A 57671-nucleotide genomic window follows, 5' to 3' on the forward strand; every position below is an offset into this window, starting at 1 on the left:
AACCGGACGTACCAGGTCATCGCCTCGGGCGGGTCATGCCCATCCACGGCCGGGACGGTGGTCGGGTCGGTCAGGTCGAGGACCGGCCGCACGACGATCCTGGTGTCGACTCCGAGCCAGTCGGCGACCCAGGTCTTGACCAGGTTGGTGGTCGCAGTCCCGTATCGGCCCGCATCGACCGGGCCGATGACCCCACGGGTGGCCAGGTCGGCCAGGGTGGCCAGGTCCAGGGTCAGCACCAGATCCGCCCTGCCGGCACGGCCGGTCGACTCACCTGTCGTGCCCCTGTCGCGGTTCAACAGGGCCAGGGCGGCTGCGGGGTCGGCCAGGATCCCGACCGCCCGAGCCCGGCGCACCTCGAACCCCTCACCATCACCCGGCTCCCCCAGCACCGCGGCGACCCGGGACAGGGCCTGGTCGAACGCGACCCCATCGGCCACATCCAGGTCACCGACCAGTTCGAGGGTGGCCGGGGTGCGTCCGGGACGGACCTCCACCCGACGCGAGGCCAACGCGTTCTGTTCGTCGGCGGCGGCGCGGTCGGGGTCCTCATAGAGGCGGACCTCGTCGACCACCCGCCGGATGAACGGCCGGGTCAGCTTCCCGCCACCGCGCAGCATCTTGTCCACCCGACGCGCCCCGTCCATGGACACGTCACGGGTCTGCTCAGCCAGATACCGCCCCAACGACACCGACAGCCGCAGCTCTTGGATGTCGCGGTAGATGTGCGGCAACCGGGCGGCCAGCTCCAGGGCATCGCCCATCAGCTCCGCGACCGTCTCGGTCTTCCACCCCAGCACCGCGGCCAGCTCGGCCGGTGCGAACTCCGCCACCCACGGGGCACCCTCACCAGCGAGCGGGATCAGGTCCTCCCCGAAGCACCAGCCCGCCGCGTCCTCGGCCTCGCTCACCGGATGCAGCAGCGCCCAGTCCGCAGCGGTCGCGAGCAGGTCCGCATCGGCGCGCATCCGCCGGGCCACCGCGTCCTTCGCCGCCTCCAACACCCGCACCCGCGGGGAAAGCGGCGTCATCGTCATACCGATAACCCAACCAGGGACCACCGACAGCCCAGGCCCTCAGAACCCCTTATTCCACTGGGGTTTCTCCACGTTTCGGTAACAGCTGCTTGTTGCCTCACCGGGTTTCGAGACGGGCGCTAGCGCGCCCTCCTCAACCAACGACGGGGACCGGCCAGCGCGCCCTCCTCAACCAACGACGGGGCCTCCTCAACCAGCAGCGAGACTCGCGATGGCGTCGTTGAAGGTCTGGGAGGGCCGCATCACGGCTGTCGTCTTCTCGGGGTCGGGGCGGTAGTAGCCGCCGATGTCGACCGGTGAGCCCTGCACGCCGATGAGCTCGGCGGTGATGGCCTGCTCGTTCTCGGCCAGCGTCTTGGCCAGCGGCTCGAAGGCCGCGGCCAGCTCGGCGTCGTCGGACTGGCGGGCCAGCTCCTGGGCCCAGTAGAGGGCGAGGTAGAAGTGCGAGCCGCGGTTGTCGATCGAACCGACCTTGCGCGCAGGCGACCTGTTCTCGTTGAGGAAGGTGCCGGTGGCGCGGTCGAGGGTGTCGGCCAGCACCTTGGCCCGGGCGTTGCCGGTCGCCTCGGAGTAGTGCTTGAAGGACTCCGCGAGCGCGAGGAACTCGCCGAGGCTGTCCCAGCGCAGGTAGTTCTCCTTGACCAGCTGCTGCACGTGCTTGGGGGCCGAGCCACCGGCACCCGTCTCGAACATCCCGCCCCCGTTGATCAGGGGTACGACGGAGAGCATCTTGGCGGACGTACCGAGCTCGAGGATCGGGAAGAGGTCGGTGTTGTAGTCGCGCAGCACGTTGCCGGTCACCGAGATGGTGTTGAGGCCCTGCCGGATCCGCTCGACCGACAGTTTGGTGGCCTCGACCGGCGACATGATCCGGATGTCGAGGCCGGCGGTGTCGTGCTCAGGTAGGTAGGCGTTGACCTTGGCGATCAGGTTGGCGTCGTGCGCTCGCGTCTCGTCGAGCCAGAACACCGTGGGGTCGCCGGTGGCGCGAGCCCGCGACACGGCCAGCCGCACCCAGTCGCGGATCGGCACGTCCTTGGTCTGGCAGGCGCGCCAGATGTCACCGGCGTCGACATCGTGCTCGAGCAGGGTCTCCCCCGCGCCGTTGACCACGCGGACGGATCCGGGGGCCGTGATCTCGAAGGTCTTGTCGTGCGAGCCGTACTCCTCGGCCGCCTGGGCCATCAGCCCCACGTTGGAGACCGAGCCCATGGTGGCCGGGTCGTAGGCACCGTGCTCGCGGCAGTCGTCGATGACGGCCTGGTAGATGCCCGCGTAGGACGAGTCGGGGATCACCGCCAGGGTGTCGCCCTCCTGCCCGTCGGGTCCCCACATGTGCCCCGACGTGCGGATCATCGCGGGCATCGAGGCGTCGACGATCACGTCGCTCGGCACGTGGAGATTGGTGATGCCGCGGTCGGAGTCGACCATCGCCAGACGCGGGCCGGCGGCCAGCCCGGCGATCACTGCCTGCTCGACATCGGCGCCGCGCGGCAGGGTGACTGCCGCGGCCAGCAGGCCCGCGAGACCGTTGTTGGGTGAGATGCCGGCGTCGGCCAGCACCTCGCCGTACTCCTCGAAGAGCGCCGGGAAGAACGCGCGCACCACGTGGCCGAAGATGATCGGGTCGGAGACCTTCATCATCGTGGCCTTCAGGTGCACCGAGAACAGCACGTCGTCTGCCTTGGCCCGGGCGATCTGTTCGGTGAGGAACGCCCGCAGCTTGGCGACGTCCATGCGCGTGGAGTCGACGACCTCGCCGGCCAGCACGGGCACCGACTCCTTGAGCACGGTGACAGTGCCGTCCTCGTCGACGTGCTCGATGCGCAAGGTGTCGTCGGCCGCGATCACCACGGACTTCTCGCTGTGGCGGAAGTCGCCGTCGGTCATGGTGGCCACCTGGGTGCGCGAGTCCGGCGACCAGGCGCCCATCGAGTGAGGGTGGTTGCGGGCGTACCGCTTGACCGACTCGGGCGCGCGGCGGTCGGAGTTGCCCTCGCGCAGCACCGGGTTGACCGCGCTGCCCTTGATCTTGTCGTAGCGGGCCCGGGTGTCGCGGTCCTCGTCACTGCTCACCTCGTCGGGATATGCCGGCAGTGCGTAGCCCAGCGCCTGCAGCTCGGCGACCGCTGCCTTCAGCTGGGGGATCGAGGCGCTGACGTTGGGCAGCTTGATGATGTTGGCCTGAGGCGTCTTGGCCAGGGCTCCCAGCTCGGCCAGTGCGTCCGGTGTGCGCTGCTCCTCGGGTAGCCGGTCGGCGAACGCGGCGATGATGCGGCCGGCCAGGGAGATGTCGCGCGTCTCGACGGGCACGCCGGCTTGCGCGGCGTAGGCCTGGATGATCGGCAACAACGAGTACGTCGCCAGCAGCGGCGCCTCGTCGGTGTGGGTGTAGATGATGGCCGTGGTGGACGCGGACTCGCTGGACACGTTCGGACGCTAACAGGCGCGAGGACAGGTCCGCTCAACGGGCGCTCGACGGGCGTAGGCTGCTGGGCCTCGACATCGTCGGAAGGGGCCGCGGCCATGACCGAAGCGACAGCGACACCCCCAGCTCCTCCCACATCAGCCGATCCCACACCCGCCCAGAAGTTCGGGGCCGAGGTCGCCGGCACGTTCGTGCTCGTGTTCTTCGGCGTCGGCACAGCCCTGTCCACCGGGGCCGACGTGGTCACGACGGGACTGGCCTTCGGGCTCACGGTGCTGGTGATGGCCTACGCGTTCGGCAGAGTCTCGGGGGGTCACTTCAACCCGGCCGTCACGGTCGGCGCGGTGGTCAGCGGCCGGATGTCTTGGTCCCAGGTGCCCGCCTACGTCGGCGCCCAGCTCTCGGGTGCGATCGGGGCCAGCATCGTGCTGTGGGTGATCTGGCAGGGCATCCCCGGCTTCAGCTCCGACGGCGGCTTCGGTCAGAACTCCTTCGGCGACCAGGGCGGGTTCGGCTTCGCCTGGTGGGCGGCCTTCCTGCTCGAGGTGGTGACGGCCCTGGTCTTCCTGGTCGTCATCTTGGCGGTGACCGACGAGCGCAACGAGCACCCGGCACTCGCACCGCTGGCGATCGGGCTCTCCCTGGCGATGATCCACTTCGCGACGATCCCGCTGACCGGCACTTCGGTGAACCCGGCCCGCTCGATCGGCCCCGCGCTCTTCGCCGGTGGTGACGCGATCCTCCAGCTGTGGCTGTTCATCGTGGCCCCGCTGGTCGGCGGCGCCCTGGCGGGCCTGCTCTACCCCGCCGTGTTCGGTCGCCACAGCGAGCCGGTCGCGGGCTCGGGGCTGCGGTTCGGGCGTCGCGCACCTGCCGGCGCGGTCCCCGGCTACGGCGCGCCCGACGCCTACCAGCAGCAGTGGAACCAGCAGCCCGGCGACCAGCCCTATCCTCCCCAGGCACCTGCGCCCGGGCAGCCCTGGCCGCAGCCGGGCCAGCAGTGGCAGCCACCCCGAGACCCGCAGTACCCGAAGCCACCGCCCCAGCAGTCGTGGCCCCAACCGGGCGACCTGCCCGACGACGGGCAGACGCGGCCCCGACCGCCGGGCTAGCCCCGTCCGCCTGGCCCGTCCGCCTGGCCCGTCCGCCTGGCCCGTCCGCCTGGCCCGTCCGCCTGGCCCGTCCGCCTGGCCCGTCCGCCTATGCGGGAGGCGCTGACACACTCGCGAGGTCGAGGCTCCCGATGCCGCCGCTCCTCGCCTCCTGCACGAGACCGATGCCCTCGGCGTAGGCGCGCCGGAACACCGACTCACCTCCAGGCGCGTCTCCGGGCGTCTCGATCACCAGGAGGAGGCCGCCGAACGTGCCCGCCGGGACCGTTCGCTCCTCGTCCAGCGACAGCACGGTCGACCGTTCGGCGCCACTCGGCAGGAGCGCACGCACGTATCCGTCGCCGACCCGCGGCGAGGCAGGCATCGCCAGACCGGCCTCGGCGCCGTGTACGTCGGCACTCCAGGACTGCGAGAGCCCTCGCGTTGCAGGGGCCAGGCTGCGCGTGTCCTCGCCGAAGACCCAGACGTTGCCGCGCGAGTCCTGCGCGTAGTAGGCCTCGCCCTCGATGACCACGTCGCCACGCGCGTCGGTTCCGACGCTGTGCACGACCACGCAGGAGATGCGGGCGACGACCTGGGGCTCGTCCTCAACGCTGACCTCCAGCCCGCGCACGACGCTGCCCGAGACGTCGTAGCTCCACACCGTGCCGGGAGCCAGCGGGAGCCACGGGTTGTCGACGCGATCGACGAAGTCGTCAGGGTCGGGGTCAGGGGTCGGGATCACCAGCTCGTCGACACCACGCGGACCGATCTTCTCCGGGTTCGCCTGCCCCGCCGCACCGCAACCGGTGAGCAGGGCCAGCACCGCCGCCACGGGCACCACTCGCCGCAGTCCCAGGACAGACACGGCCCCAGGATGCCGCACGGACGGTGGCTGCTAGCGTCGCTGCCGATCGTCGACACCCAGGAGATGTCATGTCGCCCGCAACTGACCCCGCACGTGATCAAGCCCCGCTGAGGATCGCCGTCACCGGTGCCGCCGGCCAGATCGGCTACAGCCTGCTGTTCCGTCTCGCCAGCGGCTCGCTGCTCGGGCCGGACCGCCCCGTCGAGCTGCGACTGCTCGAGATCGAGCCCGCGCTCAAGGCGCTCGAGGGTGTCGTCATGGAGCTCGACGACTGCGCGTTCCCGTTGCTCGCCGGCGTCGAGACGGGCTCCGATCCCCGCAAGATCTTCGACGGCGTCAACCTGGCGCTGCTGGTCGGTGCGCGCCCTCGCGGTCCGGGCATGGAGCGCGGCGACCTCCTGTCGGCCAACGGAGCGATCTTCACCGAGCAGGGCAAGGCGCTCAATGACGTCGCCGCAGACGACGTACGCATCGGTGTCACCGGCAACCCGGCCAACACCAATGCGTTGATCGCGCTCAGCAACGCCCCCGACATCCCGAAGGAGCGGTTCTCGGCGCTGACCCGCCTCGACCACAACCGTGCCATCTCGCAGCTGGCCGCCAAGACCGGCGCGCCCGTCACCGACATCACCCACATGACGATCTGGGGCAACCACTCGGCCACCCAGTACCCCGACCTGTTCCACGCCGAGGTCGGCGGCCGCAACGCCGTCGAGGCAGTCGGCGACCAGGCCTGGATCGAGAACACCTTCATCCCGACCGTCGCCAAGCGCGGCGCCGCGATCATCGAGGCCCGCGGGTCGTCGTCCGCGGCCTCTGCCGCGAACGCGACCGTCGACGCGGCCCGCGACTGGCTGCTCGGCTCCGCCGAGGACGACTGGGTGTCGATGGCGGTCGTCTCCGACGGCTCCTACGGCGTGCCCGAGGGGCTGGTCTCCTCGTTCCCGGTCACCACCAAGCACGGTGAGTGGACCATCGTCGGCGGACTCGAGATCGACGACTTCTCGCGCGCGCGCATCGACGCGTCGGTCGCCGAGCTCGTCGAGGAGCGCGACGCCGTCGTGGAGCTGGGCCTGATCTGAAGGGGCCTGATCTGAAGGGGCCTGATCTGACGGGGCCTGATCTGACGGGGCCTGATCTGACGGGGCCTGATCTGAAGGGCCTGATCTGACGGGGCCCGCCGGTCAGGTGACCGGCATGTCCGGGATCGAGGTCGCCAAGAAGATCAGCGCGACACCCGCACCGGTCAGCAGCACGACGTCGATGAAGCGGTTGCGTACGGCGAGCATCCCCGCGTCGCGCTTGGCGAGCACCAGCCGCAGCAGTGCCGCCACGATCAGCGACCCACCCAGGATCTCGATGCCCAGCCGCCAGTCGCCGCGAGCCGCGACCACCAGCGCCGTGCCGGCAGCCGCCAGGATGCTGAGGTAGAACGCACCGCCGATGGTCGAGGGGTAGCGACGCGGCTCCTCGTCCAGTGGTGGCGCGTCCTCGGCGTCGACCGGGGCATCGTCCTCACCGGGCGCTACCGCAGCCGCGGGGTCGACCGGCTCGACCTCGAGGTCGATGGACTCGTCGGCCGCGTCGTCGGGGTCGGGAACCGCGCGGAGGTGCGCCACGAGGACTCACACTAGACGCCCGCTCGGACCTCAGCCCGCCGACGCCTCGGCGATCTCCACGATGTTGCTCAACAGCATGGCCCGCGTCATCGGACCGACGCCACCGGGGTTGGGCGAGATCCAGCCGGCCACCTCGGCCACGTCGTCGGCGACGTCACCGGCGACCTTGCCCTCGACCCGGGACACCCCGACGTCGAGCACGGCGGCGCCGGGCTTGACCATGTCACCCGCGATGATCCCGGGCACTCCGGCCGCCGCGACCACGATGTCGGCCTCGCGTACGTGCGCGGCGAGGTCCCTGGTGCCGGTGTGGCACAGCGTCACCGTGGCGTTCTCCGAGCGCCGGGTGAGCAGCAACCCGAGAGGACGACCCACCGTCAGGCCGCGACCGACCACGACCACCTCGGCACCCGCGATCTGCACGCCGTGACGGCGCAGCAGCTCGATGACGCCGACCGGCGTGCAGGGCAGCGGTCCGGCCTTGCCGAGCACCAGCTTGCCGAGGTTGGTCGGGTGCAGGCCGTCGACGTCCTTGTCGGGGTGCACCCGCGACAGCAGCGCGAACTCGTCGAGCCCCGTCGGCTGCTGGACGATGAAGCCGGTGCACTCGGCATCGGCGTTCAGCTCGTCGATGACCGCCTCGACCTCGGCCTGGGTCGCAGTGGCGGGCAGGTCGCGCCGGATCGAGTTGATGCCGATCTCCGCGCAGTCCTTGTGCTTGGCACCGACGTACCAGTGCGACCCCGGGTCGTCACCGACCAGCACCGTGCCGAGTCCCGGGGTGATCCCGCGCTCCTTGAGCGCCGCGACGCGTTCGGCCAGCTCGGCCTTGATGGTCTTGAGGGTCGCGAGGCCGTCGAGGATCTGGGCGGTCAAGGTGGGTCCTGTCTCTCGTTTCGGTGGGCAAGCTCTCGGTGGTCGACCCGCGCACCTACACGCTTCCCGCTGACGCGTGAAGCTAGTGCGCGAAGTGTCGCGTGCCGGTGAAGTACAGCGGGACTCCGGCCTTCTCGCAAGCCTCGATCGTCAGCTGGTCACGCAGCGAGCCACCGGGTTGCACGATGGCCCGCACACCAGCGTCGAGCAGCACCTGAGGTCCGTCCTCGAACGGGAAGAACGCGTCGGAGGCGGCCACGGAGCCCTTGGCGCGCTCGCCGGCACGAGACACGGCCAGCCCGCAGGAGTCCACCCGGTTGACCTGGCCCATGCCGATGCCGACAGCCGCACCGCCGTTGGCGAGGAGGATCGCGTTGGACTTCACCGCCCGACAGGCCTTCCAGGCGAAGGCGAGATCGGCCAGCGTCTCCTCGTCGGCGGCCGGCCCGGCCGCCAGCGTCCAGGTCGCGACGTCGTCGCCCGGGGCGTCGACGTGGTCGACCTGCTGCTGCAGCACCCCGCCCGACACCATCCGGAACTCGAACCCGGACTCGTCCTCGGGCCCGTCGCAGACCAGGATCCGCAGGTTCTTGCGGGCCTGCAGGATCTCCACCGCGCCGTCGTCGTAGGCAGGCGCGACGATCACCTCGGTGAACACCTCGGCGACCTGCTCGGCCATCGCCACCGACACGGCCCGGTTGGTCGCGATCACGCCGCCGAACGCCGAGACAGGGTCGCACTCGTGGGCCAGGCGGTGGGCCTCGGCGATGTCGGCGCCCACCGCGATCCCGCACGGGTTGGCGTGCTTGATGATCGCGACCGCCGGCTCGGCGAAGTCCCAGGCGGCCCGACGCGCGGCGTCGGTGTCGACGTAGTTGTTGTAGGACATCTCCTTGCCGAACAGCTGGGTGGCTCCGGCCAGGCCACCTCGTCCACCGGCGCCGTCGACGTAGAGGGCGGCGACCTGGTGCGGGTTCTCGCCGTACCTCAGGTCGGCAGCCTTGGTGAAGGTCGCACCTGCGAACTCCGGGAAGCAGGTCTCACCCTCCGGAGGGGACAGCACCCGACCCATCCAGGACGCCACCGCGACGTCGTAGGCCGCGGTGTGCGCGAACGCCTCGGCAGCCAGCCGTTGGCGCTGCTCGAGGGTGAAGCCGCCTGCGGCCACGGCGGCCAGCACCGCGTCGTAGGACGAGGGCGAGGTCACGATGGCCACCGACGGATGGTTCTTGGCGGCGGCCCGGACCATCGACGGCCCGCCGATGTCGATCTGCTCGACGCACTCGTCGGGGGATGCGCCGGAGGCGACCGTCTGGCTGAACGGGTAGAGGTTGGAGACCACCAGGTCGAAGGGCTCGACCCCCAGCTCCTCGAGCTGCCGCACGTGGGACTCGAGGCGACGGTCGGCCAGGATGCCGGCGTGCACCTTGGGGTGCAGGGTCTTGACCCGGCCGTCGAGGCACTCGGGGAAGCCGGTCAGGTCCTCGACCTTGGTCACCGGGATGCCGAGCGACTCGATGCGAGCCGCCGAGCCGCCGGTCGAGACGAGGGCCACGCCGGCCTCGTGGAGACCTCGCACGAGGTCGTCGAGACCGGTCTTGTCGTAGACGGAGACCAAAGCACGCTTGACGGGGATCTGGGTCGAGCTCGGGGACACGGGGACGCTCCTTCACAGCCACTATCGGAGCGGGCACCCAGGCGGGCGATGCCCACGACGTTCACTCCCCGGTGGTCACCCACCCGCGCCAGTCGTGTGAGGACACCTTAAGCAGTACCGGCCCCGATCAACACCCTGCGGCCCTCGACGGTCCAGCCCCGGCGTGCCATCCGTCCCACGGTCTCCACCAGCATCTTGCGCTCCTCGACCTTGATCCGCTCGTGCAGCGTCTCGGCGGTGTCGTCGTCGTGCACCCGCACCGTCCGCTGGTCGACGATGGGGCCGGTGTCGACGCCGCCGTCGACGACGAACAGCGTGCAGCCGGTGACCTTGACGCCGTACTCGAGCGCATCGGCAGGCCCGTGCATCCCCGGGAACGACGGGGAGAGGGCGGGGTGCGTGTTCAGCGTCCGTCCGGCGTGCTCGGCCAGGAACGCCGGCCCGAGCAGCTTCATGAACCCGGCGCAGACCACCAGGTCGGGGGCGTACGACGCCACCGTGGCCGCCAAGGCGACGTCCCACTCGGCTCGGCTCTCGTAGTCGCCGACCCGGTGCACGAAGGTCTCCACGCCCAACCGGTCGGCGCGGCGCAACCCCTCGATGTCGTCCCGGTCGGAACCGACCGCGACCACACGAGCGCCGTACGCCGGGTCTGCCGCAGCGTCGAGCAGCGCCTGCAGGTTGGTGCCCGAGCCGGAGACGAGGACGACGAGCCGACTGACCGGAGGGCGGGAGTCAGGCACGGGCCGGAGTCTAGAGAGCGGACTGCCGCCGCACGTAGCGGCGATAGGACCAGGTCGCCACCAGTGAGCCGACCAGGGCGCCGAGTCCCAGGGCGACGACGGCGTGGAGCACGACCTGGCCGGCGAACGGGCCGACGTCCTGCATGCGTCCGGGGCCGACAACGCCTCCGGCGAGACCCGCGAGCGCGCCGGTCAGCAGTCCCGCGAGGATCCCTCCCCCGCAGCCACGCACGGCCGCCTCCTCCCATCGGGTCGTGGGGTAGAGGCGATGCGTCACGGCCGCCGCGTAGGCCGCGACGACCGGCGGGACCAGCAGGAGCAGGGCCACCCAGCCGGCCGGCTGGCCGTCGTCAGGCAGCGCCGCGAGCATCGGGAACATCGGCACCGGCCCGAGCACCACCGCGGTCGGGCTGGCGATGGTGGCCGTGCCGACGGCGAACCCGGGGCCGAGCAGGTAGCTGGCCGCGAACAGCACCGCGTTGGGCAGTGCCAACAGGCTCACCCCGGCGTAGAGGCTCGCCTCCTCGGCGTTGGCGTGCAGCTCGGACATCACGTTGAGCGCGGCGCCGAAGTCGACGGCCAGCGCCAGGACGAAGGTGGCGAGCGAGGCCCACAGCAGCAGCGAGACGACCTTGAGGCAGACGGTCGCGGCCGCTCTCGCCGAGAGCGGGAGGTACGCCGTCCAGATGGCCGCGCGCCCCGCTCCGATCGCGATCGACGAGCCGCCCACCAGCGCGCACAGGAGCAGGGACCAGACCACGACCCGCAGGCCCGATGGCGGCGTCGTCTCGGCTCCCACGGAGCGCAGCGTCACCAGCGCCACGACCAGGTAGCCGGTGGTGAACATCGCCGTGGCCGCGGGAACGGTCCAGTCACGCACGCCGTCGGCGATCGCATCGGCATCGGGGCCGTGGCCGGACACCGAGTCGCCCACGCGATGCGCGATCCGCCAGACCGCCCAGGCACACACGACGCTGACCCCGAGCGGGATGGCGGAGATCGCGACGCCGGCCACGCTCGCCCCCGAGCCGTGACCCATCAGCCACGCGTAGGCGCCTGCACGCAGGCCGTCTCGCGGTGCCCCGTGGGCACCGGCATCGGTCAGGAACCATCCCGCGACACCTACCGCGAGGCAGACGAGCAGGGGTCCTGCCGCGGCCGCGGCCCCGCCGAGGAGCGCCAGCAGCACCAGCGGCCGCCGGTGCCGGGCATCGAGGATGCGCGGATCCGCGGTCCGGGCAGTCAGCAGGGAGGTCATCGCGAACATCCTCCCCACCAGCCGCCCGGGACCAGGTCAGCCACGCCGGGGACCGCCGGTTGGGAGGACAGCGATGTGCGCGCGGGCCCAAAGGTCCGTACCGTGGACGGGCCATGCCGACTGCCGCCGACGAGTTCGACGCGTTCTACAAGAACGCTCGCACCGTCTTGCTGCAGCAGACCTTCGCGCTGACCGGTGACCTGCCCGCCTCGCGCAGCGCCGTACGCGACGCGTTCGTGGCGGCCTGGCACCACTGGCGCAAGGTGTCGCGGCTCGAGGATCGCGACGCGTGGGTGCGCCCCCTGGCCTGGCGCTACGCGCAGCGGCGCCACTCGGCGCGCATCTTCCATCGCGACCGCAAGCTGGATCCCGACATCAAGGCCACCCTCGACGCCTTGGCCAAGCTGCCGCTGGCGCAGCGCAAGGTGCTCCTGCTGACCCAGCTGACCGACGTGTCGATGAGCGACATGGCCCGCGAGGTGGGGCTGCCACTGCACGAGGCCGAGCAGCGGCTGCAAACGGCGACCTCGCAGTTCTCGATCAGCCGCGACGTGCCGACCACCGCGATCCGGCCGCTGTTCGAGGCCCTTCTCGCACACGTCGACGAGGCCCGCTGGCCGCGCGTCACGATCGTGCGCCGGGCTGGCACCACCCGGCGCCGCACCCACACCGCCGTCGGAGCCGTCGCGGCGATGGGCGCCCTCGTGCTCGGCGGCGCCGTCGTGACCGACGCGCAGGGGGTGATGCCCTCGCTCGACAACGCCCGCAGCAACGGCGTCGCGTCCCTTCGACTCGGGCCGGACGACCAGAAACCGGCGGCCGGCGACGGCTCCGAGGCAGCTGACCCAGACGTACCCGCCGTCACCATCGACGACACCGACCTGGTCTCCCTGAGCCAGCTGGCCGCGCGACTGCCTGGCAGCTGGGAGCCCATCGACATGGCACCCGCCGAGAGCGGGATCCTGATGCCCTGCCAGTCGACCCGGTTCGCCGACCCGAGTGGCGTGGCGTCGGCTGCCCAGCGCTACAAGGCGCCCGCCGAGAAGGGCCGACCCTCACGCAACATGGTGCAGGCCGTCGAGGTGTCGACGACCAGCAGCGCGGCCGAGTCGGCGTACGACGCGATGCTCGGCTGGTTCGCCGGCTGCACCGATGCCCGGACCCAGCTCGTCTCGACCTACGACGTGGGGGCGGTCGGCGACGAGGCCAAGATCCTGGTGCTGCGGTCGTGGAAGCGTCCGGCCAGCACGATGGTCGCCGGCATCGCCCGCACGGGCCAGGCCAGCACCATCACCTTCACCCGCGCCCAAGACGTCCACCGAGCCGACGTCGCTCGGGCGGCCGGCCTGCTGGCCGACGCCGTCAACGGGTTGTGCGGCCTGCCCGGCACGGCCGCGTGCGCCGAGAAGCCCCAGGTCACCACCGCTCGCCCGGTGCCGGTCGGAGCCGTGCCGTCGATGCTGCTCGAGGTCGACCTGCCCCCTGTCAGCCGGGTCGACCGACCCTGGATCGGCACGGAGGCCAAGGTCGCCCGTTCCAACCTGGCTGCCAGCCGCTGCGACGGCACCCGCTTCGACGTCAAGGCGATGAGGCGGAACATGACGCGGTCGTTCGTGATCCCCGAGGCGCGGCTCTCCGACCTCTTCGGCCTCACCGAGTCCGTCGGCCTACTGCCCGAGAGGCAGGCCAGCCAGTTCGTCGACACCGTCCGCAAGAAGCTGCGCTCCTGCGAGGACCGCCAGCTCGGCACCGAGGTGGTGAAGGTCGGTGACCTGTCGACTCGTCACCAGGACCTCACGGTCTGGCACGTCACCACCGAGATCAGCGACAACCAGACGATGACCTACCTGATGGGCATCATGCGCCAAGGCGGCGCGGTGGCCCAGGTCGGCTTCGTCCCCGACGGCAAGGTGCAGATGGCTCCCGGCGCCTTCATCGCCCTCGCGCACCGCGCGCTCGACCGCCTCCCTGAGCTGACGGGCTGAGACACCGCTGAAGGTGGCGCATACTCACTCAGGTGGAGGAGGGCCACGCGACGATCCGGATCAGGCTGTCCTCGGCGCTCGCGGTCGACGTACCCGACGGTCGCAGGCTGGCCGGGCGCGACCTGGGCAGCCGCAAGGCCCGTACCTTGCTGGCGCTGCTGGCTGCCGAGCGCGGCGCACTCGTGCCGCTCGACCGCATCGTCGAGGCGCTGTGGCCCGATGACGCACCCGCCGACCCAGCAGCCAACGTGGCCACGATGGTCAGCCGGACCCGCAAGCTGCTCGGGGCGCACGTGCTCACCACCACCGGCCGTGCCTACGGCCTGACCCGCGAGGGTCACTGGCGGGTCGATCTCGACGAGGCCTCGGTCCTGGTCACCGAGGCCGGCACCCGATCAGCGGAGCCCGTACTTGCGGCGGCGAGCGCCCGGGCCGCCCTCGGTCTTCTCGGCAGCCAGCAGGCCCTGGTCGACGAGGACGACGCCGAGTGGGTCCTCGCGGTCCGTCGCGAGGCCGACGGCCTGCGCCGCCGCGCCCGGCACCTGCTGGCCGAGGCGCTGACGGCGCTCGACCCCGCCGAGGCGGTGGCGATCGCCGAGGTCAGCGTCGATGCCGACCCCTACGACGAGCAGGCGGTCCGCGTCCTGATGCGGGCTCTGGTGGCCGATGGCCGGGCCAGTGGCGCGCTGGCGGTGTACGACGACCTGGCCGGTCGCCTGCGCGAGGAGCTCGGCAGCGCGCCCGGCCGCGAGACCTCCGGGCTGCACCTGGCCGTCCTGCGCGAGGCCTCGCTGCCGACCGAGCAACCCAGCAGGCACCCGGCCGAGCGCGCGCTGCTCCTCGGCCGCGACCCGGAGATCGCGGTCGTCGAACGGGCCTGGGCCGGCCTCGCCTCTGCGAACGGCGAGCGGCTGCTGCTCGTGGCAGGCGAGGCGGGCATCGGCAAGAGCCGGCTGCTCGACGCCCTCTCGCAGATGTGCGCATCCACCGGGGGCCAGGTGCTGCGCGGCCGGTGCCACCCCGCCGAGCGCTCGCTGTTCCTGCAGCCGTTCGTCGACGCCTTGCGCCCCGCGCTCCTGGAGTCCTCACCCGCCACCGTGGCCACTCTCGTCCGCGGTCACAGCGCCGCCTGGCTCTCGCTGCTGCCGGAGCTCGCGGCTGTCGTCGCAGCGGACGTCCCCCTCCCCGCCGATGTCGACCTGCAACGACGCCAGGCCTACGACGCCGTGGCGGCCGTGTTGCGCCGACTCGCCCTCGACGGCCCGGTGCTGCTGACCATCGACGACCTGCACGACGCCGGTGCGGCGACCGTCGACCTGCTGGGTTACCTGGCCGGCCGCCTGCTCGACGCCGCGGTGCTGGTCGTGGCCGCCGTCCGCGCCGAGGAGGTCCAGGTCGCCGACCGGCTGCTGGACCGCGCGAGGGTTCTCAGACTGGAGGCGCTGCCCCGTTCGGCGGTGGACGCGCTGGCGGCTGCCGCCGGACTCGCCGCACACGGCGAGCAGGTGATGGCGCGCACGGCCGGCCACCCGCTCAGCGTGGTCGAGTACCTCCGCGCCCTCGCACACGGCGACAGCGGCGTCCCGGAGTCACTGGCCGACGCAGTGTCGAGGAGGGTCTCGCGGCTCGACGACGCCACCCGGACCGTGGTCGAGGCGGCGTCCGTCGTACGTCGTCGCATCGACCCGTCGCTGGTCGCCTCGCTCGTGGAGATGTCCGAGCTCGCTGCCACGCGCCACTGCGAGGCGCTGGTGGACAAGAGGCTCCTGGTGCGGAGCGGTCAGCACTACGAGTTCGCCAACGACCTCCTGCAGGAGTGCGTGCACGCAACGCTGCCGCCCGCCCTGGCCAGCGCGTACCACCGCAGGGCCGCGGACCTCACCGCCGACCGTCCCGAGGTGATGGCCGAGCACGCGTACGCCGCGGGCGACGGACCCCGCGCCGCGCAGGGCTGGCTGCTGGCCGGGGAGGCCGCGCTGCAACGGGCCGCGGTCGAGGACGCGCTCGGTCTGCTCGACCGGTCGCTCGCGGTGGAGCCCTCGTTCGCCGGCACCCGTGCTCGCGCCCTGCTGGCCCGAGGCGCCGCCCATGAGGCGCGCACGGCGTTCGGCGAGGCTCTGGCCGACGCGGATGCCGCCCTCGCCCTCGCGCGCGGCACCGACGACCGGCGGCTCGAGATGGCGGCCCTGCGGATGCGTGGCGGCGACGCTCCGGTGGGGCTCGGGCTCCCCGTCGAGACGGTGCTGCTCCCCCTGGAGGAGGGCCTGCACCTGGCCGCAGGCCTCGGCGACCGCGGCGCCGAGGCCGACTTCAGCACCCGGCTCGTCGTTCTCGAGGCCAGCCGGCTCCGGCTGGCCACGGCGCTGGACCGCGCGGAGCGGTCGGTGGCGCGCGCCCGGTCCGCGGGCTCGGAGGAGGCGCTGACCCTCGCCCTCGACGGCCTCAAGACCGTGTGGTCCTACCTCGGCGTGCCGCAGCGGCTCGGCGAGGTGGTCGCCGAGCTGGAGCCGCTGCTGCGCCGACGGGCCGACCCGTGGCTGCTGCAGTGGGCGGTGTTCGAGTCGTCGTTCGTGCTGGCCGGGCGTGGTCGCCTCGACGAGGCGCGGTCGCGCGTCGCCGAGGCGCTGGAGCTGAACCGGATGAGCGGCTACCCGGCCTACGCCGGCTACCTGCTGGCCCACGACGGCTGGTACGCGCGCCTGGCCGGTGACCTCGACGTGGCCCGACGGATCGGCCGCGAGGCACTCGAGGCGACCTCACCGGCCAAGCACCCGTGGTGGTACGCCACGGCCGCCGGCCTGTTGGCCGCCACCCTCGTCGAGACCGGGGACCACGCCGAGGCAGAGGGCGTCGCCCACCGCGGCCTGGACCTCGGCGAGACCGCGATGACCGGCGCCCGGCTGCGCTGCCTGGCCGCTGCCGCCGCGCTGGGCGACAAGGCGGCGGGCAAGGAGGCCGTCGCCCTGCTCGATGCCGTCGAGTGCCCGCCCGGCCACGCCTGGGTCACCGGCGCCGACGTCTACCTGCTCCTGGACCGCCACGACCTGCTCGCCCCCGCCATCGAGCACTCCTGGCCCCACCTCCAGTTCGCTGGTTGAGGTGCGAGCGGAGCGAGCCTCGAAACCACCGAAAGGAGTCAGAGCAGCTCGAGCACCATCCGGGCCGCCTTGGCCGCCCCATCGGTCGGCACCGGCAGGTAGTCGGTCGGAGTCTTGAGCACCGCCGCGAGCTCGTCGGCGATCCGGCCCGGGTCGGCGTCGCGGTAGTCCATCGCGCGACCAGCGCGGTGGCGGTCGAGCCGGTGCCGCACGTGGACCTGCTGCTCGAAGTGGTGCCCGAGCGGGAAGTAGAGGAACGGCCGTCCGGCAGCCGTCAGCTCCATGGTGGTGCTCAGTCCCCCCTGCACGATCGCCACGTCGCACGCCGCGTGGTGCAGGTCGAGGTCGGGCAGGAAGCCGTGCACCTCGACTCCTGGCGGCGCCCCCAGCGACGCCGGGTCGATGCGCGGGCCGGCCACGACCACCATCCGCAGGCCGGGCACGCTGCTGCGCGCCTCGTCGTACGACGCGACCACGCGCCGCAGCAGGGGCTTGCCCACGCCCGACCCACCGACGCTGACCACGCACACGACCTCGTCGTCGGCGTACCCCAGGCGCTGCCGCAGCTCCTCGCTATGGGAAGGGTCGGGCCGCTGCCCCATCACGTAGCCCGCGAAGTCGAAGTGCTGCTCGGTCCACTCGCGGATGCCGGGCAGGCCCGGACCCAGGGGCAGGTCGACGACGTCGCCGGGGTCGCCGACGAACACCGAGCGGTCGCGCAACCGTGGGTACCTCGCGACGTGCTCGACCATCTCGGCGTTGTAGTCGGCCGTCAGGTACGCCTCCCGCTCGCCACCGTCGGCCATCGGCACCCAGCCCACGAAGTCCGTCATCCACACGAACGGCGCCCGCTTGAGATCGGGGTGCTCGTGCAGGAAGTGGTCGAGGTCCCACGCCTCGTCGCCCAGCCACAGGTCGAACGACTCGCGCTCGACGAGGTCGTCGAAGACCATGAAGTTGTTGACCAGCACCTCGTCCATCCGCCGTACGGCCTGGAACGCGTGCAGGTCGTGCTCGCCCGACTCCGCCTCGAAGTGGCCCGACTCGCTGGCCAGCAGCCGCGACGCCGGGTGCACGACCTCGCCGAGCTCCTCCAAGAAGTCGGCCACCGGTGACTGGGTGAGCCACTGGATCTCCAGGTCGGGCCGTTGCTCCCTCATCGCCTCGGCGATCGCCAGGTCGCGGCGGACGTGACCCAGCCCTATCGGCGAGCTGAGGTAGAGGGCCCGCGGCCGTCGGCCACCCGCCGACGCACGGCGAGGAGGTGCGTCCGCACCCGTGACCCGGTCGACGAACCTCTTGACCGCGCGGTTCACCACCACCGGGTAACGGGCCATCGGCAGGTGTCCCGCGCCCTCGAGGACCAGGTGCTCGGCACCCGTCTCGCGGGCCACGGTCTCGAACCGGCCCACCGGCTGGCAGCGGTCATCGGTACCCGAGATGACCAGCACGGGGCACGACACCCCACGCAGCACCTGCAGCCCGTCCTCGGGCGTCGCGGCGTACTCAGACGCAGCCCGCGCGGCCAGCATGATCTCGCCGGTCGTGCCGAGCGCGTACTCGACGGCGTCCTCCCAGACCTTGGTGGAGTGTGGCTCGCACGTGAGCTGGCCGAAGAAGAAGCCGGCGAAGTCGGGCCAGTCGTCGAGCCAGTGGTGACGGTTGTACTTCGACCACCCGTCGTAGGCCGGCAACTCCTCGTCGAAGCGCTCCGCGGCTGCCCAGCGATACGGCAGGGGCGGCGTCTCGTCGCGGGCGTAGGGCGCGACGGCGACCACACCGGCCACGCGATCGGGGTGCATGGACGCGGCGATGAGTGCCAACCAGGCGGAGTTGCAGATGCCCACGAGGATCGCCCGGTCGATCCCGAGGTGGTCCAGCACGGCGATGCCGTCCGCCACCTGGACGTCGTCGTCGTAGGCCGCGGGGTCCATCGGCCGGTCCGACCGCCCGTTTCCCCGCGGGTCGACGGTGACCACGCGGAAGTGCTGGGCCAGGTAGGGCACCTGCCCCTTCCACACCCGCGAGTCGACGATGGTGTCCACCGGCGGGAACAGCACCGTGGTCCCGCCCTGCCCGAAGGACTCGTAGGCGACCTTGACGCCGTCGCGCTCGACGTACCCCTGCTCGTCCGGTTCCCGTGCCCGCATGTCCTCCACCCTCTGCCGCCTCGGTTGCAGTGCCGTTGCAACCGACCTGCAAGCGCCTCCCCGCAGCGTGTGCTCATCAGCATCCACCCGGGATGCCGGCAAAGGGGAGACCCAGACATGACCACCGTCGAAGAGAAGACCGAAGCACCCGCCATCGACATGGACAAGCTGATGGAGTTCGTCGGCAAGTTCGTCGGCGACCTCGGTGCCACCATCGGCGCCGGCAACGTACTGCTCGGCGAGCGGCTCGGCCTCTACCGCGCGCTCGCCGCCTCGCCGGGTGACGCGCGGTCGGTCGCCGCCGCCACCGACACCGACCCGAGGTACGTCGACGAGTGGCTGCGCGGCCAGGCGGCGGGCGGCTACATCCAGTACGACGCCGCGAGCTCGACGTACTCGATGACGCCCGAGCAGGCCTTCGCCCTGACCGACCCGAGCGGGCCGGTGTTCCTGCCCGGCGCCTACGAGCTGGCGCTCGGCGCCCTCAAGGCCCAGCACCACATCGAGGAGTCCTTCCGCACCGGCGCCGGCTACGGCTGGGGCCAGCACGACGAGGATGTCTTCAACGGCTGCGAGCGGTTCTTCCGACCGGGGTACCTGATGCACCTGCTGACCGAGTGGATCCCCGCGCTGGACAGCGTCCAGGCCAAGCTCGAGCAGGGGGCCTCCGTGGCCGACCTCGGCTGCGGCCACGGCGCGTCCACGCTGCTGATGGCCGGGGCGTTCCCGAAGAGCACCTTCGTCGGCTCCGACTACCACACCGGCTCCATTGAGGCCGCCCGCGAGCGGGCCGAGGACGCCGGGGTCGGCGAGCGAGTGCGGTTCGAGGTGGCCAGCGCCCAGGAGCTGTCCGCGTCAGGGCTGGACCTCGTCACGACCTTCGACTGCCTGCACGACATGGGCGACCCGCTCGCCGCGGCCCAGCACGTCCGGCGTTCGCTGGCCGCGGACGGTACGTGGCTGATCGTCGAGCCCGCCGCCGGCGACACCGTCGAGTCCAACCTGAACCCCGTCGGCCGGGTGTTCTACAGCTTCTCGACGTACCTGTGCGTGCCCAACGCGATGTCGCAGCCCGGTGGCTACGCCCTCGGCGCCCAAGCCGGCGAGGCCGCCATCCGCCAGGTCGTCACCGACGCCGGCTTCACCCGCTTCCGTCGGGTTGCCGAGACGCCCTTCAACAACGTCTACGAAGCCCGGCCGTAAGCACTGTCGGTTGAGGAAGGCGCGCCAGCGCCTGTCTCGAAACCCGGTGACGGTTGAGGAAGGCGCGCCAGCGCCTGTCTCGAAACCCGGTGACGGTTGAGGAAGGCGCGCTAGCGCCTGTCTCGAAACCCGGTGACGGTTGAGGAAGGCGCGCTAGCGCCTGTCTCGAAACCCGGTGACGGTCAGGCGGCCCGTCACCGTGGTTTCGAGACGGGACTTCGTCCCTCCTCAACCAGCGGAGGAGAGGATCTCCCGCATCAAAGCGGCGGTCTCGGACGGCGTCTTGCCGACCTTGACGCCGACCGCCTCGAGGGCTTCCTTCTTGGCCTGGGCCGTGCCGGACGAACCCGACACGATCGCGCCGGCATGGCCCATGGTCTTGCCCTCGGGGGCGGTGAAGCCCGCGACGTAGCCGACGACCGGCTTGGTGACGTGGTCCTTGATGTAGGCCGCTGCCCGCTCCTCGGCGTCGCCCCCGATCTCCCCGATCATCACGATGGCCTTGGTCTCGGGGTCGGCCTCGAAGGCCGCGAGAGCGTCGATGTGCGTGGTGCCGATGACCGGGTCGCCGCCGATGCCGATGGCGGTGGTGAAGCCGAAGTCCTTGAGCTCGTACATCATCTGGTAGGTCAGGGTGCCGGACTTCGACACCAGCCCGATCGGGCCCTTGCCGGCGATGGTGTGCGGGGTGATGCCGGCCAGCGACTCACCGGGCGTGATGATGCCCGGGCAGTTGGGACCGATCATCCGGGTGGACTTGCCGTCCAGGTAGGCCCAGACCTCTGCGGTGTCCTGCACGGGCACGCCCTCGGTGATGACCACGAGCAGCCCGATGCCCGCGTCGATGGCCTCGATGCAGGCGTCCTTGGTGAAGGCCGGCGGCACGAAGACGACCGACACGTCGGCGCCTGTCTCGGTCATCGCCTCCTTGACCGAGCCGAACACCGGCAGCTCCTGTCCGCCGAGCTCCACCGTCGTACCGGCCTTGCGGGCGTTGACGCCGCCGACGATGTTGGAGCCGGCGTCGAGCATGAGGGTGGTGTGCTTGGAGCCCATCCCGCCCGTCATGCCCTGGACGATGATCCTGGAGTCCTTGTTGAGGTAGATCGACACTTCTTAGCTCCTCAGCGTCCGACTGTGCTCAGTTGTTGGCAAGCTCGGCGGCCTTGTCGGCCGCGCCGTCCATGGTCGGCACCTGGGTGACCAGGGGATGGTTCAGCTCGTCGAGGATCCGGCGGCCCTCGGCGACGTTGTTGCCGTCGAGGCGGACGACCAGCGGCTTGCTCGCCTCGTCGCCGAGGATCTCGAGCGCACCCCTGATGCCGTTGGCGACCTCGTCACAGGCGGTGATGCCGCCGAAGACGTTGACGAAGACCGACTTCACCTGGTGGTCGTTGAGGATCACGTCGAGGCCGTCGGCCATCACTTGCGCGTTGGCGCCGCCGCCGATGTCGAGGAAGTTCGCCGGCCTCACCCCACCGTGCTTCTCGCCGGCGTAGGCGACGACGTCGAGGGTGGACATGACCAGCCCGGCGCCGTTGCCGATGATGCCGACCTGGCCGTCGAGCTTGACGTAGTTGAGGCCCTTCTCCTTGGCCTTGGCCTCGAGGGGGTCGGTCTCGTCCTTGATCACGAACTGCTCGTGGTCGGGGTGGCGGACCTCGGAGGCGTTGTCGTCGAGGGAGACCTTGCCGTCGAGCGCCTCGAGCTTGTCGCCCTCGAGCCGCGCCAGCGGGTTCACCTCGACGAGGGTCGCGTCCTCCTCGGTGAAGACGCGGTAGAGCGCCTCGATCATGGTGACGGCCTGCTCGAACACGGGCTCTGGGAACTTGGCCTCGGTCGCGATCTCGCGGGCCTTCTCGGCGTCGACGCCGGTGCCGGGGTTGATCGGGATCTGCTTGACGGCATCGGGGTTGGTCTTGGCGACCTCCTCGATCTCGACGCCGCCCTCGACCGAGGCGATGCAGAGGTACCGCCGGTTGGCGCGGTCGAGGAGGAAGGAGAAGTAGTACTCCTCCTGCGGGGGCGTCGCCGGGGTGATCAGCACCCGGTTGACCCGCAGCCCCTTGATCTCCATGCCGAGGATGGCCGACGCATGCTCGAAGGCCTCGTCCGGGGTCTTCGCCAGCTTCACGCCACCGGCCTTGCCCCGACCACCCGCCTTGACCTGCGCCTTGACCACGCAGAAGCCGAGCTCCTCGGCGGCCGCGCGGGCCTCCTCCGCAGTGGTGACCACGATGCCGAGGGTGGTGGTGACGCCGTGCTTGGCGAACAGCTCTTTTGCCTGGTACTCCATCAGGTCCACGTCGGCACCCTAGTCCCGCTGCGCGGAGGCCGACGAGACGGGTCAGATCAGCCGTATGCCGTCGGCTCGCGACCATCGTCGAGCGTGATCCCGGTCATTCCATATTCGCTTGACGCGGGTTCGCGGGTCCGTGACCTATCCGTTACAGTCGGGGCTTCCGACTCCCGTCCCCTGTCAACGGAGCGTCCATGGGTTCCCACCGTGCGGACACGCGCGCCTCGCGCGACCGCCGAGCGGCGACCCCGTCGACCCTTTCCTCCCCCGTTTCGCAGCCCGGCAAACGTGCTGCTCGCAGATCGGACAGCAGGCCACAGGCGCGAGTGCCTCGCGCCACGCGGCCGAGCATCGAGACCACCACCGAGCTGCCCGTGGCGGTCCAGGCGCCTCGACCCGCAGCAGCCGGACGGCGGTCGGCTCCGCGCAAGGCACTGATCCGCGGACTTCCCTCGGCCCCGATCCTGCTCGGCATCGCCGCGTTGGCGGTCTCGGTCGGCGGCGCGGTGACGGTGGCCGACCCGCAGCTGGTCGGTGCCGATGCGACTCCGCCGGCCAAGATCATGCAAGCGGGCGCCCTGAGCGGCAGCGGGGGTGTGGGCAGCAACGTCCAGCCAGGCGCCAGGGGCCCGATCGTGAGCCGCGACTCCAGCCGTGACCAGGACCCCGCTGCGGTCGACCCCGAGCTCGTCGCGGCCGCCGAGGAGCAGGCCCAGCAGTACGCCGAGGCCCTCGCCGACGTCAACAAGCAGGGCGACAAGTACTCCGCCAAGCTCAAGCTCAACCTCTGGCAGCTCCCGGTGCAGGGCTACCACCTCACCGCCCGCTTCGGTCAGTACGGCCTGTGGTCGAGCTACCACACGGGTCTCGACTTCGCCGGTCCGAGCGGATCGCCCATCTACGCGATCGCCAACGGCACCATCAGCTCAGCGTCCTACGACGGCGCCTACGGCAACAAGACCGTCGAGACCCTCGAGGACGGCACCGAGATCTGGTACTGCCACCAGACCTCCTTCGTGGTCAGCAGCGGCGAGACCGTCCACGCCGGAGAGCTGATCGGCTACACCGGCTCGACCGGTCACGTGACCGGCCCCCACCTCCACGTCGAGGTGCGCCCCGGCGGTGGCGACCCGGTCGACCCCTACGCCGCCTTCATCGAGCACGGTGTGACGCCCTGACGCCAGTCCCGTCAGAGCTTCTCCACGGGCGCGTATCTCAGTAGGAGCCGCTTCACGCCCTCGGACCCGAAGTCGATCGAGGCGACGGCCTTGTCCGCGACGCCTTCGAGCGCCACGACCGTGCCGAGGCCGAAGGTGTCGTGGGTGACCCGGTCGCCCGGCTCGAGCGAGGGCACCTCGCGGGCGGGCTTGGCCTTCGAGGCAGCGTCGGCGCGGGCGGCGGCCGAGGAGAAGTTGCGGCGGCCGGCGGCTGTGGGCGAGCCCAGTCCGACGCGACCTCCGGACAGGTCCGGACGTGACCACATCGTCTGGGCGGACTCCGTGCGCTTCCAGTCGACGAGGTCGACGGGCAGCTCGTTGAGGAACCTCGACCCCGGGTTGTGGGCAGGGGCGCCCCAGGCCGAGCGCATCAGGGCACGCGAGACGTAGAGCCGCTGCTGGGCGCGGGTTAGCCCCACGTAGGCCAGCCGCCGCTCCTCCTCGAGCTCCGGCTGGTCACCGAGGGAGCGCGAGTGGGGGAAGACGCCGTCCTCGAGACCGGTGAGGAAGACGACCGGGAACTCGAGCCCCTTGGCGGTGTGCAGCGTCATCAACGTGACCACGCCGCCGTGGTCAGCGCCGTCGTCGGGAGCATCGGGAATGGAGTCGGCATCGGCGACCAGGGCCACCCGCTCGAGGAAGTCACCGAGCCCCGGGGCGACGAGGCCGGCGTCGACGTCGGCGGGGTCGGCCGACGGCCCGGCCTGGGGATCGTCGGAGAACTCGCGGGCGACGGCGACGAGCTCGGCGAGGTTCTCGACGCGGGTGGCGTCTTGCGGGTCGTCGGAGGCCTCGAGCTCCTCGAGATAGCCCGAGCGCGACAGCACCGTCTCGAGGATCACGTCGGCCCGCTCGCCGGCGTCGACCATCGACTGGAGCTCGGTGACCATCGCCACGAAGCCCGTGATGTTGGCCAACGACCTGGTCGCCAGCCCGGGGGCGTGCTCGGCTTGTTGCAGCCCTTGCCAGAAGGTGATCCGCTCGCGCTCGGCGTAGGCGTTGACGCACTCGACGGCGCGGTCGCCGATGCCGCGCTTGGGAGTGTTGAGGATGCGCCGCAGCGAGACCGAGTCGTCGGGGTTGACCAGCATCCGTAGGTAGGCGAGCGCGTCGCGCACTTCGCGGCGCTCGTAGAAGCGAACCCCGCCGACGACCTTGTAGGGCAGGCCGACGCGGATGAAGACCTCCTCGAACACACGCGACTGCGCGTTGGTCCGGTAGAACACGGCCACGTCGGCCGGCCGCGCCTCTCGCTCGTCGGTGAGCCGGTCGATCTCCTCGGAGACGAACCGTGCCTCGTCGTGCTCGTCGTCGGCGACGTAGCCCACGATGCGAGGGCCGTCGCCCGCCTCCGACCACAGCTTCTTGGGTTTGCGCCCCTGGTTGTGCCCGATCACGGCGTTGGCGGCGTTGAGGATCGTCTGCGTCGAGCGGTAGTTCTGCTCGAGCAGGATCGAGGTCGCGTTGGGGAAGTCCTGCTCGAAGTCGAGGATGTTGCGGATGTTGGCGCCGCGGAAGGCGTAGATCGACTGGTCGGCATCGCCGACCACCATCAGCTCGGCCGGCGGGACGCGGTCGGGAGCCTCCTCGGGCGGCAGGCCACCGTCGTAGGTCGTCTCCTCCATCTGGTCGGCACACAGCTGGTGGATCAGGGCGTACTGCGCGTGGTTGGTGTCTTGGTACTCGTCGACCAGCACGTGGCGGAAGCGGCGTCGGTAGGTCTCACGCACGTCGGGGAACTGACCGAAGAGGTGGACGGTGAACATGATCAGGTCGTCGAAGTCGAGGGCGTTGGCCTCGCGCAGCCGCCGTTGGTACATCGTGTAAGCGGCGGCCATCGACTCCTCGAACCGGTTGCGGGTGTCCTTCGCCACGTCCTCGGGGTCTCGCAGCTCGTTCTTGTGGTTGCTGACCCAATGGAGCACCGCACCGGGCTGGTAGCGCTTGGGATCGAGGTCGAGGTCCTTGAGCACCAGGGTCATCAGCCGCTTGGAGTCGGCGGCGTCATAGATCGAGAAGCTCGACTTGAACCCCAGCTTGTCGACCTCCTTGCGCAAGATGCGCACGCAGGCGGAGTGGAACGTGCTGACCCACATGATGCGAGCCCGCTTGCCGACCAGCGCCTCGACCCGCTCCTTCATCTCGGCAGCAGCCTTGTTGGTGAAGGTGATCGCCAGGATCGAACCGGGGTGGGCCTTGCGCTCGGTGATCAGCCAGGCGATGCGACGCGTCAGCACCCGGGTCTTGCCCGAGCCTGCGCCCGCGACGACGAGCAGCGGCGCCCCGGCGTGCATGACCGCCTCGCGCTGAGGCGGGTTGAGCCCCTCGAGAAGCTCCTCGCGCGTCGGCGGACGCCGCCGCTGCGTCGCCTCCTCGGGGACGCCGGCGTTGTCCAGCTCGGGGAGCGAGAGTGCTTCGGTCATGTCTTGCCAACCCTACGACCGCCCACCCCCAGGGGTCTGGGCCACCCACAGGCGCTCAGGCGAGGAGCGCGACCCCGATGTTGGCGATCGTGAGCACGAGCAGCGACCAGTAGAGACCGGCAGGCAGCGGGGGCTTGCGGAGGTTGGCCATCACCAAGACGAGCAGAACCAGGCCGATCGCGAACTTCACGGCGATCTTGGTGTGGTCGACCGGGTCGTCGCCGGCCTCCAGGACCGCAACCAGGAACAGCCCGGCCAAGAACGCCGTGCCCACCCCGTCGCGCATCAGGCCGTTGACCCGCTTCTCGGGCCGGCGCACCTGCACGAGCAGCCCGACCAGCAGTGCCAGGACGCCGCCGATGTGGAGCACCAGCAGCACCGCGTGGGCGACGTCCATGTCGCGATCGTAGGGCCGATCAGCGCCCCAGCAGCTCAGGCGCCGCGGCAGGTTGCTTGCGTGCCACCGAGTCGCCGTAGAGCAGCGTGAGGCACAGGGCACCGAGAGGAGCGAGCGCCACCTGGGGCGACCAGCACGCACAGCGAGATCGACCAGATCGGAAGGCCGGTGAAGGCCACCAGCATGAGGAGCCCCAGGAGGAGCCCGACGGCATTGACGACGGCCCCCACCAGCAGGGCTACTCCGGCGGTGTACCAACCGCGGCGCCGTGCCCGAGCGGGTCGGTGTCGGCGTAGGACGGGGCAGGACTCAGCACGAGAAGGGCCAGCCCGAGCGCCCCCGCGATGCGGGCGAACACGCGCTCAGGCTAGTGCTCCCGCTAGAGCAGTCTGCGGTCCGAGGCCCACTTCGTCAGCTCGTGGCGCGAGGAGAGCTGCAGCTTGCGCAGCACCGAGGACATGTGGGTCTCGACGGTCTTGATGGAGATGAACAGCTCCTTGGCGACTTCCTTGTAGGCATAGCCGCGCGCGATCAGCCGCATCACCTCCCGCTCCCGCTCGGAGAGCCGGTCGAGGTCCTCGTCGACGGACGCGACCTCGATGGAGCCGGCGAACGCGTCGAGCACGAACCCCGCCAGTCGCGGCGAGAACACCGCGTCGCCCGAGTCGACCCGCTTGATCGCGTCCACCAGCTCGGGGCCGGTGATGGTCTTGGTGACGTAGCCGCGAGCGCCGCCACGGATGGTGCCGATGACGTCCTCGGCAGCATCGCTGACCGAGAGCGCGAGGTACTTGGTGTCGGGCGCCTGGGCGCGCCGGATCACCTCGACGCCGCCGCCGCCGGGAAGGTGCACGTCGAGCAGCACGACCGCCGGGTGCTGCGCCTGGATCATCGCGATCGCCGTGTCCACATCGGACCCCTCGCCGACCACGTCCACCGCGTCGCCGAGCTCGGCCTTCACGCCGACCCGGAACATCGCGTGGTCATCGACGATGACGACCCTGACCTTGTCGCCCGGCATCTCAGGCATGGCTCTCCTCTTCGGGCTTGTCGGTGCGCGGCAGCCGAAGGCGTACTTCGGTGCCCTCACCGGGGGTCGAGCGGATCTCCGAGGATCCACCGTGGCGCTCCATCCGGTCGACGATGCTGCCACGCACGCCTTGGCGATCCTCGGGCACCTCGCCAGGGTCGAAGCCGACCCCGCGGTCGCGCACGAAGACCTCGACCGCGGCCGGCGACACCTCGACGTAGACGTCGACCTTCCCGGTGCCCGCGTGCTTGGCGGCATTGACGAGCGCCTCGCGGGTCGCGGCGACGACCGCCCGCAGCGGCTCGGTGAACGGGCAGTCGCCGACGCAGACGAGATCGACGTCGACCCCGTGGTGGTCCTCGACCTCGGCCGCGATCGTGCGCATCGCGCCGGCGAGGGTGTCGGAGTCCTTGCTGTCGCCCTCGAACAGCCAGGCCCGCAGGTCGCGCTCCTGCGAGCGCGCCAACCTGGCCACCATGGCCGAGTCGTGGGCGTTCTTCTGGATCAGCGCCAGGGTCTGCAGCACCGAGTCGTGGAGGTGGGCGGCCATGTCGGCCCGCTCCTGGGTGCGAACCCGCTCGGCGCGCTCGGCCGTCAGGTCCCCCGCGAGCCTGAGCACCCACGGTCCGACCACGATGGCGAGCCCGAGGAAGCCGATCGCGGCGGCCAGCAGCACGCTGCCGAGGTCGCTGACGCGCCCCTCACCCAGCCCGAACAGGACCACGGCGGTGATGATGAGCGCAGCCCCAGCGGCGACGCGCGCGACCGCCTGCCAGGTGCCCTCGCCGAGCACCATCCGGACCGGGTCGAGCCGGCCCGTCGAGTCGACCCACCTCTCGCGTTGGGCCTCGTCGGCCTGCCGCCAGAGCAAGGCGATGCCGACGGCGGCGATCAGCAACGGCCAGAACCACGATCCAGCGCCCAGCAGGCTCTGGAGCAACAGCACGACGCCGAAGCCGAGCGCACCCAAGGCGATCGCCGGCCCTGCGTCGACGAGTCGCCGCACCCGGCGCGGCCGGGACCCTCGTCGGCTGGCGCTCTCGAGGCCGGGCGCACTCTCGGCGAACCGCTCGTCGGTGGGCAGCATCATCCAGAGGCCGGCGTACATCGCGAGCCCGGCGCCACCGAGAGCGGCCGCGACCACGAAGGCGACACGCACCCACAACACGGGCATGCCCAGGTGCTCGGCCAGGCCCGCAGCTACTCCACCGACGACGCGGTCCTGAGTGTTGCGGGTGGCCCGGCGGAAGACGTACGCCGTGTCATCGGGTCGGCTCGACGCCCCCGGGCGGCCGGGGCGGCCGGAGGGCGAGGCATCGAGCGTGGGCGTGCGGCTCATCAGGCTTCCATGGTCTCAGGTGGGCAGGGGCCCGACCATGAGGCAACACCCTGGCGGCTCCCGGACTGCTGTCCGACGACACCCCGGGGCGTGCTCAGGGTGGTCCCCTATGGCCGTGGACGCCGCGACGGCGCAGGCTTGCTGCCATGACCAGCACTCCCCCGCCGACCGGGCCCGCACTCGAGCCCGAGGCACCTCCCGCCTACCCAGGCGACCACCCGGGCGACCACTCGGGCGACTATCGGGCCAGCTACGGCCGACCCGGCGCCCCACGGGTCTCGGCCGACGAGGTCCGCGACCTCGGCCGTCTGCGCCGCATCGTCGCGCACCGCAAGGTCGCCGGCGTGGCGGGTGGCATCGCCAGGCACCTCGACATCGACCCGCTCATCGTGCGAGTCGCGTTCGTGGTGCTCTCGCTGTTCGGCGGCGCGGGTCTGATCGTCTACGCCGCATGCTGGATCCTGCTCCCCGAGGACGGTCAGCAGTCGGCGCCCCTCGGGCTCGACGAGCGCAGTCGCAGCGTGGCGCTGGTCCTGGTGGCCATCCTCGGCCTGGCCCTGCTCGTCGGGCAGTGGGACTGGTTCTGGGTACCCGGTCCGCTGATCCTGGTCGCCCTGGTGGTCTGGCTGGTGATGTCACGCCGCAACGAGGTTGCCGCGGCTCCCCTCGCTCCCGCACCTGGTGTCCCCCACGCCGGCCCCGATGCCGTCACCCCCGAGCAGCGATGGGCCACTCCGGTCACTCCGGTCGCTCCGGTTGCTGCCGAACAGCCCGTCGCCTACGCAGCGCCCTCCTACGCCACGACGTCCTCCGCACCGACGGCTCCGCCTCCTCCGCCGACCTACGCGACGAACTACGTGCGGCCCGAGCCGCGCAACCCCCGCAAGCGCGGGCCCAAGCTGTTCTGGTTCACCATGGCTCTGGCCACGTTGGCCGTCGGGGTTGTCGGCACCGTCGACGTCTCCGGGGCGCCGGTCCCCGGTTCGACGTACCCCGCCGTGGTGACGGGGGTGATCGGCGCGATGCTGCTGGTCGGCGCCTTCTGGGGCAGGGCCGGCGGCTTGATCCTGATCGGCCTCCTGTCCGCCACCGCGACCGGTGCCGCCGTGGCCGCCGAGAAGGTCGACACGGAGAGCACGACCGTGACGCCCACCTCGGCCAGTGGGGTGCTGTCCAGCTACGACTTCTCCGCCGGCCAGTACATCCTCGACCTGAGCGAGCTGGACGACCCCGAGCAGCTCGACGGCCGCACCATCACCGTGACCGGCGACCTCGGCGAGCTCGTCGTCGTCACGCCTGACGACATGGACGTCACCGTGGACGCCAAGATCGACGGCCCCGGCGGCTACACGCTGTTCGGACAGGAGTCCGGCGGCATCGACACGACCTACAGCCGATCCTTCGACGGCGGCGCGGACGTGCCTGAGGTCGCCTTGGACCTCAAGCTCGACCTGGGCCACATCGAGGTCCGTACCGAGCACCACCGGGAGAACTGATGACCACCTTCGACACCGCCACCGACGCCACCGGGTCCGCAGCACGACGCAGCGGGCGCCACCAGATCAACGTCGGGCACTTCGTGATGGGGATCGCCTTCCTCGGCATCGTCGTGGTCTGGATCCTCGTGAGCAGTGATGCCGTCACCGGTGAGGACGTCCGCTGGTTGCTGCCGGTGCCCTGGGTGCTGGCCGGCGTGGCGGGGCTGCTTGCCACCACGACGCGACGTCGCGGGACCGAGGACGAACGCGAGGAGTGGCGCGACGCGGCGTACGCCGCCAGGGGCACCGGCTGGGTCGGTCACGAGCCCGAGCGGGTCGCGCAGACGCATACTCCTCAGCCGGTGTTCGACGACCTCGACGAGAAGCTGGCCCGTGCCGAGCGCGACACGGTCGTCGTCCAGGCAGATCCCGCCGATCCCGCCGATCCCGCCGATCCCGCAGATCCCGCCGATCCCGCAGACCCCGCAGACCCCGCAGACCCCGCAGACCCCGCAGACCCCGCAGACCCCGCAGACCCGGAGGAGAACCGACCATGAGCACCACCCAGCACACCGCCCCGACCAGCACCGCCACGCGCCGGCTCGTGCGCCGTACGGACGACCGGATGATCGCCGGCGTCTGCTCCGGCATCGCCGACTACACCGGGGTCGACGTCACCGTCGTCCGGCTGGCCGCCGTTGTCGGCGCTGTCCTCGGCTTCGGCAGCCTGATCGTCGCCTACGTCGTCGCCTGGCTGCTGATGCCGGAGGCGTGAGCCTCAGCGGCCCAGGTCCTCGGCCATCCGGTCGGCGACCTGGGCCTCGCCACGTGCGCCGGTAGGACCGACCTCGGTGCGCAGGGCGGCGATGACGCCCTGGCGGTCGGCGGCGGAACGGTTCTGGCTGAGCTTGGACTTGGCCTCGACGCGTTCGATCTCGACCTGGATGCCGACGATCGCGCGGAGCTGGCCGGCGATGTACTTCTCGGGAGCATCGCTGACCTCCCAGCCCTCGTGACCGCCCGCCTCCCGACGAGCCTCGTGGAGGTCGGTCAGCCACGAGACCGCCTCGTGCAGCCACTCGGGGTTCTGCTCGACGCTGACCCGGCCGGTGAAGTGGACGGCCGAGTAGTTCCAGGTCGGCACGACCTTCCCGTGCTCGGCCTTGGTCGCGTACCACGCCGGCGAGATGTAGGCCTCGGGGCCGATGACCGTCGCCAGACAGGGTGTGCGGGGCTCGATCGCCTTCCAGTGCGGGTTGGCCTTCGCCATGTGCATCACCAGGCGCTGGCCGTCGGGCTCCCAGATGACGGGGAGCAGCGAGGCGAGCGGGTAGCCGTCGGAGCCGGTCGTGATCAGCTGCGCCGAACCCGCCGTGGAGACGAGCGACTGGATCTCTGCGAAGCCTTCGAGGGCGTTGAAGTGCGGGACGTACACGAGGACATTGTGGCGACATCGTGGCCGCACGACAGGATGGGCCGCATGCCCCCGCCTGGGAACCTGCCCGGTTTCGACGGGCTCACCTCGCTGCCCGCCGTCGACCACCTCGATCTCGTCGCGCCTCCCGTCGCCGCAGCCCTCGACGGGTGGCCGCGGGCAGGCGAGGTCGCGGTGTGCGAGATCGACCCGGACCTGGCCGACACGGCCGCCCTGACCGCGGCCTACGCGCTGCCGCTCGAGGCCAGCGCCAACTGCGTCCTGGTGGCGGGCAGCCGAGGCGGCGAGGAGCGCATCGCGGCGTGCGTGATCGCGGCCGACACGCGCGCCGACGTCAACACCACCGTGCGCAAGCTGCTCGACGTGCGCAAGGCGTCGTTCCTCCCGATGGACCGCGCCGTCGCCGAGTCAGGGATGGAGTACGGCGGCATCACGCCCATCGGCCTGCCGGCCTCGTGGCGGGTGCTCGTCGATGCGGCCGTGCTGGGCGTGCCAGCGGCCATGATCGGATCCGGCCTCCGACGATCCAAGATCATCCTGCCCGGCTCGGCGCTCGCCGACATCCCGGGCGCCGAGGTCGTCGAGGGGCTCGGCCGGCCCGTGGCTTGACGCCGGGCGAGGAGTCGCGAATACTTCACTATATGGTGAAGTATTCGCTGGACGCCTCGGCGCAGGCGATCGCCTCGGCCCCGCGCCGCGAGATCATCGAACGCCTCTCCCGTGGACCTGCGTCCATGAGTGACCTGGCCGCCGAGCTGGGCGTCACGCTGCCTGCCGTCGACAAGCACCTCAAGGTGCTCCTCGATGGCGGCTTGGTCACCAAGGACAAGCACGGCCGCACCACGGTGCTGCGCCTCAACCCAGGCAGCCTGCAGGAGTTGGGGGCCTGGGCGATGAGCACACGTCTGATGTGGAGCAACCTGCTCGACCGCTTCGAGATGCACGTCATCGACAGCACAAAGGAGACCTGATGGCCACTGTCACGCTGACCCGTCACGTCCCGGTCCCGGTACCACGGGCCTGGCGCGCCTGGAGCAACCCCGCCGAACTGGCCCGGTGGTGGTGGCCGATGCTCCCCGACACCACCTACGACTGGTCACCGGAGCCGGGAGCGGCCTACGCGATCCATAGCCGGGCGGCCGGTTTCGGCGTCCGCGGGCACTTCACCGAGGTCGACGAGCCGCGACGCCTGGTGTTCGACTGGGCCTGGGTGTCCGGTGACGAGGTCGAGCCGGTTCCCGGCACCGTCGAGGTCACCTTCGAGGCCCGCGGTGCTGGGACCCTGGTCACCGTGCAGCACACCTCGCCGCACGACCGGTCCGAGATGGCGGGCCTGGTCGAGGGCTGGCACGCCGTGCTGGACCGGCTCACAGGGGTCACCGAGCTCGTGTGACGCAGACCTCCGGAAGCTCGAACCAGCGCAATGCGTCGAAGTCCTCGCCGAGCCTGGCGGGACGCTCACCGTCGGGCGGGCTGGCCGCGTCGAAGACCCGCTGCGCCTGGGCCAGGTAGCCCTGGAGCTCCGACACCTCGGCGGTGTCGTCATGGTGCGGGTAGGTCATCGCTCCGCTGGCGTCGTAGGTCACGTCGTACAGGCGCAGGGGCGGGTCGGGGGCTCCGGATCGGTGGTGCCACATGCCGGTGGGGGGATCGAAGGTGTAGTCGCCGAGAAGCCGCCAGCCATCGCGAGCGACCATCCGCACCGCCTCGATGATGTAGTCGACGACCTCGTCCGCGACGAAGTAGTTGAAGTTCACGCGCACCCATCCCGGCTTGATGCCCTCGCACCCGCCGGCGATCTGGCGTTCGAAGCGGTGCGAGTGATCCAGGTCGATGTGGAGCAGGCGGTGTCCGTACGGTCCGGCGCACGAGCACCCACCCCTGGTCTGGATGCCGAAGAGGTCGTTGAGCAGGGCGACGACGTAGTTGTGGTGCAGGTAGCGGCCGCTCGGCGCGCGCACCACGAAGCTGATGATGGACAGCCGCTTGGCTGCGAGGTTGCCGAGGATCTCGATCGAGGGCTCGGCAACCCACGCCGTCACGGCTCGCTCGAGCAGCGCTTCCTCGTGCTGGGCGATGGCCTCGGTGCCGACTGCGGCCTTGAGCTGGAAGACTAGACCCGCGCGGATCGACTCCACGATCGCGGGGGTGCCGCCCTCCTCCCGATGCACCGGGTCGTCGTGATAGCGGTGGTCGACGGGGTTGACGTAGCTCACGGTCCCTCCCCCGGGGGTCACAGGCACCCGGTTGGTGAGCAGCTCACGCCTGATGACGAGCACACCCGGGGTGCCCGGCCCGCCGATGAACTTGTGCGGCGACAAGAAGATGGCGTCCTTGTAGGCGCTCGCGGCAGCACCCTGTCCGGGGTACATCTCGATGTCGACGTAAGGGGCGCAGGCCGCGAAGTCCCAGAAGGACAAGGCGCCGTGGTCGTGCAGCAGTGAGGTGATGCCGTAGGTGTCGGACACGATGCCGGTCACGTTGCTCGCCGCGGAGAACGAGCCGATCAACAGCGGCCGGTCCGCGTACCGCTCCAGCTCGCTGCGCAGCTGGTCCTGGTCGATGTGACCGTCGGCGTCCTCGGGGATGGTGACCACGTCGGCGATCGACTCGCGCCAGGGCAGCTCGTTGGAGTGGTGCTCGAAGGGCCCGATGAAGACGACCGGCCGGTCGTCCGCGGCGATGTGGTCGCTCAGGTGATGGCGGTCCTCGAGAGCCGACGGGATGCGCAGGCCCAGGATGCCGATCAGCTTCTCGATCGCCCCGGTCGTGCCGGAGCCGGCGAAGAGGACGACGGTCTCATCGTCTCCCCCCACGCCATCGCGGATGATCCGGCGGGCGTCCTCACGCAGGCGGGTCGTCTGGAGACCGGTGCCGCTCGCCTCGGTGTGGGTGTTGGCATAGCGCGGGAGCACCTCGCCACGGATGAAGTCCTCGATGAAGCTCAGCGCGCGTCCCGACGCGGTGTAGTCGGCGTAGGTCACCCGGCGAGGTCCGTAGGGCCCTGGCAGCACTTGGTCGTCACCGATCACGCTGGCCCGGATCTGCTCCAGGAGCGGGCGACCGCCCGGGGCGTTCATCACGCCACCATGCTCCCACCTCGGGTGCCGATCGCCGAGAGTCTGAGGTCCTTGCGACCGTGACAGCGGCTCTGTCACAGTCGAGGACGTGAAGCTCGCGACCCAGCTGATGTACTCCGGCAACCCGCGCGAGGCTGCCGACCAGGTGGCCGCCTTGGAGTCGGCCGGCCTCGACACGGTCTGGGTGCCGGAGGCCTACGGCTTCGACTCCCCCACGCTGATGGGCTACCTGGCGGCCAAGACCGAGCGCGTCGAGATCGGATCGGCCATCCTCAACATCTACTCCCGCACACCGGGGGCCCTGCTGCAGACGGCAGCCGGCCTCGACAACGTCTCGCAGGGACGGGCGATCCTGGGGCTCGGCGCGAGCGGCCCGCAGGTCATCGAGGGCTTCCACGGAGTCCCCTACGACAAGCCGTTGGCTCGCACGCGCGAGATCGTCGATCTCGTCCGCCGGGGTCTGCGCCGCGAGACGCTGCGCAACGAGGGTCTCTACCCGCTGCCCCTCCCCGAGGGACTGGGCACCGGGCTCGGCAAGCCGCTGAAGCTGCTGACCAGGCCCGAGCGCTCCGTCGTACCCATCTACATCGCCGCCCTCGGGCAGAAGAACGTCGAGGCGACGGCCGAGTACGCCGACGGCTGGTTGCCGTTCCTGTTCCACCCGGAGAAGGCGCACCAGGTGTGGGGCGACGCCCTGGCGCGTGGCAACGCCAAGCGACAGCAGGGTCTCGGGCCGCTCGAGATCTCTGCCGGTGGCCTCGTCGCGATCGGCGAAGGGGCCGATACCAAGGCGCTGCTCGACTTCGCCCGCCCCTTCTTCGCCCTCTACGTCGGTGGCATGGGTGCCCGGGGCAAGAACTTCTACAACGACCTGGCCTGTCAGTACGGCTACGAGAAGGAGGCCAAGCAGGTCCAGGACCTCTACCTCGGCGGCAACAAGCGCGACGCCGAGGCCAAGGTGCCGCTGGAGTGGCTCGAGGCGACCAACCTGGTCGGCCCCGCAAGCTACGTGCGGGAGCGGATCGCGGCCTATGCCGAGGCGGGCGTCACCAACCTGATGGTGGCTCCGGTGAGCCAGGACCCTGCGGCGACGGTGCGCCAGCTCAAGGAATGGACCTCTTGAGGCTGCGCCCATCGGCCCATCGCCGAGGCCGCTTCGACAACCTGCGCACGATCGAGCGGCTCGACCCCGAGCGCGACGCCGACGAGATCCTGGCCCTGACCAGCCGGCACGAGTTCCCGTGGGACTACCAGCAGGGCACGGGCATCGCGTTCATGCGCGACTACGGCATCCCGGCCATCGCGGCCCTTCTCGACCGCACCGGCGAGTTCGAGCACCGCGGCGTCAAGCGGTACGACGACACCCTGCTGGTGGGCGACGAGGCGACGCTCGACGGCATCGACTCAGCCCGATCCCACGCGGCGCTGCGCCGGCTGAACCGGATCCACGGCCACTACGACATTCCCGAGGACCAGTTCCACTACGTGCTGGCCACCACCATCGTCGGACCGGTGGAGTGGATCCGTGAGTTCGGCTGGCGCGAGCTGCATCCCCACGAGCTGACCGCGATCGCCCGCGTCACCACGAGGTTCGGCGAGCTGATGGGCCTGAAGGGACTGCCGAGGACCTACGACGGCTACCACCGGCTGCTGCGCGACTACGAGGCCGAGCGCTTCGCGCACACACCCGCGGCCAGGCGTCTCGCCGAGGCCACGATCCGGATCGGCCGCGAGACCGCCCGCGTCCCGACCGGCCCGCTCACCCGGGCGGTCGCCATCGCGATGATGGACGAGCCGTTGCGTCAGGTTCTGGGCCTGCCACCACAGCCCCGATGGCTCGTTGCTGCGCTGAAGCGGTCGCTACGGCTGCGGGCCTGGGCGCTACGTCACCTCGCCCCGCCCCGCCGGGAGCCGTTCGTGCACCAGCCGCGGACCTATCCCCACGGATACTCGCTGGCCGACCTCGGCCCGGCCTCGATGCTGGCGCACCTCAACCGGGCCGAGGGCCTGCCTACTTCGTCACCGTGATGGTGAAGTACCTGCTGCCGAGGTCGAAGTCGCTCTGCACGTCTGGAGTCGGCGTGCTGCCGGAGGCCAGCACCCGGAACTCCACCACGTAGCTGTTGGGCTTGGTCCACCCCAGCCTCGACGCCTTCAGGTCGGCCTGGTAGAAGTCCCGGCTCGCGACGTAGCTGATCAGCGAGCTCGGCACTTCGGACCAGGCTGATGCGGGCGCGGTGGTCTTCATCCAGCGGATCTGGATCTGCCCCGCACTGAGCAGGGCCGCGGCATCGGTATCCGACAACGGCTGGCCACTGGCGTCCAGGACCGCCACCTTCACCGGCGTGGTGCCGGACGAGTTGGTGGTGGTCGTGGACGAGACGGGCGAGACGAAGGTTCCGATGCCGTACTGGACCGCCATCGGCACCGACGCCCCCACGGACCCCGGAGAGGTCATCGTCAGCAGGAACGAGCCCTGGGTAGGCCCTGCCGTCATGGTCGGCACGTCGGCGTTGCCGGACTCGTCGGTCGTCAACGTCACCGTCGGCGGCGAGCCGGCAAAGCCTGCGGAGGTCGCCCCGGGCTGCCCGATGACCACCTCAGGCAGCGTCACCTCGACCGCGGCACCGGCGACGGCGCCCCGGGGATCGCTGACGTGGATCGACAGCGACGGGAAGGCGGTGTCCGGCTGCGTCTCGAGGTAGGCGGGGTTCGGCTCGATGACCAGCCCGTCGATCACCACGTCGAGGTCCTCGGTCTGCATGACCTCGCCCGCGGCGTCGAGCAGCTGGGCGCGCACCGTGAGCGGACCGGCCGGGACCTTCCCGTCGGTCGGCGCAGGCGCAGCAGTCGTGCCGTCGGGGCCGGTGGCCGTCTCCTGCGAGTCGTAGAGGGCGACACCGTGGCGCAGCACCGTCCACTTGATCGTGCGTCCGACCATCGGCTGGTCACCGAGGTCGACGACCTCGGCCACTGCGCCGAACGGCGAGGCCGTGCCGACAGCGCTCAGGCTCAGCCGTGCAGGGTCGACATCGAGGCTGTCGGTGTCGCTGATGTTGCTCTGGGCGTCGAAGATGTAGGCCACGACCGTGAACGCGCCGATGGGAAGGGCCTGGCCGTCTGGACGGCCGAGTGCCAGCAGACCGTTTTCGTCGGTCGAGCCCTCGAACCCGAAGAGGTCAGTGGTGCCCTGACGCACGGTGAACACGACCCGGCGGTCGGCGATGGGCTGACCGGCGTTGTCGGTCACCAAGGCCGTGACGCCGAGCGGTGCGTCGGAGTCGGGTGTGACCTGGGCGAGCTTGACGACGGAGGTGTCGATCGTGCCGACACCGCCCACCGAGTAGCCGTCACCCTCGGCCGTGTCGAGGCCGACCGCGCCGACACCGTTGGCTGCCTGCACCAGGAACCGGATGTCTTGACGGTCGACACCAGCCGGCATCGGCATCGCGCCGGTCCAGTGGGTCGAGTCGAGGTCGTCCTGGGCCAGGTTGACCGAGGCCCAGTAGCCGACGTGATCGCCTCCCGGCCCGCTGGTCCAGGTGACCCAGACCTCCTGGACGCCTGCGGACGGGTCACCGGTGGCTCGCACCGAGAAGTGCACCTGGCCGTCGGTACCCATCCCGCCCACTACGTCGGTGATGCTGGGCGCCGTAGCGACTGACGGCTGGTTCTGGCCGGCCTCCACCGGCTGGACGCCGGAGTAGTAGAGACGGAAGCCGAGGTCCTCATAGGCGCGCTCGGTGTTGGTCACGTTCAGCGAATCGGGATCGGTCACACCGGGGTCGTTGCGGTACTGCGCCGGCGTCAGGATCAGCGACGTGCGGCCGCTGTCGCCCAGCGCTCCGAAGTAGTTGGGCGTTGCCAGCTTCTGCGGCCAGAAGGCCGGCGAGAAGAACGTGCTGTTGGGTGTCGAGCCCTCGACTGCCGGTGAGCCGGTCAGCGGGATGACGCCCCCTTGCTCGGTGTACTTCCCGCTCCGGAAGCCGACGCCGCGCAGCACCAGGTCGGGATTGTCGTCGACCGTCACGTCGACGACGTGCTTGGGCAGGGTGGGCGCACCCGGCTGGGTGACGACCTCGCCCTCGGCGCCGGTCAGCCAGGTCAGCTCGCCGGTGCCGTTGATGGGCTTGGCCTCGTCGACCACCTTGGTCTCGCGGACGGTCGGGATGTCGTCGACCTCGAGGTCGTCGGTGTAGAGGCCGAGGATCGCTCCGGGACTGGGCGGGGTAGGCGGATCTGTCACAGGGGTCGTGACCGGGTCCGGGTCGGCCACCGACGTCGCGCCGTCGATCGGCTGGTGGCCCTTGGCGGCGAAGCCGGTCATCGGCAGGCCGTAGAGGGTCGCCTGGAGCACGGCCTTCTGGTCGATGCCCTCGAGAGTCGTCACCGAAGCCAGGTAGTCCTGCTTGGCGAGCGCGAGTGCCTTGCCGATCTCGACCGCCGGCGCGCCACCGGTCTCGGGGCCCTCGCGCAGCCGCTGGGCGATGCCCAGGTAGAGCCGCTCGCTGTACTGCAGCAGGTCGCTGTCGCCGTACTGGTAGCCGGTGCCGCCGATGAGCACCGCGTGCTGGCGGGCCATCTGCTGGGTCCAGTCCGCGGGGTCGATGTTGGCGCTCTGCTGCCCGTCGATGATGGAGTAGGCGGAGTGGCAGCCGGCGCTGAGCACGAGGGTGTCGGTCAGCTTGGTGGTGTTGCCGTCCTCGCCCAGCTCGCTGGCCTTGAAGGTGTTGACCTGGTCGAAGTCGGCAGCGAGCGTGTCGTTGGCGCTGAAGTGACCTGCGAGGTAGACGAGATCGTGGTGGCTGTCGAACAGCTTGCGCCGCAACCGCTCGGCGGTCCACGAGTCGGCCGGCGCAGTGCCGAGCGGGGAGATCAGCTCGTCATTGTTCCCGTTGGGCAGCGCGGTCTGGAACTCCTTCTTGACGGCCGTGGCGGCGTCGGCGAGGAAGTCGTAGCCGGTCACCAGCGATGCACCGTCGCCCTGGATCGGCAGGTTGCGGCTGCCGTCGGCTTCGGGCGTCAGGTCGAGGTAGTGGGCGATGGTCGACTCGATCTCGTCGTAGGTCTTCACCAGCCGCCCCACTGCCAGCTCGGGCACCGGCAGGGTGATGCCGCTGATCGTGACTTCCTTCGAGGCGCCGTAGGCGTCCTGGCTGAGGAACTGGTCCTGGGCCAGGCTGGCGCCTGCCTGCGTGTCACTGATCATCGTCGAGGCGAACTGGCTCTCCGCACCGATGCCGGCCGTGTCGGGGTAGCGGAAGAACGGGATGACCTCGTCACCGCCCGCGATCACGATGTTCTGCAGCGTGTCGCGGTAGGGGTCGACCAGGGCGTTGATCATGTCCCCCACCAGGTTGACCGCGTAGGGGCATTCGGGGTTGGCGGCGGCCATGAGCTGCAGGGCGCCCACCTGGGCGTCCTTGCTGACGTCGATGACCAGACCGTTGGTCGCCGCAGCCAGGTCGTCGAGAGACTTCATGTAGACGTCGTAGGGGTCGTCGACGACGGCTGGGTCCGGATCGTCGACCACGCCCAGCTTGTTGGTGTCGGTGAGGATCAGGGTCGTCGGCGTGGCGTCGGTCGGTGGGAGGCTGGGAGTCGGGTCGTCGATCACCGGAAGGTTGGCGCAGTTCGCCCCTCCGGTGATGGCGAGATCGAGGTGGAACGGCGAGCTCTTGTCGAACGCCTTGTCGTCATGCCCCTGCACCCGGACGTAGAAGTACTTGCCGTTGGTGCCGCCGGTCGCCGCCGAGACGATCTCTGTCTGCGTGCCCGTGTTGACCGAGACCGTGCGCAGGGCGAGGGTCTGGGCGCTGGAGAACGCGTTGCGGAAGCCCTCGTTGGAGGTGAGGTCGGGCGCATAGGAGTCAGGTGCGTAGACCCGCGGCGCATACACCCGCGGCGCATACACCCGCGGCGCATACACCCGCGGCGCATACACCCGCGGCGCGTAGACCCGCGGCGCATAGACCCGCGGCGCGAACTGCGGCCCCGCGGCTTCCGCCGCCGTGGTCGGCACCTGCGACACGGCGTTCGGATAGTCAGGCACCTCGGTCTCGGCGCTCGGCGCGCCCGCAGTTGCGGCCGCGAGCTGGGCGATGTCCTCGCCCGAGTTGAGGCGCTCGAAGAAGGAGTCGATGTCGCCGTAGAGGGCGAGGTCGTAGTCCTTCGGCGGGTCGGGCATGGTCACGGTGACCTTCTGGCCCGGGAAGACGAGGAACCTGTACCAGCGGGCCTCGTTGGACTCGTCGAGCGTGCCGTCGGTGCCACCGGGCGTGATCGTCTGGGCACCGAGCCACTGGCGGTTGTCCCGGCCGAGCGTGGCGTCGATGAACGGCTTGTTGCTGAGTGTGAAGGTGCCGCGCAGGAAGTTGTTGCTGTCGCCGTTGGACCCGGAGAGCCGGAAGCCGTAGGTGTGACCGGCGGGCACGTTGTCGAACACCGCCACGTTGCCGTAGAAGAAGCCGTTGGACGGAGTGGCGCAGCAGTTGTTGGGGCCAGCGGCCACGAGGTTCTTGACCACGACGCCGTCGACGATCATGTCGAGGCTCGCCCTCACGTTGAACCAGGCGTGCAGCCCCTGCCAGCTCCAGGGCACCTTGATCGGGCTTCCGGTGGTCGCGGTCTGGGATGCGGTCGCGGTGAAGTCCCAGCTCCGGGTGGTGTTCTGGCCAGCAGGGTTCATGTTGTAGCTGAACGACGCCGCGGACGTGCTGCCGTCGTTCTGCGCGGTGACGGTGGCAGCTCCTGGCGAGGCAGTCACCGACCACCCGGAGTCGATCGGCACCGCCTGTGCCGGCGTGCCGGCCACGACCAGAGGCCCCGTGACGACGGCCGCGACCGCCACGACTGCGGTCAGCAGCCGGCGTCGTGGCGCGGATGAGGTGGACTTCGTCGAACGAAGCGACGTGGACACAGCGCAGGACCCCCCTGACAGCTCACGACGTCCTCCCTGTCAGAAGGACGGTTCCCCCGAGAGCAGCATGCGTACGATACCTGAGCAATCGGTAACGAAACCGTTCGCAAGCCGACAGTTCCACAGGTCCAGACCGCGTCGTTATAGGCGGGTAACGTCTAGTCGGACAGGAGCAGACCAGCTCGTCGGACCACCAGGTCCAGGTCGTCCGTTCTCCCCGAGACCGCCGCCCGATCCAGTACGTCGGCGGGAGTGCGCGCACGCGCGGGCTGGAGAGCCTCCTCGAGGGCGGCCTCGGTGGGCGGGAACCGTGGAGCACCGATCTCGTCTCGCAGCCGCTCGGCGGCTGCCAGCAGCGAGACCGCATCGGCGTCTCCCTCGGGCCCGCGCGCGAGCAGCCACACGGCGACGTCCTCGAAGACGTGGGCCAGCGACCAGCGATCGTCGTTCTCGGCGTACGCGTCGAGGGCCGGCCGGAAGTGGGCGGCGGCTTCGTCGAGGCGTCCGAGGTCGCGCGTGACGTTGCCGAGGTTGTGCAGCCCGACGGCGGTGAGCCAACGGTCGCCGACCTCGTCGGCCAGGGCGTGGGCCTCGACGAACCGGTCGAAGGCCTGGGGGAGGTCTCCCCGCACGGTGGCGAGCATGCCCATGTTGGTCTGCGACACGCTGACGGCCCGCCGGTCACCGAGTGCTCGGCGGCGTTCGAGGCCCTCCTGTCCCAGGCGCTCGGCCTCGTCGAGGTCGCCCTCGTCCTCGGCGACGAGGGCCAGGTTGGTGAGCAGGGCGGCCACGCCGGCCTCGTCCCCCAGCTGCTGGCGCACGCCCAGGCTGCCCTCGTAGGCCGACCGCGCCTGCTCGGGGTGCCCTTGTTGGGAGGCGAGCGTGCCGCGCAGGTGGAGGATGCGCGCGCGGCCCGCGTCGTCGCCCACGCCGACGAACGCCTCCTCGGCAGCCGCCAGCTCACTCTCGGCCTCGACGTACCTCCCCTGCTTGCGGGCCAGCTCGGCGGTGGCCGTGCGCGCGCGTGCGACCCCTGCGACGTCGTCGACGGCCTCGGCCGCCTCCCGTGCGCGCGACACCGCCTCCTCGGCCGCGGCCCAGTCACCGCGCACCTCGAGCGACTCGGCGAGCTGGAGCAGTACGCCGTTGCGCTCGTCGTCGTCGACCAGCGGGAGCACCTGCTCCAGGTAGGAGATGGCCGCCTCGTTGGCGTACGCCGCCCTCGCCGCGTCAGCCGCCGCCCGCAGGTAGAGCCGCTTCTTGGCGACGTCGCCGCTGCGTGAGTAGTGGTAGGCCAGCAGGTCGAGGTGTCGCGACGCGCCATCGGGTTCGCGCTCGAGAGCGTCCCCGACTTGGCCGTGCAGCAGCGAGCGCATCGCGAACGGCAAGGAGTCGTAGGCGACATCTCGTGTCACCGCGTGCCCGAACGCGAACGTCCGGTCGCGGGGATCCTCCAGGTCGATGAGTCGGGTCGGTGTCAGCGAGACCAGCTCGTCGTGGACGTGTGTCTCCGTGCCGAGGTCGGGATAGGCCCGCGCGACCAGCGGCGAGCGGAACGCGCGACCGATCACGCTCGCGACCTTGACGGCGCGGCGCGGACCCTCGGGCTGGGCGTCGATGCGGCTCAGCACCAGGCTGTGCAGGCTCGGCGGCAGCTCGAGGGCGTCGGGATCGACCTCACCTTCCTCGGTGGTGGTGTGCGCCAGCACGTAGTCGACCAGCTGCTCGAGGTAGAACGCGTTGCCCTCGGCGCGACCGATGACGGTGGCGACCAGCTCGTCGCTGGCCGCACGTCCGGTCAGTGCGGCGTGCCGGGCGCGGACCAGCGCCGCCGCGGCGTCGGCGCCGAGCCCCTCCAGCACGAGGTCGGTGATGTGGTCACCGCGACCGACGGGCAGGCCCGCCAGCGCGGTGCCGTCGGGTCGCGAGGTGAGCACCAGCAGCACGCGGATGCTCGTGGTCGCACGAGCGAGTGCCTCCAGCAGGTCGCGAGACAGGGCATCGATCCAGTGCGCGTCCTCCACGACCACGGCCAGGGTTGCGGCCTCGGCTCGCACGGCCAGCAGCCGTCGCAGCAGGTCCTCGAGCGAGGCCTTGCGCAGCTCGCCGTCGAACGATGCCGTCAGCTCGCTGTCCGGGATCGCCAGCCCGAGCACGGGGCCCAGCAGCGGAGCACGGCCGGCCAGGGTGGGCTCCTGCTTGGACACTGCGGCGATGACGCTCTCGGGAGTGAGGCCCTCGGGGTCCAGGCCGAGCAGGTCGGTCCAGACATCGCGCCAGGCGGCGTACGTCGCCTCGGTGGCGATCGGTGTCGCCTCTCCCCTGGCCACCACGACGCCGGCCGCCGCCATCTCGCCGACGAGCTCGTCGACCAGGCGCGACTTGCCCGTGCCGGCCTCCGCCTGCACGACCACAACCTGCCCGCGGCCGCTGTCGGCCGACTGCCACAGCCCGCGCAGACGCTCGAGCTCCGCCTCGCGGCCGACCATCGGGTTGAGGTCGGTGTGACTTCCGGGCCGCCGCCTGGCCGCGCGGTCGAGCAGCCGGCGTACGGGCACCAGCTGTTGACGGCCCTTGACGGTGACGGACGGCAGCTCCTCCCACACGAACCTCTCGTCGGCGGCGGTCGCCACGTCGCCATGCACCCAGATGCCGTCTGCGGGTGCGCGGGTCATCAGGCGGGCAGCCAGGTTGACCGCGTCGCCCAGGCAGCAGAACGTCCGACGCTCGCGGTGGCCGTAGGTGCCGCTGCGCAGTCGTCCGGTGGCCACGCCGATCTGCACGTCGGTCACGGGAACCTCCGCGGCGATCTCGAGCAACCGCAACGCCGACTCGCAGGCCCGCGCGGCGTCGTCCTCGTGGGCGATCGGCGAGCCGAACACGGCGTACAGGTAGGCGCCCTTGTCACCGATCGTGAGCTGGAGGACATAGCCACCCTGCTCCTCCATCGCCAGCTCGGCGCGCGTGACGAAGTCGTCGAGGACCTCGGGCGCGCGCGGGTCGCCCTCGAAGTCCAGGCCCCCGAAGCGCACGAAGACGGGTACGGCGGGCCGCAGGTCCGCCAGGAACTCGCCGCGGCCCTCGACCATGCGGTCCCACACGGGCGGCAGCAGCCACTGGCGCGTGGTCTCCTCGGGAAGGTTGGGCCACCGCTCCGGGGTGTCCGGCGGGAAGAGGTCGTCGACGAGTGCCGCCACCACACCGACCGCCCCGGCCTCGCCCTCACGCGTGTCGCGGAGCTGGACCCGGTCGCCCAGGGATCGCAGCGCACCGGCGTCGAGCACCACCTCGCCGGGCAAGGACTGCTGCTCAGCCGCGGCCAGCGAGTCCATCAGCGCGCCGGCCAGCACGTCGATCAGCTGCACCCGCGGGTCGCCGACCACGAAGCGGTGCACCTCGCCGACCGCCACGGCCACCTTGACGCCGAGCCCGATCATGCTGCCGCCGGGCGTGGTGACGACACCGACCCGCGACATCACCTTCTGCATCGCCAGTCCACAGGCGGTCGCTCGGCTCCCGTCGTCGCCGTCGATCCAGGCGGTGACGGCGTCTCCGCTGAAGTAGACGACGCTGCCGTCCCAGGCATGCAGGGGCTCCATCAGCGCAGCGAAGATCCGGTCGAGGGTCGCCGACAGCTCCTCCGCACCGCGCCGTCCGCCGAGCTCGCGGGCGAGCGCTTCGGTGAGGGGCGTGAAGCCCGAGATGTCCACGAACACGGCCGCTCCCCGGGTCAGCCGGGGCAGGTCCTCGCCGCGCGCGAGCGCGCGCCGACGGTCACCCGGGATGTAGGCCTGGGGGTTGTCACCGGGCAGGAGGTCAGCCATCGCGCCTATCGTGACATCCAGCCCTGTGAGCCTTGCACCGTGACAGTTGCACTGTCACGATGACGTCCATGGAAGGTCGGGTGCGGCGGGCGATCTTCGACGACGAGCACGAGGCCTTCCGCGAGGCGGTCGGCACCTTCCTCGACAAGGAGGTCGTCCCGCATCACGATCGGTGGGAGGCAGACGGCATCGCCGACCGCGAGGTGTGGGCGAAGGCGGGATCCCAAGGACTGCTCGGACTCCAGCTCGACGAGAAGTACGGCGGCGGCGGCACCTCCGACTTCCGCTACAACGCGGTGATCGGCGAGGAGATGACGCGCCGAGGCGTCTACGGGGCCGCGTTCACGCTGTTCAACGACATGATCGTCCCCTACCTCGCCGCCGGCGCCACCGACGAGCAGCGCGCCCGCTGGTTCCCAGGCCTGTGCGCGGGCGAGACGATCGCGGCGATCGCGATGAGCGAGCCCGGCGCCGGCTCCGACCTCCAGGGCATCCGCACCACCGCCGTGGACGCCGGCGACCACTACGTGCTCAACGGCCAGAAGACCTTCATCTCCAACGGGATCCTCTCCGACCTGGTCGTCGTCGTGGCCCGCACCAACCCCGACGCCGGCCACCAGGGCATCTCGCTGCTGGTCGTCGAGCGCGGCATGGAGGGCTTCGAGCGCGGCCGCAACCTCGACAAGATCGGCCAGCACGCCCAGGACACCGCCGAGCTGTTCTTCTCCGATGTCCACGTGCCCAAGGCCAACCTGCTCGGCGAGGAGGGCAGCGGCTTCGTGCAGCTGATGACCAACCTCTCCCAGGAGCGGCTGTCCATGGCCGTCGCCTCGGCGGCGGCGTGTGAGCACATCGTGGAGATGACGCTGGCCTACGCCAAGGAGCGCACGGCCTTCGGGCGCCCCATCGGCAAGTTCCAGCACAACCGCTTCGTGATCGCGGAGATGGCCACCGAGGCCCACATCGCCCGGGTCTTCGTCGACGACTGCATCGCGCGTCACATCCGCGGCGAGCTGGACGCCAAGACCGCCTCGATGGCGAAGTACTGGACCACCGAGCTGCAGAACAAGCTCGTCGACCGCGGAGTGCAGATGCACGGCGGCTACGGCTACATGACCGAGTACCCGATCGCCCGCGCGTGGCTCAACTCCCGCGTCGGCACCATCTACGGCGGCACGACCGAGATCCAGAAGGAGATCATCGGCCGGTCGCTGGGGCTGTAGGCCGGGGGCACCACATCCCCAGCTCCCGGATGTCACAATCGGGCTCGTCCGGACGTCGTGTAGGCAGATCCGATGAGTTGGGCAACCTCTCAGGGTCTGTCAGGGGAATACCCGGATGACCCCTGTCCCCGCCTCGTGATGGAGTTTGCGCATGCATCGTCAGATCGCCGGCAAGCTGACCGGCCGCGTGACCAAGTGGCTGGTGTTCGCTGCCTGGCTCGTCATCGTGGTCGTGGCCAGCGCATTCGCCGCCAAGCTCACCGACGTCCAGAACAACGAGGCAGCCTCGTGGCTGCCCTCCAGCGCCGAGTCGACCAAGGCGCTCGACAAGCTCACCACCTTGCCGGGTCAAGACGAGAACAACATCCCGACGGTCGTGGTCTACGAACGCAGCGGCGGACTGACCGCCGACGACCTCGGCGCGATCGACGCCCAGGTCGCCGAGATCCAGGACATGGACGGCGTCGTGGGCGAGGTCGTCGGGCCGATCCCGTCCCCCGACGGCGAGGTGGCCCAGACGATCGTCACCTACAACTTCGGCAAGAACGGCTGGAACGACCTGCCCGACACTGCCGACAAGCTCCGCGAGATCATCGCGATCGACGGCGTCACGACCCACATCACGGGCGCGGGAGGGCAGGTAGCCGACTCGGCCGAGGCGTTCGCCGGCATCGACGGCACGCTGCTGTTCGCCACGCTCGGCGTGGTGATCCTGATCCTGCTGTTCACCTACCGCAGCCCGATCCTGTGGCTGCTGCCCATCTTGTCTGCGTTGTTCGCCCTGCAGACGAGCGAGGCGGTGATCTACTTCCTGGCCAAGTACGCCGGCCTCACCGTCAACGGTCAGAGCCAAGGCATCCTCACCGTCCTTGTCGTCGGCGCCGGCACCGACTACGCCCTGCTGCTCGTGGCCCGCTACCGCGAGGAGCTCAGGCGCCACGAGGACAGGCACGAGGCGATGGCCTTCGCGCTGCACCGGGCGGCGCCGGCGATCCTGGCCAGCGCGGCCACCGTCGTGGTCGGCATGCTCTGCCTGAGCCTGGCCGAGATGAACTCCACGGCCGGCCTCGGACCTGTGCTGGCCATCGGTGTGGCGGTCACCCTGCTGGTGATGATCACCCTGCTGCCCGCACTGCTCGTCATCGTGGGCCGCTGGATCTTCTGGCCCAAGCGTCCGCACTTCGGCTCGCCCGAGCCGACCGCCACGGGCCTGTGGGCACGCGTCGGCAGGGCCATCTCACCGCGCCCTCGGGCGGTGTGGGTCACCACCGCGGTGATCCTCGGCATCGCCTGCCTCGGCCTGTTCAAGTTGGACACCGGCGGGCTGTCGACCGACGAGCAGTACACCAAGGAGTTCGACTCCATCAAGGGACAGCAGGTGCTCATCGCCCACGACCTGGTCGACACCTCCAACCCGATCCAGGTGCTGGCCAAGGCAGACAAGGCCCAAGACGTCGCTGCGGCGATCGCCACGGTGGACGGTGTCGGCGAGCCCGACACCTCCATCCCACCGGTCGACGGCCTGGCCCTGATCACGGCGACGGTCCCGGGCGACGTGGCGACCCAGGCAGCCTTCGACAAGGTCGAGGCGGTGCGCGCCGCCGTCCACCAGGTCGACGGAGCCGACGCCCTGGTCGGCGGGACCTCCGCGATCTACCTCGACATCCAGAAGGCATCGAGTCGGGACAACAAGGTGATCATCCCGATCGTGCTCCTCGTGGTGATGCTCATCTTGATGCTGCTGCTGCGGGCACTGCTCTCGCCGCTCATCTTGATCCTGACGGTGATCTTGTCCTTCGGGGCCGCGCTGGGCTTGTCGACGATCCTCTTCCACACGGTCTTCACCCGCCTGTTCGAGGTGGGGTCCGGCTTCGAGCACGCCGACGCGTCCTTCCCGCTGTTCGTCTTCGTGTTCTTGGTGGCGCTGGGCATCGACTACAACATCTTCTTGATGACCCGCGTGCGCGAGGAGACCCAGACCCGCGGCACCCGGCAAGGCTCCTTGGTGGCGCTCTCCGCGACCGGCGGCGTGATCACCTCGGCCGGCCTCGTGCTCGCGGCGACCTTCGCGGTGCTCGGCACGCTGCCGCTGGTGTTCCTCGCCGAACTCGGCACGGCCGTCGCCCTGGGCGTCATCCTCGACACGATGATCGTCCGGTCCGTCCTCGTCACGGCCATCAACCTCGACCTGGGCGGCAGGATCTGGTGGCCGAGCAAGCTCGACCGCGGCGACACGCTCGGCGGCCTGCCGGAGCCGAAGCAGGAGAGCGCCCTCGTCTAGTGGTCTGACGGGGTGATGCGTCCGGCTCCCCCTCGCGCCTAACCTGAGGTGCGTGGGGGAGCCTGCGTCGTCACCTGGGTCTGCCGTCAGCGTCCTGCTCCGACTGTGGGAGCAGTCGGGACGCCGACTGCGACAGCGGTGCGAGGGGATGACCGACGAGGAGTTCTTCTGGGAGCCGGTCGCCGACTGCTGGAACATCCGGCCCGACGGCCAGCACCCTGGCGCCTGGACCTACGAGTACGAGTTCGCCCCGGCCGACCCCGTGCCGATGACGACGATCGGCTGGCGACTGGTCCACCTCAACGCCGGCAACCGCATCTACTGGAACCACGCCTTCGGCGACGGCACCTTGGCCTTCCCCGACCTGGAGGTGCCGCACACGGCCGAGTCCGCCTTGGCCGCCTGGCGCGAGAGCCGGCTCGCGATCACCTTGTGGCTGACCGAGGCCACCGAGGCAGACCTGGCCGAGCCTCGCCCCAGCCACCTTCCGGAGCGGCAGATGTCGGCTGGTGACCAGGTCCGGACGCTCGTCGACGAGCAGATCCACCACGCCGCCGAGATCGCGTTGCTGCGCGACCTGTTCGCACGTCCGCACCAGGACCACCACACCGAGCGAGTCCTGCACCCACCCGGTTCGTCAGCGACCTGACGGGTCAGCGGCCGTCGAGGTAGACCGGCAGCGACTCGACGCCGTAGACGATCGAGCGGTCGTGGAAGGCCAGCTCGCTGGCGTCGACCGCGAGCGTCAGGTGCGGGAAGCGCCGGGCCAAGGCGGGGTAGGCCGCCCGCAGCTCCATGCGCGCCAGCTCAGCACCGACGCAGCGGTGGAAGCCGTGCCCGAACGCGAGGTGCGATGCCGTGGCCTGCCCGTGGTCGAAGCCGGACCCGGCCGTCGCCGAGTGGTAGGCGCGCTGGTCGCGGTTGGCGGCCGGCAGGTGCGCGAGCACCACGGCACCCTTCTTGATCTTCTGCCCACCGAGCACGACATCGTGCTTGGCGAACCGCGGGAAGGAGATCTGCACGACCGACAGGTAGCGCAAGAGCTCATCGACGATCGGGACCACGCTGTGGTCCTCGGCGATCAGCAGGTCCCAGACGTCGCGGCGGTCGAGCAGCACCGCCGTGCCGAGAGCGAGCATCGAGGCACTGGTCTCGAGGCCGCCGGTGAAGGCGCCATCAGCCAGGCCGGCCAGGTCGAAGTCGGTGATCTCGTCGCCGTGCTCTCGGATGATCTGGCCGATCAGACCGGGCCCCGGCTCGCGGCGCTGCCGCGCGGTCTCCTCGAAGAGGAACTGGCGCGAACCAGCGACGGCGCCGACGGTGCCGATACCGCCGCCGGTGACGTCGAACCGGGCACTGGCCATGCCGCGGAACTTCTCGCGCTCCTCGACCGGCAAGCCGAGCAGCTCGCAGATCACGAGGAACGGCACCGGGAAGGCGAAGGTCTGCGCCAAGTCGACGGCCTGGCCGTCGGCGCCCAGCCGCTCAGTCTCGTCGAGCTGGTCCTCGATGATCCGGTCGATGGCGGGCTTGAGCCTGGCCAGCCGGCGCATCGTGAACTCGGGCGTGAGCAGCTTGCGCAGCCGCGTGTGGTCGGGCGGGTCGGTGAACCCGAGGCCGCCGATGTCGCCGTTCTCGGCGTTGCCCGCTTTGCCCATGTAGGGGCGGATGTCGGTGGAATACGACGTCTGGTCGGCCAGCAGCTCACGGGCCTCGGCATCGCCGGTGACCACCCAGACCTCGACGCCCAAGAAGTTGACGACCTTGGCGACCGGGCCCTTGGCCTCGCGCAGCTCCTCGAGTCGGCCGACCGGCTCCATGCCCTCGCGCTTGAGCGGCCAGGTCAGCCGCTCAGGTACCCGGTCGAGGCGGGACAGGTCGATGCCCGGACTGCGGGCGATGAGTGCGCGTCGTACGCGCGAACGCACCGCCTCTAGAACCAGCGCCACACCAACCCCCAGGCCCTCACATCCGCCGTCCAGTCCTCGTGGACTGCGGTGAATGCTACGACCTCAGGGCACCGGAACCGATGAGCCCACGTGCTTATCAGGGAAGCTTCAGGGTCGCGGCAGCTCGAGGCAACATCGCGGACCGACCGATGACGCGGCCCAGGACGGACTCACTCCCACTCGATGGTGCCGGGCGGCTTCGAGGTGATGTCGACGGTGACGCGGTTGATCTCGCGTACCTCGTTGGTGATGCGGGTGGAGATGCGCTCGAGCAGGTCGTAGGGAAGCCGGGCCCAGTCGGCGGTCATCGCGTCCTCGGAGGTCACCGGACGCAGCACCACCGGGTGGCCGTAGGTGCGGCCGTCGCCCTGGACGCCGACGGAGCGTACGTCGGCCAGCAGCACCACGGGGAACTGCCAGATGTCGCGGTCGAGACCAGCGGCCGTGAGCTCCTCGCGGGCGATCGCGTCGGCCTGGCGCAGGATGTCGAGACGGTCGCGGGTGACCTCGCCGATGATGCGGATGCCCAGGCCCGGACCGGGGAACGGCTGGCGCCACACCATGGTCGGCGGGAGGCCGAGCTGCTCGCCGACCTGGCGGACCTCGTCCTTGAACAGGGTGCGCAGCGGCTCGACGAGCTCGAACTGGAGGTCGTCGGGCAGACCCCCGACGTTGTGGTGGGACTTGATGGTCGAGGTGCCCGCTCCCCCGCCTGACTCGACGACATCGGGATACAGCGTGCCCTGCACGAGGTAGGCGGTGCTGCCTCCGGCGGCATCACCGAACACTCGCTCCTCGGCCGCCTCGAACGTCCGGATGAACTCGTGCCCGATGATCTTGCGCTTCTCCTCGGGGTCGGAGACGCCCTCGAGCGCTCCGAGGAACTGGTCGCTGGCATCGACCACGTCGAGGGTGTCGAAGACCGCCTCGAAGTCGCGGCGTACCTGCTCGGTCTCGCCGAGCCGCATCATCCCGTGGTCGACGTAGACGCAGGTGAGCCGGTCGCCGATGGCGCGCTGCACGATCGCCGCCGCCACCGCCGAGTCGACCCCACCGGAGAGGGCACAGATCGCCCGCCCCTCCCCGATCTGGGCCCGGATCGCCTCGACCTGCTCCTCGACGATGTTGAGCATCGTCCAGGTCGGCCGGCAGCCGGCGATCTCGAGCAGGAAGTGCTCGAGCACGGCTTGGCCGTGCTCGGTGTGCAGCACCTCTGGGTGCCACTGCACGCCTGCGAGCCCGCGGGCGACGTCTTCGAAGGCGGCGACGGGAGTCCCGACGGTCGAGGCCAGCAGGGTGAACCCCTCGGGAGCCGCGGTGACCGAGTCGCCGTGGGACATCCACACGTTGTGGTGGGCGGGCACGCCGGCCAGCAGGGTGCCCGGCTCGACGACGGTCGCGGGCGTGCGGCCGTACTCGCGGGCACCGGTGGGCGACACCTCGCCGCCCAGCGACTGGGCCATGATCTGGAAGCCGTAGCACATGCCGAACACCGGGACACCGGTGTCGAAGAGGGACCCGTCGAGCGACGGGGCGCCCGGCTCGTAGACCGACGACGGGCCACCGGACAGCACGATCGCCTTGGGCTGACGCGCGAGCATCTCGGCCACGGGCATCGTGTGGGGCACGATCTCGGAGTAGACCTTCGCCTCGCGGACCCGCCGAGCGATGAGCTGGGCGTACTGGGCGCCGAAGTCGACGACGAGGACCAGATCGTGCCCGGAAGTCTCACCTGACATGGCCCGAGCCTATCCGTGCCGCAGGGCCCGGCCGGGGAGGGAGGGTTGGCCGGGCCCTGCAAGCCGAGTCAGGCGAGCCCTCCCCGGCGAGGGCCCACTCAGTGAGGGAGCACTAGCGGTGGACCCGCTCGTCCAACGAACCCTCACCAGGTCGGTTACGGGTGTGACGGATGAATCTCAGGTGACCTCGACGACGGGCAGCCGCAGGGCGGCAGGCGCGGTCGGCGGGACCGCTGGGGAGGCCGGCGGGACAGGTGAGATCCGGGCGTACGGCGAGCCGAGCGGCGGTCGCGGGTCGACCTCGCCCTTGTTGGGCCACATGGCCATCGCCCGCTCGGCCTGGGCGGTGATGGACAGCGACGGGTTCACGCCCAGGTTGGCCGAGATCGCCGAGCCGTCGGCGACGTGCAGCCCGGCGTGGCCGAAGACCCGCTGGTAGGGGTCGACGACACCGGACTCGGGCGACGAGCCGATCGCGCAGCCGCCGATGAAGTGAGCGGTCAGTGGCCGGTTGAACGGATCGCCGATGGTGCCGCCCGCCGTGCCGCCCATCACCTCTGCCATCCGCCGCGCGGCCTCGTTGGCGGCCGGGATCCAGGTCGGGTTGGGCTCGCCGTGACCCTGACGCGAGGTGAGCACCAGCTTCCCCAGCCGGTTGCGCTTGAGGTAGGTCGTGATCGAGTTGTCACGGCTCTGCATCACCAGTGCGACGACGGTGCGCTCGGACCAGTGCCGCAGGTCGTAGAGCTCGAGCACGCGGGTCTTCTCGCGCCACATCTCGCGCAGCCAGGTGCGCCATCTCGGTCGGCCCGGCTCCACGTCGGTGAGCACGGTCTGCATCAGCGCCATCGCGTTGCTGCCCTTGCCGTACCGGACGGGCTCGATGTGGGTGTGCTCGTCGGGGTGGAAGGACGACGTGATCGCCACGCCCTGCGTGTAGTCGACCGAGGCGTCGCGCCCGATCGCCCCCAGGATCGACTCGGAGTTGGTGCGAGACAGCTCGCCGAGGCGGTCGGAGAGGTGGGGCAGGTGACCCTCGGCCTTCATCCGATGCAGCAGCCGCTGGGTCCCGAGTGCCGAGGCGGCCAGCACCACCTGGTCGGCGGTCAGCACGCGCGTGGCTGCACGCCGGCGGAGCTTGGCCTTGGTGTGACGGACCTCAACGTCGTAGCCGCCCTCCCCACGAGGAGAGATCCGGGTGACGGTGGTCAGCGGCAGCACCGTGGCGCCGTTCTTCTCGGCGAGGTGGAGGTAGTTCTTGACCAGGGTGTTCTTGGCGTTGTGGCGGCATCCGGTCATGCACTCGCCGCAGTTGCGGCACGGGTTGCGGTCGGGGCCCTCCCCGCCGAAGTACGGGTCGGGCACGGTCTGTGACGGCGTCTGCCCCGGACCGCCGAAGAAGACGCCGACAGGTGTCGGCGTGAAGGTGTCCCCCACGCCCATCTGCTCGGCGACCTCACGCATCACCTCGTCGGCCGGCGTGTGCAGGGGGTTCATGGTCACCCCGAGCATCCGCTTGGCCTGGTCGTAGTAGGGCGCGAGCTCGGACTTCCAGTCGGTGATGTCGCGCCACGACGGGTCGTCGTAGAACGCGGGCAGCGGCTCGTAGAGCGTGTTGGCGTAGACCAGCGAGCCACCACCGACACCGGCCCCCGACAGGATCAGGCAGTCCTTGAGGACGTCGATGCGCTGGATGCCGTAACAGCCGACCTCTGGTCGGAACAGGAACCTCTTGGTGTCGAACGACGTCGCGGCGAAGTCGTCGTCGGCGAACCGGGCGCCCGCCTCGAGCACGCCGACCCGGTAGCCCTTCTCGGTCAGTCGCAGCGCCGCGACCGACCCACCGAACCCGGACCCGACGACCAGGACGTCGAACTGGCTGCTGGGGTTCTGGGTCACGCCCGGCCGAGCTTCTTCATCGCGCGAAGGCTCGCGGTCATCGCCTTGGCGAAGGCCGCGTCCGACATCCCCAGCATGGGGGCGATCCTGACCAGTCGCTGGGTGCCGACCGACTGGATGTCGGTGTAGCGGCGGATGCCCTCGGCGCCCTGCCGGCGGCCCAGGCCCGACTGCCGCATGCCACCCATGGGCGCGTGGGTGCTGCCGAACGTGGCGCCGTACCCCTCGTTGATGTTGACAGTGCCGCACTTGATCTGGCGAGCGATCTCGCGGGCCCGCGAGCCGTCTTGGGAGTAGATCGAGCCGTTCAGCCCGTAGTCGCCCTCATTGGCGCGCGCGACCGCGTCCGCCTCGTCGTGGAACCGGTAGACCGAAACGACCGGCCCGAAGGTCTCGGCACCGAAGCACGCCATGTCAGGGGTCACGCCCTCGAGGATCGTCGGCTCGAAGAAGTACGGCGCGAGGTCGGGCCGCGCCCTGCCGCCGGTGCGCACGACCGCGCCCTTGGCGACCGCGTCGTCGACATGGGCCTGCACGGTCCTCAACTGCTGCTCGGAGATGAGCGGGCCCATGTCGTTGCCCCAGTCCAGCGTGGCCCCCAGGGTCATCGCATCGGTGCGCGCGACGAAGCGGTCCACGAAACGGTCATAGAGCTGGTCGGCGACGAACATCCGCTCGGTCGAGACGCAGAGCTGACCGGCGTTGGAGAAGGACGCCCGAACGGCGCCCTCGGCCGCGCGTTCGATGTCGGCGTCGCGCAGCACCAGGATCGGGTTCTTGCCGCCTAGCTCGAGCGAGCACCCGACCAGCCGCTCGGCGCAGCCACTGGCGATGATGCGGCCGGTGGCCGTCGACCCCGTGAAGCAGACGTAGTCGGCGCGCGCGACGATCGCTCCCCCGACGTCGGCGCCGGGGCCGGCCACGACCTGCCAGAGGTCCGGCGGGAAGCCCGCCTCCTCCAGAAGCTGCGCGCCCAGCAGCGCCGTCAGCACCGTCTGGGCGTCGGGCTTGATGACCACGGCATTGCCGGCCATCAGCGCCGGCAGGCCGTCACTCATCGCCAGCGTGAACGGGTAGTTCCACGGCGAGATGATGCCGACGACGCCCTTGGGGACGTAGTTGACGTCGATGCGGGTCAGGACGGGGAAGACCCCCGGTCGCTGCTCGCTGCGCAGGTGCCGCGACGACGTGCGGCCGCAGTAGCGCGCCGTCAGGGCAACGTGGGCAAGCTCCTCGTAGCCGTGCTTGCGGGCCTTGCCGGACTCCCAGCCGATGAGGTCGAGGATCTCGTCTTGCCGGTCGAGCACCAGGTCGTGGAAGCGCAGCGAGGCGGCCTCCCGCTCAGCTACAGGGGTTCGGGCCCAGGCCTCCTGCGCACGTCGTGCGCGCCTGAACGCCTCGTCCACGTCTGCGCCGCTGGACTGCGGGATGTGCGCCAGCGGCTGACCGGTCAGCGGTGAGGAGACCACCACCGACTCACCCGAGGTGGCGACGAGGCGCTGGGTGAGCGCCGTGGCGTACTCGGGCTCGAAGGCGAGCGTGGCTCCCGGATGGTGCTCGGGGTCGTGCGGACCGGTGATCGTCGGGTCAGGCCCGGGCATGGGGTCGTGCGCACTCATACGAGGGAGCGTAGGTGACCTGGGTCACCAGGACCACGGATCGTGGCGCTTGACACATCGGCATGCTTTGTCAAGTCACGATCGGAGTCAGACGATGTCGGGCGCGCTGACCCGGGCCTCGTCGGCCTCCTGGTCGGTGAGCATCGTCTGGCTCTGGCGCTCGGCCTCGACGCGGCGCAGGTAGTGGTCGACCTCGTCAGCCGTGCGGGCGTCGTCCCAGCCCAGCTCGGCCGCCATCAGCCGAGCGGCCGGTCCGGCTGCATGCACGCCTCGGTCGAAGGTCTCGATGGAGATGCGGGTACGCCGGGTGAGGACGTCGTCGAGGTGGCGCGCGCCCTCGTGGCTGACGGCGTAGACCACCTCGGCGGCCAGGAACTCCTCCGCGCCGGCCAGCGGGACGGCAAGCTCCGCACGGGCATCCATCAGCGCGAGGACCTCGTCGACCAGGCCGCCGTAGCGTCCGAGCAGGTGGTCGAGCCGGCCGAGGCTGATGCCGGCCCGGCGAGAGAGCAGCACCCGCTGGTTGGTGCGGGCCAGGTAGCCCTCGGCGCCGGCGAGCGGGATGCGGTCGGTGATGCACGATCGCGCGTCGGGCACGGCGACGTCGACAGCGTCCTTGGCCATCACGCGGTAGGTCGTCAGCTTGCCCCCAGCGATCATCACGAGCCCGGGCACGGGGGCGACCACGGTGTGCTCGCGGGAGATCCGCGAGCTGGGCTCGCGGGCACCGCGCACCAGCGGCCGCAGCCCGGCGTAGACACCCGCCACGTCGGCGTGGTCGAGGGGTTCGCGAAGCAGCGTGTTGACGTGGGTCAGCAGGTAGTCGATGTCGGCCTTGGACGCTGCCGGGTGGGCCTTGTCGAGGTTCCAGTCGGTGTCGGTCGTGCCGATGATCCAGTGGGCACCCCACGGGATCACGAACAGCACCGAGGTCTCGGTGCGGGCGATGATGCCGGCCTCTGACCTGATGCGGTCGCGCGGCACCACGAGGTGGATGCCCTTGCTGGCTTGGACGTTGAGCGCACCGCGCCCACCGATCATCTGCTGGATCTCGTCGGTCCACACGCCGGCGGCGTTGACCACCACCTTGGCGCGGACCTCGAGGTCCCGTCCCGACTCCAGGTCGGTCGCACGGATGCCGACGACCCGCTCGCCCTCTCGCAGGAACCCTGTCGCGCGCACCCGCGTGGCGACGTGGGCTCCGTGGCTGGCCGCGGTGCGCGCGACCGCGAGCACCAGACGGGCGTCGTCGACCTGTGCGTCGTAGTAGCGGATCGCGCCCCGGAGGGCGTCGGTGCGCAGGTCGGGCGCTATCCGCGCGACTCCCTTGCGCGTCAGGTGGGCGTGACGCGGGACGCCCATGTCGTACTTGCCGGCCATCGCCATGCCGTCGTACAGCAGGAGGCCGGCGCCGACGTAGGGGCGCTCCCACGTGTGGTGGAGCGGGTAGAGGAACGGCACCGGGTGGACCAGGTGCGGCGCGAGACGGGTCAGGAGGAGGCCGCGC

40 protein-coding genes, 1 pseudogene and 1 riboswitch (1 of these 42 running past the window's edge) are annotated in these 57671 nt (G+C 70.6%); of the genes and pseudogenes, 17 read left to right on the forward strand and 24 right to left on the reverse strand.

Annotation, left to right across the window (positions count from 1 at the left end; all coding sequences use genetic code 11):
- Both ISU10_RS17005 and ISU10_RS17010 read right to left on the reverse strand, forming a co-directional pair.
- Positions 1-1037 (reverse strand): annotated as a pseudogene (locus tag ISU10_RS17005) (hypothetical protein); the annotation flags it as partial.
- A gap of 189 nt (positions 1038-1226) precedes the next feature.
- The gene (locus tag ISU10_RS17010; RefSeq protein WP_194697620.1) at positions 1227-3467 is read right to left on the reverse strand and encodes an NADP-dependent isocitrate dehydrogenase; all 2241 of its coding nucleotides are present in this window, start codon (positions 3465-3467) and stop codon (positions 1227-1229) included.
- 96 nt (positions 3468-3563) lie between these two features.
- On the opposite strand from ISU10_RS17010, the gene ISU10_RS17015 reads away from it, so the two are divergent.
- The gene (locus ISU10_RS17015) at positions 3564-4577 is read left to right on the forward strand and encodes an MIP/aquaporin family protein (RefSeq protein WP_267239184.1); all 1014 of its coding nucleotides are present in this window, start codon (positions 3564-3566) and stop codon (positions 4575-4577) included.
- A gap of 88 nt (positions 4578-4665) precedes the next feature.
- Here ISU10_RS17015 and ISU10_RS17020 read toward each other — a convergent pair whose 3' ends face one another.
- Positions 4666-5424 carry a hypothetical protein gene (locus tag ISU10_RS17020; protein ID WP_194697621.1) on the reverse strand — a complete coding sequence of 253 codons (759 nt, stop codon included), beginning with the start codon at positions 5422-5424 and terminating at the stop codon, positions 4666-4668.
- 68 nt (positions 5425-5492) lie between these two features.
- On the opposite strand from ISU10_RS17020, the gene ISU10_RS17025 reads away from it, so the two are divergent.
- Positions 5493-6506, forward strand: a complete 1014-nt coding sequence (locus ISU10_RS17025; RefSeq protein WP_194697622.1) for a malate dehydrogenase — start codon at positions 5493-5495, stop codon at positions 6504-6506.
- 102 nt (positions 6507-6608) lie between these two features.
- Here ISU10_RS17025 and ISU10_RS17030 read toward each other — a convergent pair whose 3' ends face one another.
- The 5 genes from ISU10_RS17030 to ISU10_RS17050 form a co-directional block, all read right to left on the reverse strand.
- Positions 6609-7043 (reverse strand): DUF3017 domain-containing protein, encoded by a 435-nt coding sequence (locus ISU10_RS17030; protein ID WP_370865581.1) that lies wholly within the window; start codon positions 7041-7043, stop codon positions 6609-6611.
- A gap of 30 nt (positions 7044-7073) precedes the next feature.
- Complete coding sequence (locus ISU10_RS17035; protein ID WP_194697623.1) at positions 7074-7919, reverse strand: bifunctional methylenetetrahydrofolate dehydrogenase/methenyltetrahydrofolate cyclohydrolase; 846 nt, start codon at positions 7917-7919, stop codon at positions 7074-7076.
- An 82-nt stretch (positions 7920-8001) separates the two neighbouring features.
- Complete coding sequence (gene purH, locus ISU10_RS17040) at positions 8002-9576, reverse strand: bifunctional phosphoribosylaminoimidazolecarboxamide formyltransferase/IMP cyclohydrolase (RefSeq protein WP_194697624.1); 1575 nt, start codon at positions 9574-9576, stop codon at positions 8002-8004.
- A 28-nt stretch (positions 9577-9604) separates the two neighbouring features.
- Positions 9605-9682: riboswitch (ZMP/ZTP riboswitch) on the reverse strand.
- A gap of 1 nt (position 9683) precedes the next feature.
- The gene (purN, locus tag ISU10_RS17045; RefSeq protein ID WP_194697625.1) at positions 9684-10319 is read right to left on the reverse strand and encodes a phosphoribosylglycinamide formyltransferase; all 636 of its coding nucleotides are present in this window, start codon (positions 10317-10319) and stop codon (positions 9684-9686) included.
- A gap of 10 nt (positions 10320-10329) precedes the next feature.
- Complete coding sequence (locus ISU10_RS17050; protein WP_194697626.1) at positions 10330-11577, reverse strand: cell division protein PerM; 1248 nt, start codon at positions 11575-11577, stop codon at positions 10330-10332.
- 113 nt (positions 11578-11690) lie between these two features.
- Between ISU10_RS17050 and ISU10_RS17055 the strand changes: the two genes are divergently transcribed.
- Complete coding sequence (locus ISU10_RS17055; RefSeq protein ID WP_194697627.1) at positions 11691-13562, forward strand: SigE family RNA polymerase sigma factor; 1872 nt, start codon at positions 11691-11693, stop codon at positions 13560-13562.
- Between the two features lie 32 nt (positions 13563-13594).
- Positions 13595-16660: an ATP-binding protein gene (locus ISU10_RS17060; RefSeq protein WP_194697628.1), complete on the forward strand. Its 3066-nt coding sequence runs from the start codon at positions 13595-13597 to the stop codon at positions 16658-16660.
- Between the two features lie 38 nt (positions 16661-16698).
- On the opposite strand, the gene ISU10_RS17065 is transcribed toward ISU10_RS17060, so the two are convergent.
- Positions 16699-18810: an alpha/beta hydrolase gene (locus ISU10_RS17065; RefSeq protein ID WP_194697629.1), complete on the reverse strand. Its 2112-nt coding sequence runs from the start codon at positions 18808-18810 to the stop codon at positions 16699-16701.
- A 117-nt stretch (positions 18811-18927) separates the two neighbouring features.
- Between ISU10_RS17065 and ISU10_RS17070 the strand changes: the two genes are divergently transcribed.
- Positions 18928-20013 (forward strand): class I SAM-dependent methyltransferase, encoded by a 1086-nt coding sequence (locus ISU10_RS17070; protein WP_228501227.1) that lies wholly within the window; start codon positions 18928-18930, stop codon positions 20011-20013.
- Positions 20014-20241: 228 nt separating this feature from the next.
- On the opposite strand, the gene sucD is transcribed toward ISU10_RS17070, so the two are convergent.
- Together sucD and sucC are read right to left on the reverse strand one after the other, a co-directional pair.
- Positions 20242-21126 carry a succinate--CoA ligase subunit alpha gene (sucD, locus tag ISU10_RS17075; protein ID WP_194697630.1) on the reverse strand — a complete coding sequence of 295 codons (885 nt, stop codon included), beginning with the start codon at positions 21124-21126 and terminating at the stop codon, positions 20242-20244.
- Between the two features lie 28 nt (positions 21127-21154).
- A complete protein-coding gene (gene sucC / locus ISU10_RS17080) occupies positions 21155-22318 on the reverse strand; it encodes an ADP-forming succinate--CoA ligase subunit beta (protein WP_194697631.1) in 1164 nt (387 codons plus the stop codon).
- A 320-nt stretch (positions 22319-22638) separates the two neighbouring features.
- Here sucC and ISU10_RS17085 point away from each other — a divergent pair, with 320 nt between their 5' ends.
- Positions 22639-23490: a M23 family metallopeptidase gene (locus ISU10_RS17085; RefSeq protein WP_194697632.1), complete on the forward strand. Its 852-nt coding sequence runs from the start codon at positions 22639-22641 to the stop codon at positions 23488-23490.
- Between the two features lie 11 nt (positions 23491-23501).
- Here the strand turns inward: ISU10_RS17085 and pcrA are convergent, their stop codons facing one another.
- The 4 genes from pcrA to ISU10_RS17105 all read right to left on the reverse strand — a co-directional run bounded on the left by pcrA (position 23502) and on the right by ISU10_RS17105 (position 28718).
- Positions 23502-25952 (reverse strand): DNA helicase PcrA, encoded by a 2451-nt coding sequence (gene pcrA, locus ISU10_RS17090; protein WP_194697633.1) that lies wholly within the window; start codon positions 25950-25952, stop codon positions 23502-23504.
- Positions 25953-26007: 55 nt separating this feature from the next.
- Positions 26008-26349, reverse strand: coding sequence for a hypothetical protein (locus ISU10_RS17095; RefSeq protein WP_194697634.1), 342 nt, complete (start codon positions 26347-26349; stop codon positions 26008-26010).
- 379 nt (positions 26350-26728) lie between these two features.
- Positions 26729-27379, reverse strand: a complete 651-nt coding sequence (locus ISU10_RS17100; RefSeq protein WP_194697635.1) for a LuxR C-terminal-related transcriptional regulator — start codon at positions 27377-27379, stop codon at positions 26729-26731.
- Positions 27372-28718 (reverse strand): ATP-binding protein, encoded by a 1347-nt coding sequence (locus ISU10_RS17105; protein ID WP_194697636.1) that lies wholly within the window; start codon positions 28716-28718, stop codon positions 27372-27374. Before ISU10_RS17105 ends, ISU10_RS17100 begins: the two co-directional genes overlap by 8 nt.
- A gap of 146 nt (positions 28719-28864) precedes the next feature.
- Between ISU10_RS17105 and ISU10_RS17110 the strand changes: the two genes are divergently transcribed.
- Genes ISU10_RS17110 through ISU10_RS17120 form a run of 3 tightly spaced genes read left to right on the forward strand, consistent with a single transcriptional unit; the run spans position 28865 to position 30971 of the window.
- Entirely contained in the window at positions 28865-30214 is a 1350-nt protein-coding gene (locus ISU10_RS17110; RefSeq protein WP_194697637.1) for a PspC domain-containing protein, read from the forward strand.
- Complete coding sequence (locus ISU10_RS17115; protein ID WP_194697638.1) at positions 30214-30753, forward strand: hypothetical protein; 540 nt, start codon at positions 30214-30216, stop codon at positions 30751-30753. The genes ISU10_RS17110 and ISU10_RS17115 overlap by 1 nt, the downstream gene beginning before the upstream one ends.
- On the forward strand, positions 30750-30971 hold the full coding sequence (locus ISU10_RS17120) for a PspC domain-containing protein (protein WP_194697639.1): 222 nt from the start codon (positions 30750-30752) through the stop codon (positions 30969-30971). The genes ISU10_RS17115 and ISU10_RS17120 overlap by 4 nt, the downstream gene beginning before the upstream one ends.
- 3 nt (positions 30972-30974) lie before the next feature.
- On the opposite strand, the gene ISU10_RS17125 is transcribed toward ISU10_RS17120, so the two are convergent.
- Positions 30975-31631: an FMN-binding negative transcriptional regulator gene (locus tag ISU10_RS17125; RefSeq protein ID WP_194697640.1), complete on the reverse strand. Its 657-nt coding sequence runs from the start codon at positions 31629-31631 to the stop codon at positions 30975-30977.
- Between the two features lie 45 nt (positions 31632-31676).
- Between ISU10_RS17125 and ISU10_RS17130 the strand changes: the two genes are divergently transcribed.
- Genes ISU10_RS17130 through ISU10_RS17140 form a run of 3 tightly spaced genes read left to right on the forward strand, consistent with a single transcriptional unit; the run spans position 31677 to position 33024 of the window.
- Positions 31677-32240: a YbaK/EbsC family protein gene (locus tag ISU10_RS17130; protein WP_194697641.1), complete on the forward strand. Its 564-nt coding sequence runs from the start codon at positions 31677-31679 to the stop codon at positions 32238-32240.
- Between the two features lie 32 nt (positions 32241-32272).
- Complete coding sequence (locus ISU10_RS17135; protein ID WP_194697642.1) at positions 32273-32602, forward strand: ArsR/SmtB family transcription factor; 330 nt, start codon at positions 32273-32275, stop codon at positions 32600-32602.
- A complete protein-coding gene (locus tag ISU10_RS17140; protein ID WP_194697643.1) occupies positions 32602-33024 on the forward strand; it encodes an SRPBCC family protein in 423 nt (140 codons plus the stop codon). Before ISU10_RS17135 ends, ISU10_RS17140 begins: the two co-directional genes overlap by 1 nt.
- Here ISU10_RS17140 and ISU10_RS17145 read toward each other — a convergent pair.
- Positions 33008-34711 carry an aminotransferase class V-fold PLP-dependent enzyme gene (locus ISU10_RS17145; RefSeq protein WP_194697644.1) on the reverse strand — a complete coding sequence of 568 codons (1704 nt, stop codon included), beginning with the start codon at positions 34709-34711 and terminating at the stop codon, positions 33008-33010. The genes ISU10_RS17140 and ISU10_RS17145 overlap by 17 nt on opposite strands.
- Before the next feature lie 88 nt (positions 34712-34799).
- On the opposite strand from ISU10_RS17145, the gene ISU10_RS17150 reads away from it, so the two are divergent.
- Both ISU10_RS17150 and ISU10_RS17155 read left to right on the forward strand, forming a co-directional pair.
- Positions 34800-35834: an LLM class F420-dependent oxidoreductase gene (locus ISU10_RS17150; RefSeq protein WP_194697645.1), complete on the forward strand. Its 1035-nt coding sequence runs from the start codon at positions 34800-34802 to the stop codon at positions 35832-35834.
- Positions 35822-36739 carry an oxygenase MpaB family protein gene (locus tag ISU10_RS17155; RefSeq protein WP_194697646.1) on the forward strand — a complete coding sequence of 306 codons (918 nt, stop codon included), beginning with the start codon at positions 35822-35824 and terminating at the stop codon, positions 36737-36739. The genes ISU10_RS17150 and ISU10_RS17155 overlap by 13 nt, the downstream gene beginning before the upstream one ends.
- On the opposite strand, the gene ISU10_RS17160 is transcribed toward ISU10_RS17155, so the two are convergent.
- Together ISU10_RS17160 and ISU10_RS17165 are read right to left on the reverse strand one after the other, a co-directional pair.
- On the reverse strand, positions 36723-41630 hold the full coding sequence (locus ISU10_RS17160; RefSeq protein WP_194697647.1) for a hypothetical protein: 4908 nt from the start codon (positions 41628-41630) through the stop codon (positions 36723-36725). The genes ISU10_RS17155 and ISU10_RS17160 overlap by 17 nt on opposite strands.
- Before the next feature lie 158 nt (positions 41631-41788).
- The gene (locus tag ISU10_RS17165) at positions 41789-45454 is read right to left on the reverse strand and encodes a tetratricopeptide repeat protein (RefSeq protein ID WP_194697648.1); all 3666 of its coding nucleotides are present in this window, start codon (positions 45452-45454) and stop codon (positions 41789-41791) included.
- Positions 45455-45513: 59 nt separating this feature from the next.
- Between ISU10_RS17165 and ISU10_RS17170 the strand changes: the two genes are divergently transcribed.
- The 3 genes from ISU10_RS17170 (at position 45514) to ISU10_RS17180 (ending at position 49607) form a co-directional block, all read left to right on the forward strand.
- The gene (locus ISU10_RS17170) at positions 45514-46677 is read left to right on the forward strand and encodes an acyl-CoA dehydrogenase family protein (RefSeq protein ID WP_194697649.1); all 1164 of its coding nucleotides are present in this window, start codon (positions 45514-45516) and stop codon (positions 46675-46677) included.
- Between the two features lie 151 nt (positions 46678-46828).
- Complete coding sequence (locus ISU10_RS17175) at positions 46829-48958, forward strand: MMPL family transporter (protein ID WP_194697650.1); 2130 nt, start codon at positions 46829-46831, stop codon at positions 48956-48958.
- 52 nt (positions 48959-49010) lie between these two features.
- Positions 49011-49607 carry a DinB family protein gene (locus ISU10_RS17180; protein ID WP_194697651.1) on the forward strand — a complete coding sequence of 199 codons (597 nt, stop codon included), beginning with the start codon at positions 49011-49013 and terminating at the stop codon, positions 49605-49607.
- Between the two features lie 4 nt (positions 49608-49611).
- Here ISU10_RS17180 and ISU10_RS17185 read toward each other — a convergent pair whose 3' ends face one another.
- From ISU10_RS17185 to ISU10_RS17205, 5 genes are all read right to left on the reverse strand, one after another.
- Positions 49612-50907, reverse strand: coding sequence for a cytochrome P450 (locus ISU10_RS17185; protein WP_370865589.1), 1296 nt, complete (start codon positions 50905-50907; stop codon positions 49612-49614).
- Positions 50908-51077: 170 nt separating this feature from the next.
- Entirely contained in the window at positions 51078-52646 is a 1569-nt protein-coding gene (gene guaA, locus ISU10_RS17190) for a glutamine-hydrolyzing GMP synthase (RefSeq protein WP_194697652.1), read from the reverse strand.
- A gap of 177 nt (positions 52647-52823) precedes the next feature.
- The gene (locus ISU10_RS17195) at positions 52824-54545 is read right to left on the reverse strand and encodes a GMC family oxidoreductase N-terminal domain-containing protein (RefSeq protein WP_194697653.1); all 1722 of its coding nucleotides are present in this window, start codon (positions 54543-54545) and stop codon (positions 52824-52826) included.
- Positions 54542-56164: a succinic semialdehyde dehydrogenase gene (locus ISU10_RS17200; protein ID WP_194697654.1), complete on the reverse strand. Its 1623-nt coding sequence runs from the start codon at positions 56162-56164 to the stop codon at positions 54542-54544. Before ISU10_RS17200 ends, ISU10_RS17195 begins: the two co-directional genes overlap by 4 nt.
- A gap of 87 nt (positions 56165-56251) precedes the next feature.
- Positions 56252-57671, reverse strand: partial view of a glycerol-3-phosphate dehydrogenase/oxidase gene (locus ISU10_RS17205; RefSeq protein WP_194697655.1) — the 3' portion only. The gene runs 281 nt beyond the window's last position; only the last 1420 of its 1701 coding nucleotides appear in the window; its start codon lies beyond the right edge, outside the window; the stop codon is at positions 56252-56254.

The organism is Nocardioides agariphilus, from assembly GCF_015352445.1.
Lineage (GTDB): Bacteria > Actinomycetota > Actinomycetes > Propionibacteriales > Nocardioidaceae > Nocardioides > Nocardioides agariphilus.

Excerpts from the sequence above, each read along its gene's own strand:
- ISU10_RS17015 (WP_267239184.1), top strand. The coding sequence starts at position 3,564 with ATGACCGAAGCGACAGCGACACCCCCAGCTCCTCCCACATCAGCCGAT.
- ISU10_RS17025 (WP_194697622.1), top strand. The coding sequence starts at position 5,493 with ATGTCGCCCGCAACTGACCCCGCACGTGATCAAGCCCCGCTGAGGATC.
- ISU10_RS17050 (WP_194697626.1), bottom strand. The coding sequence starts at position 11,577 with ATGACCTCCCTGCTGACTGCCCGGACCGCGGATCCGCGCATCCTCGAT.
- ISU10_RS17055 (WP_194697627.1), top strand. The coding sequence starts at position 11,691 with ATGCCGACTGCCGCCGACGAGTTCGACGCGTTCTACAAGAACGCTCGC.
- ISU10_RS17065 (WP_194697629.1), bottom strand. The coding sequence starts at position 18,810 with ATGCGGGCACGGGAACCGGACGAGCAGGGGTACGTCGAGCGCGACGGC.
- ISU10_RS17070 (WP_228501227.1), top strand. The coding sequence starts at position 18,928 with ATGACCACCGTCGAAGAGAAGACCGAAGCACCCGCCATCGACATGGAC.
- pcrA (WP_194697633.1), bottom strand. The coding sequence starts at position 25,952 with ATGACCGAAGCACTCTCGCTCCCCGAGCTGGACAACGCCGGCGTCCCC.
- ISU10_RS17095 (WP_194697634.1), bottom strand. The coding sequence starts at position 26,349 with ATGGACGTCGCCCACGCGGTGCTGCTGGTGCTCCACATCGGCGGCGTC.
- ISU10_RS17100 (WP_194697635.1), bottom strand. The coding sequence starts at position 27,379 with ATGCCTGAGATGCCGGGCGACAAGGTCAGGGTCGTCATCGTCGATGAC.
- ISU10_RS17105 (WP_194697636.1), bottom strand. The coding sequence starts at position 28,718 with ATGAGCCGCACGCCCACGCTCGATGCCTCGCCCTCCGGCCGCCCCGGC.
- ISU10_RS17110 (WP_194697637.1), top strand. The coding sequence starts at position 28,865 with ATGACCAGCACTCCCCCGCCGACCGGGCCCGCACTCGAGCCCGAGGCA.
- ISU10_RS17115 (WP_194697638.1), top strand. The coding sequence starts at position 30,214 with ATGACCACCTTCGACACCGCCACCGACGCCACCGGGTCCGCAGCACGA.
- ISU10_RS17120 (WP_194697639.1), top strand. The coding sequence starts at position 30,750 with ATGAGCACCACCCAGCACACCGCCCCGACCAGCACCGCCACGCGCCGG.
- ISU10_RS17130 (WP_194697641.1), top strand. The coding sequence starts at position 31,677 with ATGCCCCCGCCTGGGAACCTGCCCGGTTTCGACGGGCTCACCTCGCTG.
- ISU10_RS17135 (WP_194697642.1), top strand. The coding sequence starts at position 32,273 with ATGGTGAAGTATTCGCTGGACGCCTCGGCGCAGGCGATCGCCTCGGCC.
- ISU10_RS17140 (WP_194697643.1), top strand. The coding sequence starts at position 32,602 with ATGGCCACTGTCACGCTGACCCGTCACGTCCCGGTCCCGGTACCACGG.
- ISU10_RS17145 (WP_194697644.1), bottom strand. The coding sequence starts at position 34,711 with ATGAACGCCCCGGGCGGTCGCCCGCTCCTGGAGCAGATCCGGGCCAGC.
- ISU10_RS17155 (WP_194697646.1), top strand. The coding sequence starts at position 35,822 with ATGGACCTCTTGAGGCTGCGCCCATCGGCCCATCGCCGAGGCCGCTTC.
- ISU10_RS17165 (WP_194697648.1), bottom strand. The coding sequence starts at position 45,454 with ATGGCTGACCTCCTGCCCGGTGACAACCCCCAGGCCTACATCCCGGGT.
- ISU10_RS17170 (WP_194697649.1), top strand. The coding sequence starts at position 45,514 with ATGACGTCCATGGAAGGTCGGGTGCGGCGGGCGATCTTCGACGACGAG.
- ISU10_RS17175 (WP_194697650.1), top strand. The coding sequence starts at position 46,829 with ATGCATCGTCAGATCGCCGGCAAGCTGACCGGCCGCGTGACCAAGTGG.
- guaA (WP_194697652.1), bottom strand. The coding sequence starts at position 52,646 with ATGTCAGGTGAGACTTCCGGGCACGATCTGGTCCTCGTCGTCGACTTC.
- ISU10_RS17200 (WP_194697654.1), bottom strand. The coding sequence starts at position 56,164 with ATGAGTGCGCACGACCCCATGCCCGGGCCTGACCCGACGATCACCGGT.